Source organism: Brevibacterium sp. R8603A2 (assembly GCF_023072605.1).
GTDB classification, from domain to species: Bacteria; Actinomycetota; Actinomycetes; order Actinomycetales; family Brevibacteriaceae; genus Brevibacterium; species Brevibacterium pityocampae.
Genome location: NZ_JALLGN010000009.1, coordinates 115,343 through 158,268, shown reverse-complemented (window position 1 = coordinate 158,268; position 42,926 = coordinate 115,343). Strand labels below are relative to the sequence as shown.

38 protein-coding genes, 1 tRNA gene and 1 riboswitch (1 of these 40 cut by a window edge) are annotated in these 42,926 nt (G+C 71.2%); of the genes, 23 read left to right on the top strand and 16 right to left on the bottom strand.

The window, feature by feature from the left end; all coding sequences use genetic code 11:
• The 9 genes from MTQ12_RS10725 to MTQ12_RS10690 all read left to right on the top strand — a co-directional run.
• Nucleotides 1-340: transposase (locus MTQ12_RS10725; RefSeq protein WP_247618613.1), on the top strand; the 340-nt coding region annotated here is incomplete at its 5' end.
• 872 nt (nucleotides 341-1,212) lie between these two features.
• On the top strand, nucleotides 1,213-2,265 hold the full coding sequence (gene efeU, locus MTQ12_RS10720) for an iron uptake transporter permease EfeU (protein ID WP_247618612.1): 1,053 nt from the start codon (nucleotides 1,213-1,215) through the stop codon (nucleotides 2,263-2,265).
• Nucleotides 2,266-2,281: 16 nt separating this feature from the next.
• Nucleotides 2,282-2,749 (top strand): cupredoxin domain-containing protein, encoded by a 468-nt coding sequence (locus MTQ12_RS15235; protein ID WP_348983875.1) that lies wholly within the window; start codon nucleotides 2,282-2,284, stop codon nucleotides 2,747-2,749.
• Nucleotides 2,750-3,553, top strand: coding sequence for an EfeM/EfeO family lipoprotein (locus MTQ12_RS15230; protein ID WP_348983876.1), 804 nt, complete (start codon nucleotides 2,750-2,752; stop codon nucleotides 3,551-3,553).
• Between the two features lie 9 nt (nucleotides 3,554-3,562).
• A complete protein-coding gene (gene efeB / locus MTQ12_RS10710; protein WP_247618611.1) occupies nucleotides 3,563-4,927 on the top strand; it encodes an iron uptake transporter deferrochelatase/peroxidase subunit in 1,365 nt (454 codons plus the stop codon).
• Nucleotides 4,928-4,977: 50 nt separating this feature from the next.
• Entirely contained in the window at nucleotides 4,978-7,098 is a 2,121-nt protein-coding gene (locus tag MTQ12_RS10705; protein ID WP_247618610.1) for a hypothetical protein, read from the top strand.
• On the top strand, nucleotides 7,049-8,161 hold the full coding sequence (locus MTQ12_RS10700; RefSeq protein WP_247618609.1) for a hypothetical protein: 1,113 nt from the start codon (nucleotides 7,049-7,051) through the stop codon (nucleotides 8,159-8,161). Before MTQ12_RS10705 ends, MTQ12_RS10700 begins: the two co-directional genes overlap by 50 nt.
• Nucleotides 8,162-8,377: 216 nt before the next feature.
• A riboswitch (TPP riboswitch) is annotated at nucleotides 8,378-8,481 on the top strand.
• A gap of 141 nt (nucleotides 8,482-8,622) precedes the next feature.
• Complete coding sequence (locus tag MTQ12_RS10695) at nucleotides 8,623-9,321, top strand: TenA family protein (protein ID WP_247618608.1); 699 nt, start codon at nucleotides 8,623-8,625, stop codon at nucleotides 9,319-9,321.
• Nucleotides 9,322-9,429: 108 nt separating this feature from the next.
• Nucleotides 9,430-10,095, top strand: coding sequence for a lysophospholipid acyltransferase family protein (locus MTQ12_RS10690; protein WP_247618607.1), 666 nt, complete (start codon nucleotides 9,430-9,432; stop codon nucleotides 10,093-10,095).
• 127 nt (nucleotides 10,096-10,222) lie between these two features.
• Here MTQ12_RS10690 and MTQ12_RS10685 read toward each other — a convergent pair whose 3' ends face one another.
• From MTQ12_RS10685 to MTQ12_RS10670, 4 genes are all read right to left on the bottom strand, one after another.
• Nucleotides 10,223-10,540: an SMR family transporter gene (locus MTQ12_RS10685; protein WP_247618606.1), complete on the bottom strand. Its 318-nt coding sequence runs from the start codon at nucleotides 10,538-10,540 to the stop codon at nucleotides 10,223-10,225.
• Nucleotides 10,540-10,986 carry a multidrug efflux SMR transporter gene (locus MTQ12_RS10680; protein WP_137318478.1) on the bottom strand — a complete coding sequence of 149 codons (447 nt, stop codon included), beginning with the start codon at nucleotides 10,984-10,986 and terminating at the stop codon, nucleotides 10,540-10,542. The genes MTQ12_RS10685 and MTQ12_RS10680 overlap by 1 nt, the downstream gene beginning before the upstream one ends.
• A gap of 86 nt (nucleotides 10,987-11,072) precedes the next feature.
• Nucleotides 11,073-12,545: a tryptophan-rich sensory protein gene (locus tag MTQ12_RS10675; protein ID WP_137318477.1), complete on the bottom strand. Its 1,473-nt coding sequence runs from the start codon at nucleotides 12,543-12,545 to the stop codon at nucleotides 11,073-11,075.
• Between the two features lie 185 nt (nucleotides 12,546-12,730).
• Nucleotides 12,731-13,321, bottom strand: coding sequence for a protein-L-isoaspartate O-methyltransferase (locus tag MTQ12_RS10670; protein WP_137318476.1), 591 nt, complete (start codon nucleotides 13,319-13,321; stop codon nucleotides 12,731-12,733).
• A 90-nt stretch (nucleotides 13,322-13,411) separates the two neighbouring features.
• Here MTQ12_RS10670 and MTQ12_RS10665 point away from each other — a divergent pair, with 90 nt between their 5' ends.
• On the top strand, nucleotides 13,412-13,834 hold the full coding sequence (locus MTQ12_RS10665) for a ChaB family protein (protein WP_247618605.1): 423 nt from the start codon (nucleotides 13,412-13,414) through the stop codon (nucleotides 13,832-13,834).
• A 73-nt stretch (nucleotides 13,835-13,907) separates the two neighbouring features.
• Here MTQ12_RS10665 and mgtE read toward each other — a convergent pair whose 3' ends face one another.
• The gene (gene mgtE / locus MTQ12_RS10660; RefSeq protein ID WP_247618604.1) at nucleotides 13,908-15,224 is read right to left on the bottom strand and encodes a magnesium transporter; all 1,317 of its coding nucleotides are present in this window, start codon (nucleotides 15,222-15,224) and stop codon (nucleotides 13,908-13,910) included.
• A 241-nt stretch (nucleotides 15,225-15,465) separates the two neighbouring features.
• Here mgtE and MTQ12_RS10655 point away from each other — a divergent pair, with 241 nt between their 5' ends.
• A complete protein-coding gene (locus MTQ12_RS10655; protein ID WP_247618603.1) occupies nucleotides 15,466-18,066 on the top strand; it encodes a hypothetical protein in 2,601 nt (866 codons plus the stop codon).
• A 3-nt stretch (nucleotides 18,067-18,069) separates the two neighbouring features.
• A complete protein-coding gene (locus MTQ12_RS10650; RefSeq protein WP_247618602.1) occupies nucleotides 18,070-18,921 on the top strand; it encodes a lytic murein transglycosylase in 852 nt (283 codons plus the stop codon).
• A 110-nt stretch (nucleotides 18,922-19,031) separates the two neighbouring features.
• Here the strand turns inward: MTQ12_RS10650 and MTQ12_RS10645 are convergent, their stop codons facing one another.
• Nucleotides 19,032-19,847 (bottom strand): hypothetical protein, encoded by an 816-nt coding sequence (locus MTQ12_RS10645; RefSeq protein ID WP_247618601.1) that lies wholly within the window; start codon nucleotides 19,845-19,847, stop codon nucleotides 19,032-19,034.
• A 245-nt stretch (nucleotides 19,848-20,092) separates the two neighbouring features.
• On the opposite strand from MTQ12_RS10645, the gene MTQ12_RS10640 reads away from it, so the two are divergent.
• A complete protein-coding gene (locus MTQ12_RS10640) occupies nucleotides 20,093-20,635 on the top strand; it encodes a peptidylprolyl isomerase (RefSeq protein ID WP_247618600.1) in 543 nt (180 codons plus the stop codon).
• Nucleotides 20,636-20,691: 56 nt separating this feature from the next.
• Nucleotides 20,692-21,495 carry a rhomboid family intramembrane serine protease gene (locus MTQ12_RS10635; RefSeq protein ID WP_247618599.1) on the top strand — a complete coding sequence of 268 codons (804 nt, stop codon included), beginning with the start codon at nucleotides 20,692-20,694 and terminating at the stop codon, nucleotides 21,493-21,495.
• A gap of 102 nt (nucleotides 21,496-21,597) precedes the next feature.
• Here MTQ12_RS10635 and MTQ12_RS10630 read toward each other — a convergent pair whose 3' ends face one another.
• Complete coding sequence (locus tag MTQ12_RS10630; protein ID WP_137318469.1) at nucleotides 21,598-22,242, bottom strand: hypothetical protein; 645 nt, start codon at nucleotides 22,240-22,242, stop codon at nucleotides 21,598-21,600.
• Nucleotides 22,239-23,060, bottom strand: coding sequence for a cell division protein CrgA (locus tag MTQ12_RS10625; protein ID WP_247618598.1), 822 nt, complete (start codon nucleotides 23,058-23,060; stop codon nucleotides 22,239-22,241). Before MTQ12_RS10625 ends, MTQ12_RS10630 begins: the two co-directional genes overlap by 4 nt.
• 144 nt (nucleotides 23,061-23,204) lie before the next feature.
• Between MTQ12_RS10625 and MTQ12_RS10620 the strand changes: the two genes are divergently transcribed.
• The 4 genes from MTQ12_RS10620 to MTQ12_RS10605 are packed head-to-tail and all read left to right on the top strand — an operon-like array spanning nucleotide 23,205 to nucleotide 25,973.
• Nucleotides 23,205-23,921: a DUF881 domain-containing protein gene (locus MTQ12_RS10620; protein WP_247618597.1), complete on the top strand. Its 717-nt coding sequence runs from the start codon at nucleotides 23,205-23,207 to the stop codon at nucleotides 23,919-23,921.
• A complete protein-coding gene (locus tag MTQ12_RS10615) occupies nucleotides 23,921-25,150 on the top strand; it encodes a class E sortase (RefSeq protein WP_247618596.1) in 1,230 nt (409 codons plus the stop codon). The genes MTQ12_RS10620 and MTQ12_RS10615 overlap by 1 nt, the downstream gene beginning before the upstream one ends.
• Nucleotides 25,150-25,323 (top strand): hypothetical protein, encoded by a 174-nt coding sequence (locus MTQ12_RS10610; RefSeq protein ID WP_175406846.1) that lies wholly within the window; start codon nucleotides 25,150-25,152, stop codon nucleotides 25,321-25,323. Before MTQ12_RS10615 ends, MTQ12_RS10610 begins: the two co-directional genes overlap by 1 nt.
• Nucleotides 25,320-25,973 carry a gamma-glutamyl-gamma-aminobutyrate hydrolase family protein gene (locus MTQ12_RS10605; RefSeq protein WP_137318465.1) on the top strand — a complete coding sequence of 218 codons (654 nt, stop codon included), beginning with the start codon at nucleotides 25,320-25,322 and terminating at the stop codon, nucleotides 25,971-25,973. Before MTQ12_RS10610 ends, MTQ12_RS10605 begins: the two co-directional genes overlap by 4 nt.
• A 146-nt stretch (nucleotides 25,974-26,119) precedes the next feature.
• Here the strand turns inward: MTQ12_RS10605 and MTQ12_RS10600 are convergent, their stop codons facing one another.
• From MTQ12_RS10600 to MTQ12_RS10565, 8 genes are all read right to left on the bottom strand, one after another.
• The gene (locus MTQ12_RS10600; protein ID WP_247618595.1) at nucleotides 26,120-26,893 is read right to left on the bottom strand and encodes a hypothetical protein; all 774 of its coding nucleotides are present in this window, start codon (nucleotides 26,891-26,893) and stop codon (nucleotides 26,120-26,122) included.
• A 105-nt stretch (nucleotides 26,894-26,998) separates the two neighbouring features.
• Nucleotides 26,999-29,008, bottom strand: a complete 2,010-nt coding sequence (gene pknB / locus MTQ12_RS10595) for a Stk1 family PASTA domain-containing Ser/Thr kinase (RefSeq protein WP_247618594.1) — start codon at nucleotides 29,006-29,008, stop codon at nucleotides 26,999-27,001.
• Complete coding sequence (locus MTQ12_RS10590) at nucleotides 29,005-30,861, bottom strand: serine/threonine-protein kinase (protein ID WP_247618593.1); 1,857 nt, start codon at nucleotides 30,859-30,861, stop codon at nucleotides 29,005-29,007. Before MTQ12_RS10590 ends, pknB begins: the two co-directional genes overlap by 4 nt.
• Before the next feature lie 17 nt (nucleotides 30,862-30,878).
• The gene (locus tag MTQ12_RS10585) at nucleotides 30,879-32,348 is read right to left on the bottom strand and encodes a penicillin-binding protein 2 (RefSeq protein WP_137318461.1); all 1,470 of its coding nucleotides are present in this window, start codon (nucleotides 32,346-32,348) and stop codon (nucleotides 30,879-30,881) included.
• Nucleotides 32,345-34,009 carry an FtsW/RodA/SpoVE family cell cycle protein gene (locus MTQ12_RS10580; RefSeq protein ID WP_247618592.1) on the bottom strand — a complete coding sequence of 555 codons (1,665 nt, stop codon included), beginning with the start codon at nucleotides 34,007-34,009 and terminating at the stop codon, nucleotides 32,345-32,347. The genes MTQ12_RS10585 and MTQ12_RS10580 overlap by 4 nt, the downstream gene beginning before the upstream one ends.
• Nucleotides 34,009-35,604: a PP2C family serine/threonine-protein phosphatase gene (locus tag MTQ12_RS10575; RefSeq protein ID WP_247618591.1), complete on the bottom strand. Its 1,596-nt coding sequence runs from the start codon at nucleotides 35,602-35,604 to the stop codon at nucleotides 34,009-34,011. The genes MTQ12_RS10580 and MTQ12_RS10575 overlap by 1 nt, the downstream gene beginning before the upstream one ends.
• Nucleotides 35,601-36,140: an FHA domain-containing protein gene (locus tag MTQ12_RS10570; RefSeq protein ID WP_247618590.1), complete on the bottom strand. Its 540-nt coding sequence runs from the start codon at nucleotides 36,138-36,140 to the stop codon at nucleotides 35,601-35,603. Before MTQ12_RS10570 ends, MTQ12_RS10575 begins: the two co-directional genes overlap by 4 nt.
• Nucleotides 36,137-36,970 (bottom strand): DUF3662 and FHA domain-containing protein, encoded by an 834-nt coding sequence (locus MTQ12_RS10565; RefSeq protein WP_247618589.1) that lies wholly within the window; start codon nucleotides 36,968-36,970, stop codon nucleotides 36,137-36,139. Before MTQ12_RS10565 ends, MTQ12_RS10570 begins: the two co-directional genes overlap by 4 nt.
• Before the next feature lie 431 nt (nucleotides 36,971-37,401).
• Between MTQ12_RS10565 and MTQ12_RS10560 the strand changes: the two genes are divergently transcribed.
• The 5 genes from MTQ12_RS10560 to MTQ12_RS10540 form a co-directional block, all read left to right on the top strand.
• A tRNA-Leu gene (locus MTQ12_RS10560) sits at nucleotides 37,402-37,485 on the top strand.
• A 136-nt stretch (nucleotides 37,486-37,621) separates the two neighbouring features.
• A complete protein-coding gene (locus tag MTQ12_RS10555) occupies nucleotides 37,622-39,043 on the top strand; it encodes a TIGR01777 family oxidoreductase (RefSeq protein WP_247618588.1) in 1,422 nt (473 codons plus the stop codon).
• A 194-nt stretch (nucleotides 39,044-39,237) separates the two neighbouring features.
• Entirely contained in the window at nucleotides 39,238-40,941 is a 1,704-nt protein-coding gene (locus tag MTQ12_RS10550) for an amino acid carrier protein (RefSeq protein WP_247618587.1), read from the top strand.
• A 232-nt stretch (nucleotides 40,942-41,173) separates the two neighbouring features.
• Entirely contained in the window at nucleotides 41,174-42,727 is a 1,554-nt protein-coding gene (locus MTQ12_RS10545) for a DUF3375 domain-containing protein (RefSeq protein ID WP_247618586.1), read from the top strand.
• On the top strand, nucleotides 42,724-42,926 hold the 5' portion of the coding sequence (locus MTQ12_RS10540; protein WP_247618585.1) for a DUF4194 domain-containing protein. 517 nt of this gene lie beyond the right edge of the window; 203 of the gene's 720 nt are visible here — the first part of the coding sequence; the start codon lies at nucleotides 42,724-42,726; its stop codon lies beyond the right edge, outside the window. Before MTQ12_RS10545 ends, MTQ12_RS10540 begins: the two co-directional genes overlap by 4 nt.

Here is a 42,926-nt window from a genome sequence, read left to right as displayed (position 1 = left end):
GAACGCCTGGGACCGATTCACCCCTTTCCTGCAGTTCCCACCCGACCTGCGCCGGGTGATCTACACGACCAACGCGATCGAGTCGCTGAACTACCAGCTGCGCAAGGTCACGAAGAACCGCTCCCAGTTCCCCACCGACGACTCCGTGGTCAAGCTGCTGTGGCTGGCGATCTGCAACATCGAGGACAAGCGCGCCCGTGAACGCGAGAAGGAGCGCGGCAAGGCCGGCACACGAAGAGCTTCCGGCCGGCTCGTCGAGGGCCAAGTCACGACGAACTGGAAACAAGCCCTGGCCCAGCTGGCCGTGGCCTACCCCGACCGAATCAACCGATACCTGTAATACCCCGCACACAATTCACTTGACAAGCCCCTTCCATCCTTGGGAGACCTCGACCTCTACCCCCGCAACGACGCGCCCGTCAGCATCAACCCCTCGCTACACCCTCAAATGCGATGAGCCCGCAAAGGTCGGTCCTGGCGCGTGGGAGTGCTCACCCCGCTGCCCGACGGCGGCTGATCGGCTCGGAGCTGTCGGCGACATCCACGGACGCGTGCGACCGGAGGAGGAGCCGAGGCCGAGCTCAGCAGCCCGCCGCCCGTCCGGGCCGGGCGCCGTGAGACCCTGTTCCGCGTCGATGCGGAGCAGGGTCGCCGCGTTTCCGGGCCGCTCCTCGTTCGCACCGGGCTCGAGCACGCCGTTCCCATTCCCGGATGACCGCTCGCTCTGCTCCCCACGACGGCCGCTCGACGAGCCGATGATGCGCACGCATTCCGGACATCACCCGGTCCGTCACCCGGGCCACGGCTGGTTGCTGTCCCGGACTTCGATGTCGTCCGCCTACTGATCGTGAACCGTGATTCGCCTCGGTCCGACGGCCGCCGACGTCGTCACGCACGGCAACCCGGGATCGGCGCACTGCGACCCCCACCGTTCGCGGATGCGGAGCCTTCAGCGTCGTCTCGCGCTGCGGTCCCCGCGCCGAAGCGACCGGCATGCGACCGTCGACACCGTCCGAGGGAGCGTATCCGGAGGGACTTCGGGAATCTTCAGGCCGTGGTCAGCGAACACCCGATTCTCACGTACATTAGGTGAGGCAAAGCGAATTAGCTATGGAAACTATGTTGTAAAGATGATCGAGGAGTGTCGGCGACCGAGGCCCGAGTGGGCCGGCGCGGTCTCTGGGATCACCTCACCCACGGAAGGCCAATGAGATGTTTCTCGCGTCGTTCCTCATCGGCCTGCGTGAAGGGCTCGAGGCCGCACTCGTCGTCAGCGTGCTGCTCGTGTTCGTCTCCCGGGCGGGCCGGAACGACGTGCGTCGGCGCATCTGGTTCGCCGTCGGTCTTGCCGTCGGCCTCACTGCGGCGGTGAGCGCTGTCAGCACCTTCGGCCGCTCGAAGCTCACCTTCGAGGCCCAGGAGATCATCGGCGGAACGATGTCTCTCATCGCTGTCGTCATGATCACCGGCATGGTCTTCTGGATGCTCGACGCCGGTACGAAGCTCAAGACCCACCTCGAGGAGGGCGCCGCTCGCGCGCTCGTGTCCGGGACAGGGATCGGGATCTTCTGGATCGCATTCGTGTCCGTGGGACGCGAGGGGGTCGAGACCACGCTGATGCTGTGGGGCTGGGCGAGCGATCCGATGGCGATCTCCGGCGCACTCACCGGCATCCTCGTCGCCATCGCACTGGGGTGCGGCCTCTACTTCGGGAGCATCCGCTTCGACTTCGCGACCTTCTTCACGTGGTCATCCGGATTCCTCATCATCGTGTGCGCCGGCGTGCTCGCCTACGGAATCCACGACCTCCAAGAAGCCGCTGTGCTCCCGGGGCCCTTCTCCGGCGAGCCGATCACCCCGACGCATCCGCGGACCGGCGAGGTCCTCACCGGATTCGCCGACTATCCGTTCTGGGGAGCCGCCTATCCGTTCGGCTGGGCGTTCAACGTCGAAGAGGCCATCGACCCCGCGGGCTTCCTCGCCGCCCTCCTCAAGGGAACCGTGGGTTTCGTCCCGCAGATGACGTGGCTCGAGGTCACCGCGTGGGCGGTCTACATGGCCTTCGTCGTCCCCGCGTACATCCGTCATGTCCGCCGCATCCGCACCCGGGTCCGTGCCCGCGCCGAGGACCTTGCTCAGGTGCAGGATGATGCCGCCGCCGCAGGAACCCAGGCCCACGATCGTACTCCCACCGCGGCAGGTGACCATCCGAGCCCGGTCACCGACACCGCGACCGCAGTCCCACCGTCGAACACCCCCAACTGAAGAAAAGAGAAGATCGATGATCCTGTCCTCACGTCCGCACCGTGCTCTGGCCGTCGGATCCTGTGCTGCCGCGGCCCTGCTCGCGCTGACCGGCTGCGAGGCCAATGACACCGCGACCGACGACGGTCTCACCGTCTCCGCGGCCGATGACTCCTGCGAGGTCTCGTCCGACACCGCCGCGTCCGGCACGACGACCTTCGAGATCACGAACGACGGCTCGATCGTCACCGAGTTCTACCTCCTCGGGGACGACGGTCTGCGCATCGTCGCCGAGCAGGAGAACATCGCACCCGGTGCGACCGCGACGCTCACCGCCTCGCTGCAGCCCGGTGACTATTTCACCGCGTGCAAACCGGGTCTGCGCGGAGCGAACGTGGGGGAGGCCGCATTCACCGTCACGGGCGAGGCCGTCGAACTCACCGGTGAGGACCAGGAGCTCTTCGACACCGTGGTCGCCGACTACGTCGACTTCGTCAAGAACTAGATCGCCGCACTCAATCCCGAGGTCGAGAAGTTCGCGCAGGCCTACATGGACGGTGACGACGAAACGGCACGGGAGCTCTACGCGCCGACCCGTATCCACTACGAGCGCATCGAACCGATCGCCGAGGCGCTCGGCACCCTCGATCCCAGGATCGACTACCGCGAAGTCGACTATCTCGCCGAGGCCGAGGAGCTCGAGGCCGACGACCCCGAATTCACCGAGTGGACCGGGTTCCACCGCATCGAGAAGGACCTCTTCCCACCGCAGCAGGGAGATCGCAACGCGGACGGATCGGATGCTTTCGAGCAGTGGGAGGAGAGCACCCCGGAGGATCGGAAGCGACTCGGGCAGCGACTCATCGAGGATGTGCAGACCCTCTACGACACGGTCCACAGCGAGAGCTTCGTCTCCGATCAGCAGATGAACATCTCCACCGTGTCGAACGGTGCCACCGGTCTGCTCGAGGAGGTCGCGGTGACGAAGGTGACCGGCGAGGAGAACTGGTGGTCCCACTACGACCTCTGGGACTTCAAGGCCAACGTCGAGGGTTCGCGCGTGGCCTTCGATCTCGTCGCTCCCATCGCCGAGCGCAAGGGCGAGGATGGCGCAGCGCTCGTCGAGGAGATCACGGGGGAGTACGACGAGCTCGACGAGCTCCTTGCCGAGTACGGCAGCTACGAAGCCGGATTCACGATGTACGACGAGGTCAGCGCCGACCAGCAGGCCGAGCTCACCCGTCAGATCGACGAGCTGCGCGAGCCCCTGTCCCGGCTCACCGGCACCGTCCTCGGCATCGAGGAGTGATCTGATCCGATGGCCGAATCGAACAGCAGGAACAGTGCCGACGCGTCGGCCGCCGGGACCGGGACGTCGCGCGATTCCGCGGCCGAGCAGCGGAGCGGAGTTCGGCGGCGCGGCATGCTCGGACTGCTCGGCGGCGGAGTCGCCGGTCTCGTCGCCGGTGGGGTCGGTGGCTCAGTCGCCGGCGCGGAGCGCGAGAAGCGTCGAACCGCCGCCGCGCCCAGGGCCTCGGATCTCACCTACGACTTCGAAGGAGGGCATCAGGCCGGCATCATCACCGAGGTGCAGGATCAGATGCATTTCGCCGCATTCGATCTCGCCGACGACACCGACCGCGACGATCTCATCGAACTGCTCCAGGATTGGACCACGGCGGCTTGGAGGCTGGTTCTCGGCGGGGAGGTGAGTGCGCGCGGCGCCTTCGGCGGAGGCACGCTCTTCCCCCCTGACGACACCGGGGAGGCGTTCGGGACCGGCCCGGAGGGATTGACGCTCACGTTCGGGTTCGGACGGAGTCTCTTCGAGGACGCTTCGGGCCGCGACCGATTCGGGCTGCGTCGGCACCTGCCGGAGCACTTCTCCACCCTGCCGGTCATGGCCAACGACTTCATCGTGCCCGAGACCTCCGAGGGCGACCTCTGCATCCAGGCATGCGCGAACGACCCGCAGGTGGCGGTTCACGCGATCCGCAATCTCACGCGGATCGCAGTGGGCAAGGCCTCGATCCGCTGGTCGCAGCTCGGATTCGGACGCTCGTCGACGACGACCGCTGAGCAGGAGACGCCGCGCAATCTCTTCGGCCAGAAGGACGGGACGAACAACATCAAGGCCGACGAGACCGCTGCCCTGGCCGAGCACGTGTGGATCGATGCATCGAACGGACCGGCATGGGCCGTCGGCGGGACATATCTCATCGCGCGGCGGATCACGATGACCATCGAGGTCTGGGACTCCCTGCAGCTCGGCGAGCAGGAGCGTGTCACTGGGCGGGACAAGCACGAGGGGTCGCCCCTGTCCGGCGGTACGGAGTTCACTCCACCCGACTTCTCGAAGACCGACGACCGCGGCAACCCCGTGATCGACGAGCGCTCGCACGTGTTCCGCGCGCACCCCGACAACAACGGCGGGGTGCGGATGCTGCGTCGGGGGTTCAACTTCGTCGACGGGAACGACGCCCAGGGCCGGCTCGAAGCAGGCCAGTTCTTCATCGCCTTCGTCAACGATCCCGCGCGATTCTCCCGCGTCCATCGGAACCTCGCCCGGGACGATCTCTTCGTCGAGTACCTCAAGACGACCGGAACCGGGGTCTATCTCGTCCCTCCGGGCGTCCGCGGTGCGGATGACCACATCGGCCGCAGCCTGCTCACGGCCGGTTGAGCCGCGCAGCGTTCCATCCACCATCCACTTCGAACACCGAGACAGGAATCATGATCGAACCGACGAGAAGTCCCCTGCGCTGGGGCCTGCCCGTGACCGTCATGGCGGCGGTCGCCGCCTCCGGAGTCATCGCGGTCACCCCGACCGAGGCGGCCTCTGCCGCTGCCGTGCGCACCTACACCGGTGCCCAGGGCGCTGCCGCCGGCAGCACTATCTCCCAGCAGGCCTGCGATTTCGACGGCGACGGCGTCGATGACATCGTGACCGGCGCCTGGATGTGGGACCGCGCGCCGTTCGGCCGGATCGGGGCGGCCTACGTCGTCCCAGGCGGGACGCCGAGCGGTGAGCTCGACGACCCGCGGTCCGGCATCATCCGGATCGAGGGCCCGCAGCGGTCGAGTGCGCTCGTCGGATTCAGCGTGTCCTGCGCGGGCGACGTCGACGCCGACGGCTTCGACGACATCATCATCGGCGACTACACGGCGAACGGGGCCTGGGTGGTCTTCGGATCCGACGAGCGGCAGAACCTGTCACTCGAATTCCTCGGCGACCGCGGCCACTTCATCGAGATGCCCGGTGAGAACGTCCGGACGGGCTACCACGTCTCCGGCGTCGGCGATGTCGATGGGGACGGCCACGCCGACCTCGGGGTCGTGTCGCTCAATGCCCGGGATCGCGCGGGCGAGGCGACTGTCGTCCGGGGCCGCGACGACATCGCGACAGTCGACCTCTCCGATGACTCCGAAGTGATCATGCGCATCGTCGGCGAACCCGGTCGAGGCGTGTCCGCGCTCGCACCGGCCGGAGATGTGGATGGGGACGGCATCGCCGACCTCGCAGTGGGCGGTTACGTCGCCGCGCCGGCCTCGAGCGGCGCGCGCGCCGCCGGGATGGCCTGGGCGGTCTCCGGCGGGTCACGGGGCCTCGTCGAACTCGGCGGCGATTTCGCCGGGTTCGCCGTCGAGGGTCCGGCTCGCGGACAGGACCGGCTGGGGATGTCCGTCGCCGCCGCCGGCGACGTCGATGGGGACGGCTTCGACGATCTGCTCATCGGAGCGGATGCCAGCGGGCGACCCGGCGGCGCTGTCGTGGTGCGCGGATCGGATGCTGGCACGACGGTGACGACCGATCCGGAGGCCGACGGAGCGACCGTGACCGCCGACGGCGAGGATCGCGGCTGGTGGATCGTCGACTCCTCGGCAGGGAGCACGGGTGCCTCCGGTCTCGGTTACGCGGTGAGCGCTGTCGAACCCGCCGAGGGGCGGACGGGCACTCTCGTGCTCGGCGCCTTCGCCGCGAGCCGCGCGGTGGCCGTGGACACGAGCGCACTCACCTCGCCTCGCATCGACCTGGCCGAGGTCGACGATGAGCTGATCGCCGTCCTCACCGGCAGCGGCGACCGGCTGGGCCGGGGGATCGGCGTGATCGAAGGCTTCGACGGCGAAGCGGGAGGGCACCTCGTGGCCGGCGGCGATGCCCCGGGAGAACGGGGAACCGTCCAGGTGGCGGCACTCCCTCCGACCCGGCCCCTCGCGGAGCCGACTCCCGAACCGACAGCCGATCCGACGGGTGAGCCGACCTCCACCCCGGAGCCGACCGGTGAGCCGACTCCCGGACCGACCGGAACGCCGGAGCCGACTTCCACCCCGGAGCCGACATCCACCCCGGAACCGACGTCAACCCCGGAACCGACCGTTGACCCCACGGGTACCCCGGAGCCGACAGTCGATCCGACAGACGACCCGACCGGCACGCCGGAGCCGAGCCCGGAGCCGACGGCAGATGAACCGACCGCCACTCCTGCGCCGACGACCGAGCCGCGACCTGAGGACCCGAGTCCGTCCTCCCCGCCGGATGACCCCGCTGATGACCCGACCGCACCCGGCACCGACCCAGCGGACCCGGGGACGATCCTTCACTCCCGCGGACCGGCGGCACCGCTCTCGCAACGTCCGCACTCGGCCTCATCATCATCGGCCTCGGCGCCGTCCTCATCCACTTCACCCGGAGGAACCGCTCATGACGACGCGTCTCGACTCACGACCGCGTGCCCGTACCGCCGCTCTCACCGCTGCACTGAGCACCGCCGCACTCCTCGGCGGGGGTGTCGCAGTGCAGGCGATGCCATGGACCCCGACCGAGCACGACACGTGCTCCGCCGAGTTCCATGATTCGTTCCGGGTGACCGGTCGGGACGGCGAGCTCTACGACGGCTGGCACCCCCCAACCGCCGTGGACCCGGCAACCGGCCAGCAGTGCGGCTTCGGCCACGAGCACGGTGACGATCCGCGCACCTCGGACATCATCGACTGGACCCTCGAGAAGCTCGGCGGGGAATCGACCGGGATCCCGTTCGCCTTCGCCGCCCACAAGACCACCGAGGGTCAGGAGGGGACGGTCCACCGGCACGAGGACCATGTGGGCCACAAGGTCTTCGTCCGCAATGACGTCGCAGTCGTGCGCGAGGACCGCGCCGGCTTCGTCACGGACGCCGAAGGGGCGCCGGTCGTCTGCGATCACCTGATCTACGGTCATCAGGGCTCCCATTCGGGCGATGCGCTGCGCAACAACCGGCACGAGCTCATGTATGCCGCTCGGTGCAGCGACGGCACCGAGCTGGCGGTCACGGTGATGACCGGCTACGGAGCGGCCAACGAGTACACGTCGAGCTGTGACGGGCGGACCGTGCGCACCGAAGGGTCGAACCTCCCCGACGGTTCCGCCGGAGCCCGGGAGATCCCCACCGTGGAATGCGTCCGGGCCGATGCTCCGGACTTCTGGGCGACGTACGAGCTGTGGAAGGCCGATCAGACGATCGCCGGCCCCGACGGCCGCTCGGTGCTCCGGATCGATCCGTGGTTCGGCGTCCGGAATCCTTCACGGGTGGCCGACGGCTCCACGGCTGTGCCGACGGTCGAGGTGTTCGGCGAGCAGCCCGACGGGTGGCCCTGGAACCTCATCCGCAGCGGGACGGGCAAGACCGACCCGGGGTCGCCGTTCGACGGGTCCGGGCGGGACTTCTACGTGCAGCACACGACGGTCGACAACGCCGGCGGGCCGACGATCTTCCACACCGACGCATACGGGGGCCGGGCATCGGACGAACCGTTCCCCGGTTCGATCGCGCAGTACGTGTCCTCCACGTCGAACGCCGACCAACCGGAGCCGGAGCGTCGGGCCTTCGGGTTCTCGACCGATTACGGTGCGGACGGTGAGGTGCACGCTCCGAACTGACGTCCGCGGAACCAGGTCGGCGGAGGGCGGAGCCCGCACCCGCGCCCTCCGCCGACCATCCCGGGCGCGCGCACACCCTCTGGAGCTCTTCGCCTGCTGCCGCGAGTCCGGACGCTCCGATGAGGCGGTGCGGGCGGTCTTCCGCGGGTCCGTTGTTCCGTAGTCACTCGCCGGCTGACGACCCGCCGCCGTCGCGACTCCGCGGGGTACGATCGGAACGTACGACAGGGGAGCGCCGAACGCGGGCGCTGAGAGTGCGGAAGCAGACCCTCGAACCTGATCCGGTCAGTACCGGCGGAGGAAGTCGTGTCGCGGTGTCCGCACCGTGCCCGCCCGAGGGCGGACGCAGCGGCGCTCGTCCCGCGGATGCCGCCGCTGCCGCGATCAGCACCTTCCGCTCGGGCCTCTCCTGTCGACACGCTGCCGCAGGCGTCAGCGTCCGATCCGCGAAAGGAGACACCATGTCCGACAACCGCCCGTCATCACCCGATCCCACCGCCACCACCGTCACCGTCGACCCCAGCGGCGCCGTCGCCGCCCTGCGCGCGTCGGCAGCGGAGGACTGGGACACCGCCGTCGACCACCGGTTCGTCCGCGAGCTGTTCGCGGGCACGCTCGACGACGGCGTGCTCGCCGGCTATCTCGTGCAGGACTACCAGTTCTTCGACACATTCCTGTCGATGCTCGGGGGCTGCGTCGCATTCGCCGACCGCGTGCCCGCGAAGCTCCGCTTCTCCCGCCAGCTCGGGATGCTCGCCGCGGACGAGGACGGGTATTTCCAGCGGGCATTCGAGGAGCTCGGCGTCGCGGAGACCGACCGCACTGCACCCGCCCTCACCCCCACGACCGCGGCGTTCCGCGACGCCATGACCGATGCCGCCCGGTCCCGGTCCTACCCGCATCTCCTCGTCCTCCTCGTCATCGCCGAATGGCTCTACCTCGACTGGGGTGAGCGCACGGCGGAGATGCCGGAGCGATACGTCCACCGCGAATGGATCGAGCTCCACCGCGGTCCGGACTTCCGGGAATGGGTGCAGTTCCTCGTCGACGAGCTCGACCGGGTGTTCCCCGACGACCCCGCCGAACGCGAGCGCCTCACCGCCGTGTGGCGCCACGTCGTCGGACTCGAGCGGGCGTTCTTCGACACCGCCTACGCCTGAGCCCGCGCTCGCCGGCCGGGCACGATCCCGGCCGGCACCTCGCGCTCCGGCACCGACCGCCCCGCGTGCCACCCGGTCCGCGCGCCCGCCGCCCACTATCCTGTTCCCATGTCCACTCCCGAATCCACGGTTTCCGTGCCCAGCGGACGCTCCTACGAGGCGATGCGCGCGGCCTTCCGCCGGTCCATCCGCCTGGTCCACCGGCCCACCGTCACGGGTCTGGAGAACGTGCCGCTGACCGGCCCGGTGATCATCGCGAGCAACCACCGCTCGTTCGTCGATTCGATGTACCTGTCAGCGCTCTCCCCGCGGCAGGTGTGCTTCATGGCCAAGGAGGAGTACTTCACCGGGAAGGGACCCAAGGGCCTCGCCTCCCGCACCTTCTTCCAGGCGGTGGGCAGCTTCCCGGTCAGGCGCGGATCGACCGCGGATGCGGTCAAGGCGCTCGAGGACGGCGAGGACATCCTGCGCCAGGGCAAGATCTTCGGTATCTACCCCGAGGGGACCCGGACCCGCACCGGGGCGATCGGCACCGGGAAGACGGGGGCGGCCGAGCTCGCGATCCGCACCGGGGCGACCATCGTCCCCGTGGGCATCATGGGCACCGAGGACGTCATGGCCGTCGAGCAGCGCTTCCCCCGGCCGGCGACCTTCACCGTCCGGTTCGGCGAGCCGATCCCCGCCCCGGCCCGTCAGCAGCCGGCGGGACCGCAGCGCCGGGCGCTCACCGAGCAGATCATGGCCGCGATCGCAGAGCTCGTCGACGACGCCTGAGCGCATCGCCCTTTGCGCTCATCGGCACCGCCGCCGCGGGTGCTGCGGCCACCGGTTCTGCCGCCGCGGGCACCGCTGTCACGAATCGCTCGCCTGACGGCCGGGGCGCCCCTGCCCGCCGCAGGAATCAGTGCGCTCCCACCTCGATGAGGAGCACCCCGCCCATGATGAGGATCACGCCGAGGCCCATGACCCAGGTGAAGGGTTCGCCGAACAGCAGCCGGCCGAGCAGGGCGGTAAGTGCGACCCCGGCCGCCGCCCAGATCCCGTAGGCCACGCCGAGCGCCATCCCGGCACCGAGCGCGAGAGCGAGCAGGGTGAAGGCGAGGACGTAGCCCACGCCGACGACCGCGAACCAGCCCCGTCCCCCGAGCGCCGCCATCCGCAGCGCCAGGGTGCCGCTGACCTCGGTGATGATCGCACCGATGAGGAACAGCCACGCCATCAGGCGACCTCGGGCCCGGTCGATCGCGGACCCGGTCCGGTGGCTCCCCGGCCGCGAGCGAGCCCGTCGTCCTCAGAGCCGGCACCCGCGTCGCGCACCGGTGCCCTGCGGCCCCCGTGCGACCCGAGCTCGACGCACAGCACCCCGGCGATGACGAGTCCGATGCCGATCCCCATGAGCGGGGTCAGCGGCTCCCCGTAGATCGCTGCGGAGAGCATCGCGGTGAGCGCCACTCCGGCCGCCGCCCACACCCCGTAGGCCACCCCGAGCGCCATGCCGGCGCGGAGGACGAGGGTGAGCAGGACGAATGCCGCGAGGTACCCGAGGGCGACGACGACGAACAGCGCGGGGACCTCGAGGGCGGCCTTGAGGGAGAGGGTCGCCACGACCTCGGCGGCGATCGCTCCGGTGAGCAGGGCCCAGCCCCGTGCCGTGGAGTGCGTCATGGTCCGATCCTACGGCGCAGTGGGATCGCGGATGCGTCGTGTGCCGACCTCCGAGGACGGACGTGGGCCGGCTCAGCGGCCCCGGGTCAGCGGCCCCGGTTGAGGCGCGCGATCGAGCCGGACAGCGCGGTGGCGAGACCGGTCCATGCGGCGTAGGGGGCGAGGGCGAACCCGCGCTGCGGAGCCGATCGCGCGGCCCGACGCACGAGGTCGGCCGAGCTCAGTGCGAGCAGTGCCGCCTCGACGGTGGAGAGCACCGGCTTCTTCCCGCGGAAGAACAGCCCGGTCCAGCCGGCGTTGAGGACGAGGTTGGCTCCGAGGGCGAGCGCGTCGCCGCGCAGCGTCCTGCGCTTCCCCTCCTCGAGGCCATCGGCCGCGACGAGTGCGGAGATCACCGCGATGTCGGCGTAGAGCAGCGTCCACACGAGGGGGAACACCGCCGCCGGCGGCTGCCAGTCCGGCTTCCGCAGCGACCGGTACCAGGCGTTGTCGGGGTCGGTGAGGATCGTCCCGACCGCAGCACAGGCACCGACGGCCCCGGCCGAGGTGAGCAGCACCCGTCGCCACCGCCGGGTGTCGAGGCCTCGCCCGTCCTCGCCCCTCTCGACTGCCGTGCGCACCGCCTCGGCGAAGGACTGGGTGCCACCGGGCGGCGGGTCGAGGAGCTTCTCGAGATCGCGCTCGGTCACCACGGTGTCGTGGAGGAGGCTGCCGATGAGGGGCGCGGCGAGCCCGGCGTCCACGGGCGTGACGAGACCGATCCACTGTGCGCCCAGGCGCGGGGTCGTCACCGGGGCGGTGAGGACGCGACGCCTCGGCAGACCGACGACCTCGGCGTAGCGGCGCATCATCTCCGCATAGCTCATCGTGTCCGGGCCGCCGATGTCGAAGGCCCGATTCACCTCCGGCGGCAGGTCTGCGGCGCCGACGAGCCAGTGCACGGCGTCGCGCACACCGATCGGGGTGATCCGGTTGTCGACCCAGTTCGGTGCGATCGCACCGGGCAGCCGCTCGGACAGATGCCGGAGCATGATGAATGAGGCCGAGCCCGCTCCCAGCACCACCCCGGCCTGAAGGGCGGCGGTCGGCACGCGGGAGCTCAGGAGGATGTCGCCGACGGCCACCCGGGACGCGAGGTGCTCCGAGAGCTCCTCGCCGGCAGGATGGAGGCCGCCGAGGTAGACGATCCGACCGACGCCCTGCTGTTCGGCTGCGGCGGCGAAGGTGCGGGCCATGTCCTGCTCGCGCTCGGCGAAGTCCGTGCCTGTGCCCATCGAGTGGACGAGGTACCAGGCGACGTCGGCGCCGGCGAGCGCGCCGGCGAGGTCCTCGGCGGAATCGGCGTCGCCCTCGAACACCTCGACCTCTCCTGGTCCGGCGGTGTCACCCGCCGGGACGATCCGGTCCGCCCAGGGCATGGTGAGCGCCTTCTCCCGGGAGCGGGACAGGGTCCGCACCCGCCATCCGCGCTCGAGCAGCTCGGCGGTGACCCGGCTGCCGACGTATCCGGTTGCTCCGGTGACCAGTGCATGTCGTGCGTGTGCGACGTCCGTCTCCACGATGACTCCCTTCCGTCGACGCAAGTGTACGGCGGCACGCTCAAGTCTCCCTGTGAGGATCCGGCGGGTGCCCGGGTGCCCGGGTGCCCGGCTGCCCGGGTGCCGGGCAGGTGTTGGTCGGGTGCTGGTCTGGTGGGCCGGTCGACTTCCGGAGGAAGTCACGGGCCGGCTGCCGGGCGAGGGCCTCAGCCGTCGATGAGGGGGACGAAGGAGTACCGGCCGTGCTCGGTGATGTCGACGGGGCCGGCGGCCGTGCGGTGTACCCGCAGCATGGTGGAGGCGACGGGGATGACCATGATTCCGTCCGGAGCGAGCTGCTCGACGAGGGTCCGGGGCAGCGTCTGGGCGCCGGCGGAGACGAGGATCCGGTCGTAGGGCCCGTCGACCGGCGCGCCGAGCGTCCCGATGCGGGCCTGCCGCACCTCGGCCCACGGCATGTCGAGACCGGCGAGGACGGCTGCCGCGGACTCCCGGAGCGCCGGCACGAGCTCGCAGCCGATGACGCACCCGCTGCTTCCGACGAGCCGCGCGAGGATCGCCGTCGTCCAGCCCGAGCCGCTCCCGACGTCGAGGATGCGCTGCCCGGTGCTCACCTCGAGCAGGGTGATCATCGCGGCGACGGTGGAGGGCTGGGAGTTCGTCTGCCCGTGACCGATGGGCAGCGGCCGGTCGAGGTCGGAGAACCGTCGCTGCTCGGCGGGGAGGAACGGGTCGCGGCCGAGCTCGTCCATGACCGCGCGGATGCGTGCCGGGGCGGTCGGAGGGGGTGTCGTCATGCGCCCTCCCGAGGGGCTGTTGCGGGCTGGTGCTGCGTGCCGCCATGGTAGCCACCGCGATCCGCTCACACAGCCCCCGAGGAGGCCGCCATGCCGAAGACGAACCAGGACGGGCACGCGAAGAAGTCCGAGATCCCGTCCACCCTCGAACGCTCGGATCAGTTGGCCCAGGACACCTTCGCCGAGGCCTATGACGCCGCCGCGGAGCAGTACGACAGCGGATCCCGCGCCGCACGCACCGCCTGGGCCGCCGTCAAGCACACGCACGAGAAGGTCGGCGACCACTGGGAGCCCAAGGACGAGGCCGGGCCGTCCGACGAGCGCGCCGAGCGCGGCGGCCCCGGCACCGCGGGCGCCGCCGGCGGGGTCGACGCGAACGCGTCCAAGGAGCACCTCTACGAGCTCGCGCAGCGGCTCGACATCCCGGGCCGCTCGGAGATGACGAAGGACGAGCTCGTCGAGGCCCTGCAGAAGGCCAACGACCGGGAGACCGCGGAATCGCGCGAGGAGTGAGCCGGACGAGCGGCCGCAGCACCGTGTGGCCGCCCGTGCGCGGGTGCCGCCGGAACCGCCCCCGTGCTGCCCGCTACACCCCGAGGATCGCCCGGGCGACGAGGAAGTAGAGGACCAGCCCGCTCGCGTCGACGAGCGTGGTGATGAACGGCGCGCTCACCACCGCTGGGTCGATCCCGACCTTGGTGGCGAGCAGCGGCACCACCGCGCCGGCGGTCGCGGCGAGCACGCAGATCCCGACGAGCGAGATCGCGAGCACGAGCGCCACCTCGAATCCGGCGAACAGGGTGACCGGGACGAGGGTGCACAGGCCGAGGGCGGCGCCGAGCAGCAGACCGGTGCGCAGCTCGGTGAAGGCGACCCGGAAGAAGTCGGAGAAGGTGATGTCGTGCGTCGACAGCGCCCGCACCACCGTCGTCACCGCCTGGGCGCCGGTGTTGCCGCCGGTGCCGATGAGCAGCGGGATGAAGAGGGAGAGCACGACCATGCTCTGCAGCGACTCCTCGAAGGCATCGAGCACCCCGACGGTGAGCGAGGCGGCGACGAGGAGGACGAGCAGCCACACGATCCGCTTCGAGGCGAGCCGGATCACCGAGGTCGCGAGGTACGGGCGGCGCAGCGGTGCGGAGCCGCCGGCGAGCGCGGCGTCCTCGTCGGACTCGAGGTGGAGGACGGCACGGGCGTCGGGTTCGGTGAGCATGCCGACGAGGCGGCCCTCCGCGTCGACCACCGGGACGAGGTCCGCCGAGGAGTGCATCACCGCGTTCGCGGCGTCCTCCTGGTCGTCGTGCGTGTGGACGCAGATGTCATCGAGCGTGAGCTCGCCCAGGCGTGCGTCGGGGTCGGCCGCGACGATCGAGGACAGCGGGATCATCCCGCGGTAGCGGCGGGTGGCGTCGACGACGGGGGCATCGGTGATGCGCGCGCCGCCCGCGGCACGGTCGCGCAGGGTGTCGAGCGCCTCGGCGGCCGTCGCATCGGCACGGAGGATGAGGTCGAGCGGGCTCATCCGGCGCCCGGCGGACTCCTTCGGGTAGCCGAGCAGCCGCATGGTGTCCGCACGGTGCGCCTCGGGCAGCTCCTGGAGGATCCGGTTCGCGACCCCGGCGGGCATCTCGTCGAGGATCGCGGTGCGGTCGTCGGGGGCGAGCTCGGAGAACACCTCGCGCACGGGGCCGTCGGAGAGGTCGGCGACGAGCTCGGAGCCGATGCCCGGGCCCAGACGGTCGAACACCCGGGCCGCCCGGTCCTTGGGCAGCAGCCGGAACACGACCGCGCGGCGGGTCCGGTCCATCCGGATGAGGTCGGTCACGAGCGTGGCGTCGGGGATCTCCGGCAGCCGCTCGGAGATCGTGTGGAGCGGGAGCCGGCCGATCGGTGTCGTCTCCATGGGGTCCTCCGGTTCGGTGGCGGCACGGTCCCTCGATTGTCCCGCACGGGGGTCGAGAACGCGGCCCGCGGGGTGGTGCGAGGTGATGCGACCCTGCTGGTGGCGGCTCGGGACGGGCGGGTGTCCACCAACGGCAACCCGCACGATGCCTGCTGTTAGTATTCAAGTCACCCGTACCAGATTGGCTCGAAAGCTGAGCCACCCACCCCCTCGATACCCCTCGAAAGTGAGCACCGGCGCTGTGACTCGCCTCCCCGCATCATTCTCCCGTGCCCTGACGGGCGCGCTCGCCGCTGCTCTCGTGCTGCCCGGAGCCGTCGTCGGCCTGCCTGTTCAGGCGCTCACCCCGGGACCGAGCGCGCAGCCCGAGCCCTCCGCGGAGGGCACCGATCCGACCGCACCACCGACCGGCGACGAGCCGGGTGGCCGGGACGAGCCGGGCGGGAACGATCCCGACGGGGACGAACCGGGCGGGGACGAGGGCGCCGAGAAGTCCGAAGTCAGGGTCGCCGAGTTCCCCGAGGACGCGCGGTTCGTCCTCAACGACGGGAAGTACCGCAGCTCCATCCTCACCCTCCGCAATGGGGACGATGAGGCCCAGGGCCCGGTGTTCAGGATCCCCTCCGACGATTCCGGGACTCCCGAACCCGAGGAGCCCGGTGACGATCCCTCGGACCCCGAGGACGATCCCCGGATCCCCGATGACGTCATCGCCTACAGCGCCGCCGACCTCGGAGTGGACTTCGCCCACGACGGCTCCGCCGCGGCCGGCCTCGATCAGCCCTACACCTTCGCCGTGACGGCGATCTCCGGGGGTCGGCTCACGATCACCGGCAGCGACGAGCGGATCAACGGCGGGGCGGACACGACGCTCGTCGACGTCGGTCCGGAGGACACTGACGAACGGTGGGCATTCGATGTCGATCATGCCTTCTCCACCACGTGGAATCTCGAGCCGGATCGGGGGATCGGCGGCGAGGTTCCCGAGGGGCCCGGCACCGACGACCCCGAGACGGACCCGGACGACCCGGGCACCGAGGATCCCGGCAACGAGGAGCCGGACCCCGGAGACGAGGAGCCGCCGTCCGAGGTGATCCCGCCTCTGGACGACGAGACCGCGCCGATCATGTGCGTGGCGCTCGAATCCCGCTCGACCGATGAGCACGGGGGGACCCTGCCGACCGGGGAGACCGCACGGACAGTGCTGACCTTCGCATTCGGCGAGGGACCCGTGACGGAGACGTGCGCGAATGATCCGGCGAGCTGGCCCGGTGGGGCGACCGCCTCGACCGGGGAACCCGCGTTCTTCCCCGGAGACGCCTCGGTCGACGTCGACTGGACCGAGGACCGCTCCGGAGACTTCCACCCCGGTCCCGGGCTCGACCTCTCGGGCCCCGCAGAGGGCGTCTGGGCCGGCATCCGATTCGAGCTGTACAAGGCTCCTGAGAACGGCGCGGTGACCTACCGCAACTCCTCTCTCGGGGGCCCTGGGCCCGAGGACGAGCCGTGGTTCCACGCGAACGGCTACACCGAACGCCGATTCACCGCTGCCCATCCCTCGGGACAGAACTACCGCGCCCTGCCCTCGCGTGATGCCCACGCGTCCTGGCAGTTCACCGAATCCGGCACCTATTGCGTGGCGGCAGGTGTCCGGGCCTATGACGAGGACGACGCGGATGCAGGACCGCTCGAGGTCACCCCGGAGATCCTCCGCTTCACCGTCGGAGACGACGCCGATACGAGCGTCGACTGCGAGGACGGTGCCCCCGAGACCATCGAAATCCCCGCTCCGGGGGACGGCGAAGGGCCCACCGACGGGATCGCGCCCCCGGGGGACAACGCCAACGGCAAGATCCCCGCGCGTGGGATGGAACCGCCCGCCGGCCCGGGCGAGGGCGGGATCCGTGCCCGCGACGGCGCCGGAGACGGCGGGATGCGAGCTCCGGGAGACGGAGGAGGCCCGGGCGCCTCGGCGACCCCGTCCCCGACTCCGAGCACACCGGCGACGCGGATCCAGCAGGCACCGCCGCTGATCCAGCAGTGCCCGGTCGAGGCCACCGGCACCCAGCAGGTGCGCAGCGGCCGGATCGACATCCGGGCTGCGAGCACCGACGACGGACTCACCGGCGGCTTCACCGACCTGCGCGGGGCGGAGCCGCGCACCCTCGACTCCGCGGTCTCCGTCGTCATCCCCTCGACCTCCTCGCGCTCGCTCGGTTTCGAGACCGGCGAGCTCGGACCGGCAGGGACGACGATCTGGTCCACCGCACTCGGCGTGGGAACCTCGGTGCCGCGGATCGGCTGGGACTTCCGGGAGCTCGCTCCCGATGAAGCCGGGGGCACCGTCACCCTTTCCGTCGGGCGGGTCGAGGGGCCTGGCGACTTCGCGATCCTCGACGGCGGCGCCGGCAACATCCTCGCCGACGCATCGACCCCGCTCACGGCGGAGACCGGCCAGCAGGGCACCGCCGCCTTCGCCTTCAACCGGCCCGGCGACTACACGGTGACCTTCGACATCGCCGCAGAGTCCGAGGACGGGGAGAGCCTGGGCGAGACGAGCGTGAAGATGGACTTCGTCGTCGCGGACACGAACTCCGTCGTCGGCAGCTCGCCGCTCATCCGCGCCCTCGTCACCGAATGCGCCGGGATGAACCTCCACGGCCAGTTCGCCGGATTCTCCGATTCCGGACCGAATGCACAGACCGCACCCGAGGCCACCGATCCCCAGTCGGAGGACGTGCTCGGGGACCAGTGGTGGCTCGTCGCGGGAATCGGGTTCGGTCTCGCCTGCCTGCTCGCCATCGCTGTCCTCGTGGTGCTCATGCGCGAAGGGAGGCGATGAGCGATGACCCGGGCGACCAAGATCTTCATCGCCGTGGCCAGCGTGCTCGCGCTCGTCCTCGGGATCGGCTCCGCCGCTCTCATGCTCCGGCTCGCCTCACAGCCCGGCGTGGCCTCGGAGCCCGGGGACAGCCCGGCTTCGCCGCCACCGATCGCTCAAGCGCCGCCGGCACCGTCCGCGGGACCTATCGGGCCCACGGAACCGGCGGACAGCATGGACGCGAGTTCGGTGGACTCCGAGTGGCTCGCATCCACCGCGCAGAGCACCGGGATCCCCGAGCGCGTGCTGCAGGCGTACGTCGCCGCCGGGGTATGGGCGGAGAAGAACCGCAACGGGTGCCGCCTGGGGTGGAACACCATCGCCGCGATCGGCTCCGTCGAGACGAACCACGGGAGATACGAGGGGTCGAGCGTGCAGTCCGACGGGACCCTCGACACCCCGATCATCGGCGCGCAGCTCAACGGCATGGGCGCCGCACAGATCGACGACACCGACGAGGGACGCCTCGACGGCGACGACGAATACGATCGGGCCGTCGGACCGATGCAATTCATCCCCGACAGCTGGAACCGTCACGGACTCGACGCCAACGGCGACGGGGTCAAGGACCCGAACAATATCGACGACGCGGCGATGACGACTGCGTCCTACCTGTGTGTGGCCGGCGACATGGGGACTGCACCCGGCTGGGAGCGTTCCGTCCTCAGCTACAACAACTCGCTCGACTACGTCTCCAAGGTCTACAACGCCGCGGTGCTCTACGCGCGCTCGGTCGATCCCGGCGCACCCGCCCCGCCCGCCCAGACGGTCCCGGTGGCGACGCCGCCGGCGCCCGGGCGCATCCCGGGACAGTGAATAGCGGATGCCCCGCGGTCGTCGACCGCGGGGCATCCGCTCAACTGCTCCTCAGGCCCTCAGGCCCTCAGGCCCTCAGACGCCCGAGAGGCCTGCGCCTGGTCGAGGCCTCAGTGCTTCGGGGCGTCGGAATCCGTGTCCGAGCCGACCGTGTCCGCGTCCGCGGAATCCGGGTCGGCGGTGACGTCGGTGCTCGCCTCGGCCTTGGCGGCCGGGACGGGGGCCTCGGTCACCGTCGGGGTGACGGCGGTCTGCTGCGAGGCCGGGACCGAGCCCACGGGGCGGGCGTCGGCCGGACGGTTGGCCGGCAGCGGGGTCGACCACGGGTCCTCGACCGGCTGCGCCTTCTTCCACACGTAGTACGCGATGCCGGCGAGGCCGCCGATCGCGAGGATCCACACGAGCGCGGAGCCGAAGCCGCCGGACTTCTTGGCCTGCGTGCTCTTGGTGATGTCCTTGCTCGCCCGGGCCAGGGCCTTGCGGGCCTTCTTCACGGCCTTCTTGTCGCCGGTCACGCGGACGGCGAGGTCGTCGACGAACTTGGGCGTCTGCGCGGTGGCGAGCAGGCCGGCCGCGCTCGCGGCCACGGCCCCGGCGCGCTCGGTGGCCTGCGGGGCGATCTCGTCGGCGATCCGGTGGCGGGCGTCGTCGAAGCGCGCCTGGCCTTCGGCGGAGAGGTGGTCGAACTGCGAGCGGCCCTGCTTGCCGAGCTCCTCGAGCCGGGGGCGCAGCTGGTCGTTGAGGCGATCCACGCGCGGGCGCACCTGCGAGGCCGCGTCCTGGAGCTTGACCGAGGCGTCGCGCAGGCGGGGCGCGGCGGCGTCGATCGCGTTGGCCGAGCCCTGGCGCACCACATCGCTCACCGCGTGCACGACGTCGGCGACTTCGTCCTTGATGGTCTTGGGCTGGGTCTTGCGCTTGAACATCTCACCCTCCGATACGGCGGAGCCGTTGATTGATCCGAACGGTGCTGCCGTCTGCGCGCTGGCCGCGCGCAGGGTCCGGCAGTGCTCACCGTGTGTCGTCCCCTCCATTCTAGGGCCTCACCACCGAGCGGCGATGTCGGGCCGTCCCGTTTTGCCTGGGCGTTCGCACAGGATCGGGTCCGAGGTGCGTGCGGTGACCCGGATCCGGGAGCGGCCTCCGGCCCGCGTCGTGGAACAATGGGGGCATGACGATTGCAACGCAGCAGGCGATCCTGCACACCAACAAGGGCGACGTGACTCTCAACCTCTTCGGCAACCACGCGCCGAAGACCGTGGCGAACTTCACTGAGCTCGCCACCGGCGCCCGCGAGTTCGAGGACCCCAAGACCGGCGACAAGGTCTCCCGTCCGTTCTTCGACGGCCTCGGCTTCCACCGGATCATCCCCCAGTTCATGATCCAGGGCGGCTGCCCGCTCGGCACCGGCACCGGCGGCCCGGGCTACACCTTCGACGACGAGATCCACCCTGAGCTCCAGTTCGACCGCCCCTACCTCCTGGCCATGGCGAACGCCGGCAAGCGCATGGGCAAGGGCACCAACGGCTCGCAGTTCTTCATCTCGACCGTGCCCACCCCGTGGCTCAACGGCAACCACACGATCTTCGGCGAGGTCGCTGACGACGCCTCGAAGCAGGTCGTCGACGCGATCGAGGGCGTGCAGGTGGGCCCGGGCGACCGCCCCGTCGAGCCCGTCGTCATCGAATCCGTCGAGGTCCTCCCCGCCTCCTGACCGCCGGGACACCTGCGGCGAGGGCCGCAGCTCCCCGCGTCACCCGGGACACCCCGATGGAGGACGAGCACAGCAGCACCCCGGAGACCCCGGACAGCACGCCGGCAGGCGCGCCGTCCGGGGTCCCGTCGTCCCCCGGGACCCCCGCACCCGCCGAGGTGCCCGCCGGCCACCGGCCCGTGCCCGCCGGCCCGCGCCCGCGCGTCACCCCCGTGCTCATGGGGCTCATCGGCGCGGTCTTCCTCCTCCAGTACATCCCGGCGCTCGGTCTGCTCGAGCGGTTCGGCTTCATGCCGGCGCTCGCCGCCGAGCAGCCGTGGCGGATGCTCACCCACGCCTTCATCCACTCCCAGCCCTCGCCGCTGCACGTCGGCTTCAACCTGCTCGCGCTGTTCTTCTTCGGCAGCTTCCTCGAACGGGCGATCGGGCACGTGCGCTTCGCCGTGCTCTACGTCCTCGGCGCGCTCGGCGGGGCGGTGTGCGTGCTCGTGCTCGCCGACCCGACGAGCCCGGCATCGTGGTTCGCCCTCCACGTGGGCGCCTCGGGGGCGGTGTTCGCGCTCGTCGGCGCCCTCCTCACCCCCACCCGGGAGCTCGACCGGAACCTCGGCGGGGTGCTCGCGCTCGTCGCGCTCAACGCCGCGATCCCGCTCGTCGAGCCGAACATCTCATGGGAGTCGCACCTCGGTGGGCTCATCACCGGCTTCCTGCTCGGCTGCGCCGCCCTGCTCCCGCCGCCGCGCCGCCGCCCGCTCGTGTTCGGGGTCGCGGCGCTCCTCATGGTCGCGGTGCTCGCCGGGCTCACCGTGCTCAAGCTCCTCGCCGTGGCGTCGCTGCCGCCGGCGCTGTCGACGTTCTGAGGGTCACCGGCGGGCCGCCGGGTCGGGCTGTCGGTGCGCCGCCGAGTTGGGCGATCGGCGCGCTGCCCCGGGCACCCGGGGTCTCGCCGCCGGCGGGAGGCGTCAGGTGTGCTCGCTCGCCATCGGGTCGGCCGGGCCGAGGAGGCGGGCGGCGAGGCGGAGGAACAGCTGGGTGACGGGCCCGATCCCGAAGGCGTAGAGCACCGAGCCGACGAAGAACACGCCGCCGAGCAGCCAGCCGACGGCGATGACGACGACCTCGATGCAGGAGCGGACCACCGTGACCGAAGCACCGGTGCGCTGCACGAGACCGGTCATGAGACCGTCGCGGGGGCCGGGACCGAAGTTCGGGATGATGTAGAGCACCGTGGCCAGCCCGTTGAGCACGATGCCGGCGCACATGAGCAGGATCTGCGCCCACAGCACCTGCGGGCGGTCGACGACGAGCAGCGTGAGGTCGATGAACACGCCGACGAGCAGGGCGTTGGAGATCGTGCCGAGGCCGGGGCGCTGGCGCAGCGGGATCCAGGTGAGGAGCACGAGGATCGACACGATGATGCCGACGACGCCGATGGTCAGCGGCACGTGGAGCGAGATGCCCTGGTGGAGGACGTCCCAGGGCATGTTGCCCAGGCCGGCGGCGATCATCAGGCCGCCGGAGAAGCCGTAGAGTGCGAGGCCCCCGAACAGTGCGAGCAGTCGGACCGGCAGCGGATGCTGAGCGAGCAGCCGGAAGCCGGAGCTCATCGCCAGCGGGTCGACATGATGAGTCCGGAGACGAGGATCGCGAAGCCGGCGACGAGGTTCCAGTTGCCCCAGGCCTCGACGGGCCAGCTGCCGCCGGTGATGTAGAACACGACGAGCCAGGCGAGCCCGAGCAGCAGGATGCCGACCATGACCGGCGCGAACCAGCGCGGGTTCGGCTTGATCGTCTGGCTCGTCCCGCTCGAGGTGTAGGTCGAGGTCTTGCGGGAGGTCGAGCGCTTGGCCGGGTTGCCGGAGCGCGAGGTGCGCTTGGGGGAGTCCTCACCGGACTTCTTCCCGGACTTCGCACCGGTCTTCGCCGAGCTCTCGGCACCCGTCTTCGAGGTCTTCGCCGCCGCGGCCGCGGACTTCTTCGTGCCGGCAGAGTCTTCTGCTGAGGTCTTGGCCGAGGTCTTCTTCCGGGCAGGCTTCCTGCCGGTCGTCGCCTCCCCGGTCTTCGCGCCGGTGCTCGTCTTGGCACCGGTCGTCTTCCCGGACTTCCCCGTGGTCTTCGCACCGGCGGCGGTCGACCCGGTGGTCGGGTCGCCGTCGCCGCCGGTGTCCGCGTCGACCTCGGTGTCCGCGTCGAGTTCCTCGGCGCGGTCCTCGTCCTCCGTCACCACGACGTCCTCGGTCACGACGACATCGTCGGCCGCAGCGGTCTCGCCGGGATCAGCGGTCACCTCGGACGAGGCCACCTCGGTCTCCGTGACCTCGGTCCCGGTGCTCTCCGGCTCGGTCGCCGCGGGTCGCTTCGCAGAGTCCGCCGCGGAATTCCGCGAGGTCCGGTGAGCTTTGCTGGCACGGCTCGGCTTGGCCACGTTACTCCTCATTGGGCGGCGGCGGGTCCGCGCACGCGCGTGCGACTTGGGGACCCCCGGCACCGGTCGGTACATTGGTTCTAGGGCAATCATGCAAAGTGTACTCGTCCGCGCCGTTCGCGCGCATATCCCGAAAGCTCACCGATGACCACGCTGGCCGCGCGCACCGCCGTCTTCGTCGTCCTCGTGCTGTGCGGACTCCTCATGACGACGTCCGCCCGGGTGGCCGACGGCACCCAGCTGCGCAACGAGACCTCCTCCCTGTCCGACATCGTCGAACAGCGCTCGCAGAGCAATGAGGAGCTCCAGCAGCTCATCAGCGACCGGCGGGCCTCGATCGAGGAGCTCGAGAAGAGTGCCGCGGGCGGCGACAGCGGGGTGGAGGAGGCGCAGAGCGCGGCCGAGGCGCTCGCCGTGGAGGCCTCCACCGCGGCGACCACCGGCCCGGGGCTCGCCGTCACGCTCGACGACGCACCCCCGGAGTCCGCGGGCATCGACGGCGCCACCGCGAACGACCTCATCATCCACCAGCAGGACCTCGAGGGGGTCATCAACGCGCTGTGGGCCGGCGGGGCGGAGGGGATCTCCGTGCAGGGCCAGCGCATCGTCTCCACCTCCTCGGTCAAGTGCGTGGGCAACACCCTGCGGATCAACGCCCGGGTGTTCTCCCCGCCCTACACCGTCGAAGCGGTCGGGGACCAGGAGGCGCTCAGCGCAGCGCTCGAGGCGTCTCCCGCGGTGACCGTCTACCGGTCCTACGCCGAGCGTCTAGGATTGGGCTGGAAAGTCGAGTCGGGGCCGATCACGCTGACGGAGTATGCGGACTCCCTCGAGGTGGACCAGGCGAAGGTGAAGCAGTAGTGGACGAACCCCTGACGCGGCGGGAGCGCAAGGCGCGCGAAGCCGCAGCCCGGGCGCAGGCCGAGGCCGGAGAGGCCCCGGCGCAGCCCGCGGCCCCCGCGAGCCCCCGGCCGATGATCCGCCCCGCCCAGCGCACCTCGACCGGGCGCGGCGCCGGCCACCCCGGCGGGCAGTCCGGATATTCTCCGTCCGGCCCGGTCGGAGGAGCCTCGTCGTGGGGCGCGCCGCCGTCCGGCACGCCGCGCCCCACCATCGCGCAGCCGCACGTTCCGCAGTCCGGGCACCCGCAGTCCGGTGGCCACCATTCCGGCGCCCCAGCGCCCGGCGCCCCGGCGCCCGATGTCCGCTACTCCGACCCGCGCTCCGCCGTCGCCGCCGCCTTCGCCGAACCCATCGCGACCCGCCGGGACCCGCACCCGGCGGACGACGGCACCGGGCACCTCGACGAGGGCCCCGGTGAGCGCAGCCGCTCCGCACGGGGCTCCGGCGAGCGCGAGCCGCTCGGTGTGGTGCGCGGGACAGTGCGCACCTTCGGCGAGCTGTGCATCACCGCCGGCCTCGTCCTCATCCTCTTCGTCGTGTGGCAGCTGTGGTGGACGGACATCGCAGCGAACGAGGACAACGCCAACCTCGCCGACCAGCTCACGAGCGAATGGGCGGACAATCCGCGCAACGAGCTGCCGCCGGACCCGGAGACCCCCTTCGTCGCTGAGCCCGTCGACATGAACTCGGCGTTCGGGATCGTCTACATCCCGCGCTTCGGCGAGGACTACTACCGCACCATGGCCGAGGGCGTGGCGATGGAGCCGGTGCTCAACCGGATGGGTCTGGGCCGCTACCCGAACGCCGCGATGCCCGGCGAGGTGGGGAACTTCGCGCTCGCCGGCCACCGCGTGACCTACGGCAAGCCGCTCAACCTCATCGCCGAGATGCGCCCCGGCGACGAGATCATCGTGCAGACCGCCGACGGCTTCTACACCTACACCTTCCGCAACTTCGACATCGTGCTGCCCGACGCCACAGAGGTGCTCGCCCCGGTGCCGGACATGCCGGAGTTCAAGGGCAAGGACCGGATCATGACCCTCACCGCGTGCAACCCGATGTTCTCCGCCCGCGAGCGCTACATCGCCTACGCCGAGCTCACCGACTGGCAGCCCGCGGCCGAGGGTGTGCCGGAGAGCCTCGCGGACTCCCCGGCCTTCGAGAAGGCGACGGGGGGCGAGGTCTGATGTACGGACTCATCTGGCGCGCGCTGCCCGGCCCGTGGGCCGTCAAGCTGCTGCTGAGCCTGCTCCTCATCGCCGCGGTCGTCTACCTGCTCATGGAGTACGTGTTCCCCGTCGTCGCGCCCTACATGCCGTTCAACGAGGCGACCGTGACCGAGGACGGGGGCGGGGCGTGAGCGCGCGGATCCTCGTCGTCGACAACTACGACAGCTTCGTCTACACCCTGGTGGGCTACCTCCGGGAGCTCGGCGCGGACACCACGGTGATCCGCAACGACGACGTCACCGACGCCGAGGTGCCCGCCCTGCTCGCAGAGTACGACGGGGTGCTGCTGTCCCCGGGCCCCGGCGTGCCGGCGGAGTCCGGGATCTGCCCCGCCGTGGTGCGCGCCTGCGCCCAGGCTCAGCTGCCGCTGTTCGGCGTGTGCCTGGGCCACCAGACCCTCGCCGAGGTGTTCGGGGCCACCGTCGACCACTCGCCGACCCTCATGCACGGCAAGACCTCGCAGCTCACCCACACCGGGACGGGGATCTTCGCCGGCTGCCGGACGCCGCTCACCGCGACCCGCTACCACTCGCTCGCGATCGTCGACGCGACCCTGCCGACGGAGGTGTTCGAGGTGACCGCGCAGACCGCCGACGGCGTCGTCATGGGCATCGCCCACCGCAGCGCGCCGCTGTCCGGGGTGCAGTTCCATCCCGAGTCCGTGCTCACCGAGGACGGCTACCCGATGCTCGGGAACTTCCTCGCGCAGTGCGGCATGCCCGAGGCGGCGCTCACCGCCCGCGGCCGCTCCCCGATCGCCTCGGCCGGCCTCCACGACTGAGGCGAGCCGCCTCGGCGACGGGGTGCGGCACGATTGACGGCCCCGACCGTTCATCGGCCTGAGCGGACTGTGGGGCTCTTCGCCGAGAGTGGTGGCGTCGATACCACCATTCCTCGCCGGAACCCCCACAGTTGCGCGGCGTGCGCTCAGGACCGATCCGGTGAGCCCGGGGTCGCCGCCGCCCGTTCGCGGGCCCAGTCAGCGTGGATCGCGGCGCGGGCGGCGGCGAGGTCGACGTCCGCGAGGTCGCCGACGAGCGTGAGCCGCCCCGATCCCCCGGACATCTCCGGCGGCACGACCGCCACCACCCGCAGCCCGGCATCCAGCGCCGCGGTGATCCCGTCCGACCCGGATTCCACCGCCACCCCGAACCGCGCCGGGACGCCGAGCTGGTGGGCGGCGAGCAGGTGCGAGTACGGGTGCGGGCGGCGCCTTCGGACCTGCCCGGCGGTGAGCAGCACGTGCGGCTGCGGCAGCGCCAGGTGCTCGCTCAGCGCCTCCACCCAGCTGCGGGGCATCGAGGTGAGATAGGCGAGCCGGGCATCTGTGGCGGCCGCGCGGGCGAGGAACGCCCGCGCCCCGGGGCAGGTGAGCTCGGCGTCGCGCGCGGTGGCGGACAGCCGGTGGAAGATCCGCATCCGCAGCAGTGCGCTCGTCGTGCTCGTCCCGGTCCGGTTCGCGATGACCTGGGCGAGCGCCTCACTGATGTCGACGAGGTCCCCGGCGGCGAGCGCGAGCGCGAGGGGGTCCGGCAGGGCCCCGGCGGCGATCGTGGAGCATCCGCAGTCGGTGAGGACCTCGCGGCCCACCCGCTGCCAGACGGTCTCCGCGTCGAACACGACGGAGTCGAGGTGCACCGTGAGCATCCACGGCGGCGCCGGATCCGAATCGGGTCCGAGCACGCCGAGCGGCCCGGTCATCGTCTCGGCGAACCCGGGCGGAGGAGATCCTGCGGGCGTGGGGGCGGCCGGGGGCTCAACGGGGTGTGGGGATCGAGGGGGAGTGAGCGTCACGGTCGGCGGGCCCTATCCCCGCCCACGGTGACCCGGACGGTCCCGGGCCTCGTCGGGGCGGCCGGGCTGCTCCGAGGAGCTGTCGGTGCCGGTGTTGCCCTGGATGCCTCCCTGGTTGTCGCCCTCGTCGTCCGGGGGCGCCGGGATCGTCGGCCAGGGCGCCTCGGGCGCGGACGGCTCGGTGGGCTCGGTGGGCTCGGGCGTCGGGCTGGGCGAGGGCGCCTCCTTGGCCACGGTGATGGTGATCGCCGAACCCTGGCTCACCTCGCCGCCGCCCTCGGTGCTCTGCTCGAACACCTCGCCGGCCGGGTGGTCGGCGGTCTCCGACTCCTCGACGGTGCAGTCGAGCTGGTAGTCCTCGCCCTCGAGGGTCTCGCACGCCTCGTCCTCGGTCATGCCGAGGACGTCGGGGACGTCGACCATGCCGGTGGAGATCACGAGGTCGACGGTGGAGTCCTTGGCGACCGTGGAGCCGGCGCCGGGCCGGGTCTCGATGACGGTGCCAGCGGCGACGTCGGGGGAGTTCTCGTCGATGTTGCTGCCGGCGGTCAGGCCGGTGTCGCCGATCCGCTGGCGTGCCAGTGATTCGGTGTCGCCGGCGACATCGGGCACCTCGACGGAGTCCGGGCCGGTCGACACGTAGAGCACGATGAGGTCGCCCTCGCTGACCTGGGAGCCGGCGGGCGGGTCGGTGCTCACGACGTTGCCCTCGGCGATCTCGTCGTCGGCGGTCTCCTCCTGGTCGACCCGCAGGCCCTCCTGGAGAAGGTACTGCTCGGCGTCGTCCGCGGGCCGGTCGCTGAGGTCGACGAGCTCGAAGGTGACGACCTCGGGCTCCTTGGACATGGTGTAGACGAACAGGCCGAGGCCGGCGAGGACGAGCACGAGCAGCGCGCTGCCCACCCACAGCCAGGTGCGGCTGCGCTGCTCCGGCTCCGCGTCCCGGTCCTCCTCCAGCACGGTGGTCACCGCATTGGTGGTCGGGGGCTGGTCGATCGCCTGTGTGGGCTCGCCGAGCTGGGAGTACGCCATCGTCGCCTCGGTCGGCGGGTTCGCGTACCCCGGTGCGGCGCCGGCGCCGAGCGCGGCACCGGCCGCTCCGCCGGCGAGCGCCCCGGGCACGGCGCCGAACGCCTGCGTGGCGGCGTCGTCGCCGTCGATGCTCAGCGGCCGCCCGTCGCGGGCGGCGAGCACGTCCTCGCGGAAGGTGTGCGCGTCCTGGTAGCGGTCGTTCCGGTCCTTCTGGAGGGCGTGGAGGAGCAGCCGGTCGACGGCCGGGGGCAGCTCGGGCTCGTGGTGCGAGGGCGCCTTGGGGTCCTCGCCGACGTGCTGGTAGGCGACCGCGAGCTGGGAGTCGCCGACGAACGGCGGCCGGCCGACGAGCAGCTCGTAGAGGAGACAGGCGGTCGAGTAGAGGTCGGAGCGGGCGTCGACGATCTCGCCGCGCGCCTGCTCGGGCGACAGGTACTGCGCGGTGCCGACGACCGACTGGGTCTGGGTCAGGCTGCCGGTGTCCTCGAGGGCACGGGCGATCCCGAAGTCCATGACCTTGATGTCGCCCTCGGGGGTGAGCATGACGTTGCCGGGCTTGATGTCGCGGTGGACGATCCCGTTGCGGTGGCTGTAGTCGAGCGGGGCGAGCACACCGGCGGTGACGTCGAGCGCCTCGCGCACCGTGAGCCGGCCGTGCTCGGTGAGCACCTGGCGCAGGGTCAGGCCCTCGACGTACTCCATGACGATGAAGGGGACGTGGACGACATCCCCGCCGGACTCGACGAACTCCTGCTCGCCGGAGTCGTAGACGGCGACGATCCCGGGGTGGTTGAGGCTCGCTGCGGACTGCGCCTCGCGCTTGAGGCGGGCGTGGAACGAGGGGTCGCGGGCGAGGTCGGAGCGCAGCAGCTTGATCGCCACGCGCCGACCCAGGCGGGTGTCGATGCCCGCGTGGACCTCGGCCATCCCGCCGCGGCCCAGCAGCTCCCGGACCTCGTAGCGCCCGGACAGCATCCGCACGTCGTTCATCGGGCCCCTCCAGCGGGGCCGGGCAGGCCGGCCGGGGATGTGCCGGCGCCGCCGGTCACGGTGTCGACGAACGCGCCGGTACCGAACGAGGTGCCCTGGCCCTGGTTCCCCTGGCCCTGGCCCTGGCCCTGGCCCTGGTTCCCCTGGTTGCCCTCGGAGCCGCCGCCGAGACCGGGGTCGTCATCGCCCTGACCGCCGCCGCTGCTGCCGCCGCCCTCGTTGCCGCTGCCGCCGCCTTCGTTCCCGCCGCCGTTGCCGCCCTCATTCCCGCCGCCGTTGCCGCCGCCGTCACCGGGGTCGGTGTCCTCCTCCGGTGCAGGCGCCTCCTGGGTGGGGCGATCCGGGGCCTGGGTGGGCTGCTCGGGGGCGTCCTGGGTGGGCTGCTCCTCCGGCTCCGGCGCTTCGGCCGGGCCGCCGGAGATCTCGAGGGTGACGGTGTCGCCGGCGGAGAACTCGTAGCCGTCGTTGCCGCGGCGCACTCCGTCGACGGTGCCCTCGGAGCGCGAGGACTCGACGGTGACCGTCTCGACATTCAGCCCGAGGTCCTCGAGATTGCGGGTCGCGGTGCTCTCGCTCTGCCCGATGTAGTCGTCGGGGTCGATGGTGATCGTGTCCTCGGTGGGCTCCGCGGAGGCGGTCGAGGACTCGGTGGGCTCCGGCTCCGCGTCGCCGCCGCCGAGGAACAGCCACAGGATCCAGCCGAGACCGAGCAGCGCGAGGACCACGAGGATCGAGATGACGATCGCGGGGGCCTTCGACTTCTTGGGCTCCTCGTCCTCCGGGGCGAGCTCGTCGGTGCGCTGCCGGGCGCTCGCCGCGATCAACGGATCGTAGTAGCCCTGCGCTCCCGTCTGCGCGGGGTCGCCGGCCCAGTCGCCCTGCGGGCTCCCCGCGGCGTGGGCGGCCCCGGCGCCGAGGCCGGCGCCGGCGGCGGCAGCCCCGGCGGCGGGCATGACGCGGGTGGCGGAGTCGCCCTGGTTGAAGACGCGGGTCACCGCCTCGCTCGCGGCAGTCCCGCTCACCATCTGCGGGACGGCGGCCTCGGCGGCGGCGACATCCCCGGCGAGCAGTGCGCGGGCGGCGGTCGCCACCTCCTGGCCGCTGTCGGGACGGTCGTCGGGGTTCTTGGCGAGCATCGCGTCGACGAGCCGGCGCACCGGCTCCGACACGGTGTCCGGCAGCGGCGGGTGGTGGCGGTTGACCTGTGCGATCGCGATCTCGACCTGCGACTCCCCGGTGAACGGGCGGACGCCGGCGAGCGCCTCGTACATGATGATGCCGAGAGAGTAGATGTCGGACTTCGGGATCGAGCCCTTGCCCGTGGCCTGCTCCGGGGCGAGGTACTGGGCGGTGCCCATGACCTGCCCGGTCTTGGTCAGCGGCGCTTGGTCGGCGACCCGCGCGATCCCGAAATCGGTGATCTTGACCCGGAAGTCCGGGGTGATGAGGATGTTGCCGGGCTTGACGTCGCGGTGCACCACGCCGGAGCGGTGGGCGGCGTGGAGCGCCTGCGCGGCCTGCGCGCCGACGTCGAGCACGTCGCGCTCGGGCATCCCGCCGTTGCGGTCGAGGATCGCGGACAGCGCCTCGCCGGGCACGTACTCCATGACGAGGTACGGCGAGCCGTTCTCCTCGCCGTAGTCGAACACGCCGGCGATCCCGGGGTCGGAGACCGCTCCCATGCTGCGCGCCTCGGCTCGGAACCGGTCGAGGAACGTCTGGTCGGAGAGGTACTCCTCCTTCATGATCTTCGCGGCGATCTCGCGCGCCAGCACGGTGTCGCGCCCGCGCCACACCTCGCCCATCCCGCCGATCGCGATCCGGCTGGTGAGCTCGTACCGGCCGCCGAGCATGGTTCCTGCGCCTGGTCTCATTCGTTGATCACCGCTTCCATCACAGCTTTCGCAATCGGTCCGGCCACGCGTCCGCCGGAGGCCTGGCTCCCGGCGTTGCCGCCGCTCTCCACCACGACGGCGACGGCGACCTGCGGGTCGTCGGCCGGGGCGAAGGAGGTGAACCACGCGTGGGGCGCGGCACCCTGCGCGTGCTGCGCGGTGCCGGTCTTGGCGGCCACGTCGACCCCGGGGATCTGCGCCGCGGTGCCGGTGCCGTCGTCGACCACGCTGACCATCATGTCGGTGAGCGCGCTCGCGGTGTCCCCGCTGATCGGCCGGGAGAACTCGCGCGGGCTCGGCTCGCTGATGAGGTCGAGCGTGCGCGCATTGCGCACCTGGTCGATGAGCTGGGGGTGCATGAGGGATCCTCCGTTGGCGATCGCCGAGGACACCATCGCCATCTGGAGCGGCGTGGCGCGGACCTCGAACTGGCCGAGCGATGACTGGGCGAGCTGCGGGGGATTCGTGTCCGAGGGGAAGCTCGAGGCGCTGACCTGGAGGGGGATGTCGAAACTCTCCCCGAACCCGAACTTCTGCGCCTGCTCGCTCATCGCGTCCGACCCCAGGGTCATCCCGAGGTCGGCGAACGAGGTGTTGCACGAGTTCTTCAGGGAGTCGGCCAGGGAGACGGTGCCACCGGAGCCGCACGCGCCGCCGCCGGAGTTCGAGATCGTCGCCGTGGTCTGGGGCAGGTCGAGCGTGGCCGGCCCGGACAGCTGGGAGTCCGGGGTGTACTCGCCGGATTCGAGCGCGGCGGCGGCGGTGACGAGCTTGAAGGTCGAGCCCGGCGGGTAGAGGTTGCCGCCGATCGCGCGGTTGTAGGCGGGGTTGTCGTCGTCGGCGATGAGGCGCTCGTAGGCGTTGAGGGCCTCATCGCGGTCGTGCGAGGCGATCGGGTTGGGGTTCCAGCCCGGCGAGGACACCATCGCGAGCACGTCGCCGGTCTTCGGGTCGAGCGCGACGACGGAGCCCTTCTGCCCGCCGAGCGCGTTCCAGGCCGCCATCTGCGCCTCGGGGTCGAGCGTGATCTCGATCGCCGCTCCGGCGGGCTGGCTGCCGGTGAAGATCGAGGAGATCTTGTCGTAGAACAGGGCGTCGTCGGTGCCGGCGAGCAGGCCGTTCTCCGTCTTCTCCAGGCCCGAGGCGCCGGACACGATGGAGAAGAAGCCGGTGACGGGGGCGTAGACCTCCGCCGGCATGCCGTCTGCGCCGTAGGTGCGCTGGTACTCGTAGGTGTCGTCGACGGGCACGGAGTAGGCGACCGGGGTGCCGTCGACGAGGATCGGCCCGCGCTCGCGCGACAGCTCCTCGACGAGGGTGCGGGTGTTGAGCTCGTGATCGCGCAGCGCCTGCGCCTGGAAGTACTGGACGAAGCTCGTCGAGCCGAACAGCAGCGCGAACATCACGAAGCCGACGACGGCGACGTGCTTGAGCGGGTTGTTCATCGCCGGTCACCCCCGTGCTCGGGCTCTCCGTGCTCGGGCGTGGGCTCGGCCCCGTACTCGGGGGCGGTGCGGTGGGCCGTGGTGGCGACGTCCGCCTCGGGGTCGGGTGCCGCCGCGGGGTGGACGGTGGTGGCGACCTCGGCCTCGGGGTCCCGGGGGTGCCCGTCGGCCGCCTCGGCGCCGGCCGGGTCCGCGGCGTCGCGGTTCCGGCGGCCGCCGAGCAGTCCGCGGGACGGGCTGCGCTGCCCGGCGCGCTCCTCGGGGTCGGTGAGGACGGTGAGGACTCCGGTCTGGAACTCCTCGGCGGGGCGGCGGGCGTAGTCGGAGATCCGCAGCAGCAGCCCGATGATGATCCAGCTGCCGATGAGCGAGGAGCCGCCGGCGGCGAGGAACGGCGTGGTGAGGCCGGTGAGCGGGATGAGCCGGGTGACGCCGCCGATGACGATGAAGCACTGGAGGCAGATGGTGAACGTCAGGCCCACGGTGAGGAGCTTGCCGAAGCCGTCGCGCACGCTCGAGGCGATCTTCATGCCGCGCTGGAACAGGATGAGGTAGAGCATGAGGATCGCGAACAGGCCCACCATCCCCAGCTCCTCGCCGAGCGAGGCGTAGATGAAGTCGGACTCCGCGTACGGCACGACGCTCGGCCGGCCCTCCCCGAGGCCGGTGCCGGTGAGCCCTCCGGAGGCCATGCCGAACAGGCCCTGGACCAGCTGGTAGGAGCCGCCGGGGGTCTTCTCGAACTCCTCGCGGGTGAGCGCGCCGAGCCAGCCGTCGATGCGCTGCTGGACGTGGGTGAAGATCTGCGCGGCGACGAAGGCGCCGAGCGCGAACATGCCGAGACCCAGGAAGATCCACGTCTTCTTGCCGGTGGCGACGTAGAGCATCGCGACGAACAGTCCGAAGAACAGGAGCGAGGTGCCGAGATCGCGCTGGAGGACGAGGATGCCGACGCTCGCCACCCAGGCGATGATGATCGGTCCGAGGTCGCGCAGGCGCGGGAACCGGATGCCGAGGATCTTGGGCCCGGCGAGGACGAGCTGGTCGCGGAAGCTCACGAGGTAGCCGGCGAAGAACACGGCGAGGAGGATCTTGGCGATCTCGCCGGGCTGGAACGAGAACGGGCCGACGTTGATCCAGATCCGGGCGCCGTTGATCGTCGTGCCGAGCCCCGGGACGAGCGGCAGGAGCAGGAACGCGAGCGCCGCGAAGCCGCAGGTGTAGGTGAAGCGCCGGAGCAGCCGGTGGTCGCGGAGGAACACGATGACGACGCCGGCGAGGATCGAGCCGAGCGTCATCCAGACGAGCTGGGAGGTCGCGGTCGAGGACTCCGTGGCGAGGTCGATCCGATAGATCATCGCCAGCCCGATCCCGTTGAGGAGGATCGCGAGCGGGACGAGCACCGGGTCGGCGTACTTGGCGCGCCACCACGTGAGGACGTGGAGGCCGAGGCCGAGTGCGGCGAGCCAACCGGTGTACCAGTAGACGTTCGCCGGCACCGTGTCCTCGGCGCCGAGCCCCACGAGGGCGTAGGCGCCGGCGGCGATCACGACGGCGAGGGCGGTGAGCATGAGCTCCGCGAACCGGTAGGGGCGCGGGGCCTGGGAGCGCGCGGCGGCGTCCGGGGCGCGCTGCTCGGCCACGGCGGGGGCGTAGGTCATCACGGGCCTCCCGCGGCGTTCGGCTCCTCGGCCGGGGCGGGTGCAGGCGAGGCGGGGTCCGGTGATGCGGGATCCGGGGAGACCGGGGCGTCAGTGACGCCGCCCTGCATCTCGGTGGCCGCGTTCGCCGCCGCCTCGTCCCGCAGGGTCTCGACGACCTGGTCGGCGGCGGCGCGGTCCCCGGCGGGGATCGTCGCCTCGAGACGTGACTGCGAGAACGCGGAGAGCTCGTCGACCGGGATGTCGGTGGTCTCGTCGAGGGAGCTGAGCTCGAGCGGGCCCAGCGTCTGCGCGACGCCGCGGTAGATCGCGACCGTGCCGGATTCCGCACCGACGTAGTACTGTCCGCGCACCCAGTTCCAGCCCACGACGCCGGCGATCGCGACGGAGGCGAGCACGAGGATGGTGATGAGGAGGGGCAGCAGGCGCCGGCGCGGACGCTCCTCGGCACCCCAGCCGTCGAGGTCGTCGCCCGGCTGGGCGCGGGTCTCGGCGCTGTCGCGGTGCGCGGCTCCGGGGCCTGCTGTCGCGGCGGCGGTGCCGGCGGAGTCGGTCGGGATCTCCTGGGTGTCGCCGGTGCGCGCACCCCGGGAGTCCGGGGCGCCTCGGCCGCGGTTGCCGTGCTCGTCCCCGCTGCCCTGCTCGTCCCGGGAGCCGTCCTCGTCCGGGGTGGTGCGCTCGGCGTCGACGACGTCGAGCTGCTGGGTGTCGGCGGATTCGTCGACCGTGTCGAGCGGGCCGGTGGGGATGAGCTCGGTGGGCGTGTCGGTGCGGCCGAGCAGGGCGTACTGCGGGTTGGTGCGCACGGAGCCCACGGACTCCCCCGGACCGCGCGCCGCCGCTCCTGCTCCCGCGGCGTCCTCGGGCGCGACGACATCGCCGATGACCACGGTGACGTTGTCGGCGCCGCCGCCGGCGAGGGCGAGGTCGACGAGCCGGTCGCAGCAGGCGCCCGGATCCGCGATGTCGGCGAGCGCCTCCTGGATGTCCTCGATCGAGGCGAAGCCGGTGAGCCCGTCGGAGCACAGCATCCAGCGGTCGCCGAGCCGGGTGTCGCGGAAGGACAGGTCGAGCTCCGGTGCCGAGCCGACGTCGCCGAGCACGCGCATGACGACGGAGCGCTGAGGGTGGGATTCGGCCTCCTCGGGCGTGATCCGACCCTCGTCGACGAGCATCTGGACGAAGGTGTGGTCGCGGGTGACGAGGGAGAGCTCGCCGTCGCGCAGCAGGTAGGCGCGGGAGTCGCCGATGTGGGCGAGCGCGAGCCGGTCGCCGGTGCGCAGGAGCGCGGTGACGGTGGTGCCCATGCCGGCGAGCTCGGGCTGCTCGGCGACGCAGGTGGTGATCCGCTCGTTCGCGTCGAGGATCGCCTGGCGGAGGACGTCGAGGGCGTCGCCGCCGTGGCCGGGGGCGTCGAGGTCGGACAGGCGGGCGACAGTGATCGCGGAGGCGACATCGCCCCCGGCATGACCGCCCATGCCGTCGGCGACGAGGAGGAAGTCCGGTCCGGCGTATCCGGAGTCCTGGTTGTTCTTGCGGACCAGGCCGGTGTCGGAGCGGGCTGCGTGCCGCAGCGTGAAATCCAGGCTGCTCACGGACGAAGCTCCAGGGTGGTGTGGCCGATGGTGACAGGGGTGCCGATGCGCATCTGCACCGGGGAGTGCAGACGCTGGCCGTTGATGAAGGTGCCGTTGGTCGAGCCGAGGTCCTCGACGTACCAGTGGCCGGAATCCGGGACGATCCGTGCGTGGTGGCCCGAGGCGAAGTCGTCCTCGAGGACGACGGTGTTGCCGCCCGCGCGGCCCAGGGTGATCGGTCCGCCGCCGAGCGGGATCACCATCCCGGCGAGGGCGCCGGAGGTCAGGTGGAGCGCGCGCGGGACCGGCGGTGCCTGCTGCTGCGGCGGTGCGGCCCGGGACGGGGGTGCGTGCTGCGGCGCGGCCCGGCCGGGCGGGGGCCCGCCTGCGGGGACCGCCCCGCGCTCTCCCCGGGAGCGGCCGCGGCGGCCGACGCGGTTGCTGCGGCGGGGCCCGAACAGGTCCTGGCGCAGCACTCCGGCGACGAGGAAGACGAAGATCCACAGCAGTGCGAAGAACGCGAAGCGCAGGACCATGACGGTGAACTCGCTCATCGGCCTCCCGTCTCCGTCTCGCGGAACACCACGTCGGTGTCCCCGGCGGTGAGGGTGATGCCGTCGCTCAGGGGCATCGAGGTGATCCGGCGGCCGTCGACCAGGGTGCCGTTCGTCGAGCCGAGGTCCGTGGCGGTCGCCTGTGCGCCGGAGACGGCGATCTCGAAGTGGCGGCGGGACACGCCGGGGTCATCGAGGACGATGTCGGCGCTCGAGGAGGAGCGGCCGAACACCGTGGTGCCCTGGGGCAGGTGGGTGAGGCGGCCGCGGATCTCGACGGCGGGCTGGCGCGGGTCCTCGGAGCGGCGGACCGGCGGGGGAGGAGTGGGGGCGGGCGCCTCGGCGGCGCGGAGCTGCCCGCTGTGGGCGTGGACGTAGGCCTCGGGCACGATCGGGTTGGCGCGCGAGGGCGGGTCGTAGCCGCCGCGGTTCTGGGGCTGCGCGGCCGGGGAGCCGTCGGGGCGCCTGGTCGAGGCGCGCACCCGGTACATGCCGGTGTCGAGGTCGTCGGCGGCCTCGAAGGTGACGATGACGGGGCCGATGAAGCTGTATCCCTGCTCCATCGCGTGGTCGCCGACGACCTGCCGGAGGTCGGCGCGGAGCTCGGACTCGATCGGCTCGAGGCGCTCGTGGTCGGACTGCGAGAGCTCGATGATGAAGCTGTTGGCGGTGAGCGTGCGGCCGCGGGACACCACGGCGGCGTGGGTGTCAGTCTCCTTGCGCAGCGCGCCGGCGAGCTCGACGGGCTCGACCTGGGCGCGGAACGCCTTGGCGAAGGCACCGTTGACGACGCGCTCGATGCCCTTCTCGAAACGGTCGAGTACGCCCATGGCCTGCCTCCTTCGGTCCGCTGCACCGGTCGCCGAGGCGGCGCCGTCTGCCAACACTGTCAACACTCCATGCTAACGGCAGACTCCCGCGTTGACATGTTCGCACGTGCGCGGGCGGGGATTCCGACAGGGATTGCCGGGCAGCTCCGGGGGAGCTCCGGGCGAATTCCCGGGTGCTTTCTGGGTGCGTGCCGGGTGCGTGCCGGGGCCCGCTGCCGAACTGCGCGGTATCCGACGATCGACGCGCAATTGCGCGCTCGGTTCCGGATACCGCGCAGTCGGGCGGCGCGCGGCCCGGGCGGACCAGGTGCGGAGGTCGTGCGCAGCGCGGGATCCGAGAGCGCTCGGACGACCCGGAACCCGGTTCCGACGGCCCGGAATCGGGTTTTGGCGCGGAACGGCGGTGATGTTAGAGTTTCCTACTGTCGCTCGCGCGAGTGGCGGAATTGGTAGACGCGCTGGCTTCAGGTGCCAGTGATCGAAAGGTCGTGGGGGTTCAAGTCCCCCCTCGCGCACAGTTGTCGAGGGCCCCGGATCCTACGGTCCGGGGCCTTCGTCATGTCCTCATGGCTTCCGCTGTCCCGGCGCAGTACCCGCGCAGCCCCGCGCGGCATGTCCGGTGGACGGTAGGCGGGCTGGCACGATGGGGACATGGCAGTCTTCACGCACACGGCCGAGGTGCCCTACTCCCTCGACACCGTCTTCTCCTGGCACATGCGCCCGGGCGCGCTCACCCGACTCAGCCCGGAATGGGCGCAGGCGGTCGTCGAGGAGTCGCATCCCCCGCTCGCCCCGGGCACCCGCGCCCGGATGAAGACCTCCGTCCCGGGCACCCGCGGGGTGGTCCGCGTGCCCTTCGTATGCGAGCACGCGGCGGGCCCGGAGCCCTTCTCCTTCATCGACCGGATGACGACCGGCCCGCTGCACTCCTGGACGCACACCCACCGGTTCACCGCAGCCGCGGATCCCGCCGCCTGCCGCATCGACGACCGGATCGACTACCACCTCGCCCCGTCCAGCGGCCGCCTGTCCGAGGGCTTCGACACCCTCGCCATGGACACGGTGCTGACGAACACCTTCGAGGCCCGCACCCGCCGGCTGCTCGGCGACCTCGATTTCCAGGCCGACCTCACCCGCCGCACCGGGGGCGCCCCGCAGCGCATCCTCATCGCCGGCGCCTCGGGCCTGCTCGGCCGGCAGGTCGCCGCCCTCCTGTCCACCGCCGGGCACGAGGTGCGCCGCCTCGTCCGCACCACCCCGTGGCGCGAGGACGAGGTGCGCTGGAACCCCGGCCTCGGCCTGCTCGACGCCCGGGCGCTCGCCTGGGCCGATGTCGTCATCTGCCTGAGCGGGGCGAGCATCGGCACCCGCTTCACGGAGCCTGCGCGCGAGCGCATCCTGTCCTCCCGCCTCGACAGCACGCGCCTCCTCGTCCTCACCATGGAGCAGCTCGACCCCGCCGACCGCCCGGACACCTTCGTGTGCGCCTCGGCCGTGGGGTACTACGGCGCGGAGCGCGGCGACGAGCGGCTCCCCGAATCCGCCGACTCCGGCGACGGCTTCCTCGCCGAGGTGTGCCGTCGGTGGGAGACCGAGGCGGCCCGGGCCGAGGAGCTCGGCGTGCGCCGGGTGTCGATCCGCACCGGGGTCGTCCTCACCACGCTCGGAGGGCCGCTGCGCCTCCAGCTGCCCCTCTACCTCACCGGCCTCGGCGGTCGGCTGGGAGCCGGCGACCAGTGGCTGTCGTGGGTGTCGCTCGACGACATCGCCCAGATCTACGCCCGCGCCGCGCTCGACGACTCCCTGTCCGGTCCCGTCAACGCCGTGGCACCCGAGCCGGTCCGGCAGCGGGAGTTCGCGCAGACGCTCGGCGACCTGCTGTCGATGCCCTCGGCGCTGCCGGTGCCGCCGCTCGCTCCCACGCTGCTGCTCGGCCCGCAGGCGGCCCGCGAGCTCGCGCTCGCCGACCAGCGGGTCGTGCCCGAGGCGCTCACCGGGGCGGACTACACGTTCCGGCACCCGACGCTGCGCGCGGCGCTCGCCTCGACCCTGGGGTGCCCGCCCGAGGACTGAGCGTGCTGAACCGGGATCCGGTGGGGTGCACGGTGCCGATTCCGCGGTGCTCGGCCCCAGGTCAGGGCCACTACCGCAGGCTCATGTGCACCGCCTGTGTTAGGCCTGGGCAGAGCCTGCTTGCTAAGGTTCGTTGACGGTGCCGAAACCGGACCGACCATCCGGACGTAAAGCTACTGCCGCGCCACGCGACTATGAATCCTGAATCCGCACTCGTCCATGCCTTTCCACCGTCCTCAGATGTCACACTCTCCGCAGCGCAGACGACGCTGACCGCCTCCGGCATCGACCAGGCCGTCGAGAACGCGTTCGCTCCGATCGCCGATGTGCTGTCCGCCATCGTCTTTTTCGGAGTGCCGGTCGCCGGCACCGAGCTCCCCCTCATCGTCGTGTGGCTCATGGCGGCCGCGGTGTTCCTCACCGTCTACCTGCGCTTCCAGCCGATCACCGGGCTCGCGCACTCCGTGAAAGTGATCCGGGGAAAGCTCACCCGGAAGACCGACCCGGGTGAGGTCTCCTCGTTCCAGGCGCTCGCCACCGAGCTCTCCGGCACCGTGGGACTGGGCAACATCGCCGGTGTCGCGGTCGCGATCACCATCGGCGGACCCGGCGCGGCCCTGTGGATCATCATCTTCGGCTTCTTCGCGATGACCGTGAAGATGGCCGAGGCGACGCTCGGCGTGAAGTACCGGACGATCATGCCCGACGGCACCACCTCGGGCGGGCCGATGTACTACCTGCGCGACGGCTTCAAGGACATCGGCCGTCCCAAGCTGGGCAAGTTCCTCGCCTACTTCTACGCGATCGCCACCGTGGTGGGCGTGTTCGGTGCCGGCAACCTGTTCCAGGCCAACCAGTCCGCGGCCATCCTCGTGAACTCCACCGGCGGCGAGGCCAGCTTCTTCGCCGACAAGCTGTGGCTCATCGGCCTCATCATGGCCGTGCTCGCCGGCATCGTGATCCTCGGCGGCATCACCTCGATCGCCCGCTGGACCTCCGCGATCACCCCGCTCATGGCGATCCTGTACTTCGTGTCGGTCGTCATCATCCTCCTGCTGAACTTCACCGCGATCCCCAACGCCTTCGTCCTCATGTTCCAGGGCGCGTTCACCGGTGAGGGGATCGCCGGCGGCATCATAGGCGTGGCGATCGTCGGCATCCAGCGTGCGCTGTTCTCGAACGCCGCCGGTGTCGGCTCGGCCGGTATGGCGCACTCGGCCGTGAAGACCTCGCGTCCGGCGACCGAGGGCTTCACCGCGATGTGGGAGCCGCTCATCGACTCCGTCATCATCTGTACGCTGACCGCGCTCGCGATCATCACCACCGGCCTCTACGACGCGGACGCCGGCGACGGCTCCACCGAGGCCGGCGTCAACCTCACCGCGCAGGCCTTCGGCACGGTCACCGACTGGTTCCCCTACATCCTCACCATCTGTGTGATGCTGTTCGGGTTCTCGACGATCCTGTCCTACGCCTACTACGGCCAGAAGGCGATCGGCTTCCTCACCAAGGAGTCGTTCTTCGCCCAGAAGGGCTTCCAGGTCGTGTGGGTCATCGCAGTCGTCGTCGGTGCCTCGATCTCGCTCGACAGCGTCGTGGCGTTCTCCGATGCGATGTTCTTCCTCATGAGCGTGCCGAACCTGCTCGGCATCTACTTCCTCGCCAAGGTCCTCCGCCTGGAGATCCTGCGGCACAAGCACCAGGCTGCCTCCGGCACCCTCGAGGAGATCCCGGAGGACCTCCAGGTCGGGCTGCGCGATCACCAGCCCACCGAGGAGCAGGTGGCCTCGGAGAAGAAGCGCCGCGCCGGCGTGCGGGAGAAGCGCAAGCGGATCCGCGCCGGCTTCCGCAAGGCGCAGAAGGACCGCGGCGTCGACGTCACCGACGACCGGGTGTGACGGTGTCCGGGTGTGAACCGGTGAGCTGATCACCGCACCGGTGTTCCGACACCGCCGCACCGGCACCGGTGTTCCGACACCGCTGGTCGTGCGCTGTTCGGTCAGCGCCGCCGGCCCGGCACCGCTGACGAGGCGGGTCATGGTCTCCGACCAGGGCCCGCCTCGGGCGTTGTGGGGGTGTGAGGGCAGCCGCGGTGGCGTCGGTGTCCGTGCCACCCCATAGGCTGAGGGAATGGATGTGCTGACCCAGGCTCTGGCGCACCGGCGGCTGCTCGAGGACGACGCCGCCTGGGCATTCCTGCGCGGCGACAACGTGTGGTTCGCCGCTGCAGTGCTGCGAGTGCATCTCGCCGGCCCGGATCGGCGACTGCCCGCCTCCGCGCTCTTCGAGCGGATCGATGCGGACCTCGAACTCCTGCGATCGCACGGGCACGAGATCCCGGGCACGGCTCAGCACTACTGCGCCGAATGGCGGAAGAACGGCATCCTCATCCGCCGCAGCGCGGAGTCCACGAGGGACGAGACCTTCGAACTCTCGCCCTCAGGGCTGACAGCGCTCCAGTTCATCGAACGACTCGACTCCAACCGCACCACCGTGACGCAGTCGCGGCTGTCGAACATCCAGGAGCGGCTGCGTGTCCTCGTCCGCGACACCGACCCTGATGTCGAGACGCGGCTCACCGCGCTCCACGCCGAACGCGATCGGTTGGACGCCCGCGTCGCCGCCGTCCGCGCAGGTGAGGACACCGGACTCGATCCTGAGCGGGCGCGGGAAGCGGTTGAGGACCTGATCGCGCTCGCCGAAGAGCTGCCGAGCGACTTCGCCCGCGTGCGCTCCGCGCTCGAGGAGATCAACCGCGGGCTGAGGGCCCAGCTCATCGAGAACACCGGCGCGCGATCGCGCGTCCTTGACGACGTGTTCCGCGGAGTCGATCACCTCGCGGATTCCGAGGCCGGACGGAGCTTCGATGGGTTCTACGCACTCATTCTCGAACACGAGTCCGGGTCCGAGTTCGAAGCGAACATCGCTGCGCTCCTCGACCGCGCTTTCGTCCGTGCGCTCGATCGGGCCGACACCAGGTTCCTTCGTCGTCTGACGCCGATGCTCCAGGACCGTTCCGCAGAGGTCGGCGATGTGATGACAGGTCTGACCCGATCCCTGCGACGGTTCGTCCAGTCCGAGGAGTTCCGCGAGGACCGGGCAGTGAACACTGAGATCCACGCCGCCCGCGCGCTCGCTCTCCGTCTCGCGGTTGAGATACCTCCTTACAGGCAGCTCGACGTCGAATTGGGTCGTACCTCGGTCAGGATCGATTCGGTGACGAGCTTTCGGCTCCACAACCCCGCCGACGCCCGAGTGATCGAGCCCGTGGAGATGCGGGCGACAGGCACGGTCGACATCGAGGCGCTGCGAGAGATGGCCCGGCTGACCGAGATCGATATCGGCGAACTCGTCGAGAACATCAACGAGACCTTGGAGGCCGCGCGCTGCGGGGAGCTCGAGGGCCGGAACCGTGAGGCAGGCGAAGGGGCGCCTCGGACGGATGGCGTCACCATCGCCGAGGTGCTCCGCCGCCACCCGGCCACCCAGGGTGTGGCGAGCGTCGTCGGGCTCCTCGATCTCGGAGTCGGGCACGGGATCCGGGAAGCCGGAGGTGAGTCGGTCACCTGGTCGTCGATGACAGGGCGTTCACGGCGAGCCCAGCTCGACCGATTCCGCTTCACCGAGGACGTTCCCGGCGGGCGTCGGCGCCGACGGGCGCAGCAGAGGAGGGGTGGCGCATGAACGATGGAACAGGTGCCCACGCGAAGGAATCGACGACGGCCGGGCTCGGTGCGGAGAAGGGCGAGTCCCGACGGCCGCTCTGGGCGACCGATACAGGAGTGCTCGCTCTCGATACGCGGCGGGCGCTCGTGGCCTTGATCAAAGGCCCGTACGTCTCCGGTCGCAGTCACCCGCAGCTGTGGCGATCCGTGCTCGGGGA

What these genes read in the sequence shown, in the direction of transcription:
- MTQ12_RS10585 (WP_137318461.1), bottom strand. Translation starts at nt 32,348, where the DNA reads ATGAACAACCCGCTCAAGCACGTCGCCGTCGTCGGCTTCGTGATGTTC.
- MTQ12_RS10580 (WP_247618592.1), bottom strand. Translation starts at nt 34,009, where the DNA reads ATGACCTACGCCCCCGCCGTGGCCGAGCAGCGCGCCCCGGACGCCGCC.
- MTQ12_RS10570 (WP_247618590.1), bottom strand. Translation starts at nt 36,140, where the DNA reads ATGAGCGAGTTCACCGTCATGGTCCTGCGCTTCGCGTTCTTCGCACTG.
- MTQ12_RS10650 (WP_247618602.1), top strand. Translation starts at nt 18,070, where the DNA reads ATGACCCGGGCGACCAAGATCTTCATCGCCGTGGCCAGCGTGCTCGCG.
- MTQ12_RS10630 (WP_137318469.1), bottom strand. Translation starts at nt 22,242, where the DNA reads ATGAGCTCCGGCTTCCGGCTGCTCGCTCAGCATCCGCTGCCGGTCCGA.
- MTQ12_RS10610 (WP_175406846.1), top strand. Translation starts at nt 25,150, where the DNA reads ATGTACGGACTCATCTGGCGCGCGCTGCCCGGCCCGTGGGCCGTCAAG.
- MTQ12_RS10565 (WP_247618589.1), bottom strand. Translation starts at nt 36,970, where the DNA reads ATGGGCGTACTCGACCGTTTCGAGAAGGGCATCGAGCGCGTCGTCAAC.
- efeU (WP_247618612.1), top strand. Translation starts at nt 1,213, where the DNA reads ATGTTTCTCGCGTCGTTCCTCATCGGCCTGCGTGAAGGGCTCGAGGCC.
- MTQ12_RS10635 (WP_247618599.1), top strand. Translation starts at nt 20,692, where the DNA reads ATGGAGGACGAGCACAGCAGCACCCCGGAGACCCCGGACAGCACGCCG.
- MTQ12_RS10545 (WP_247618586.1), top strand. Translation starts at nt 41,174, where the DNA reads ATGGATGTGCTGACCCAGGCTCTGGCGCACCGGCGGCTGCTCGAGGAC.
- MTQ12_RS10590 (WP_247618593.1), bottom strand. Translation starts at nt 30,861, where the DNA reads ATGCTCGGCGGCCGGTACGAGCTCACCAGCCGGATCGCGATCGGCGGG.
- MTQ12_RS10690 (WP_247618607.1), top strand. Translation starts at nt 9,430, where the DNA reads ATGTCCACTCCCGAATCCACGGTTTCCGTGCCCAGCGGACGCTCCTAC.
- MTQ12_RS10695 (WP_247618608.1), top strand. Translation starts at nt 8,623, where the DNA reads ATGTCCGACAACCGCCCGTCATCACCCGATCCCACCGCCACCACCGTC.
- MTQ12_RS10680 (WP_137318478.1), bottom strand. Translation starts at nt 10,986, where the DNA reads ATGACGCACTCCACGGCACGGGGCTGGGCCCTGCTCACCGGAGCGATC.
- MTQ12_RS10670 (WP_137318476.1), bottom strand. Translation starts at nt 13,321, where the DNA reads ATGACGACACCCCCTCCGACCGCCCCGGCACGCATCCGCGCGGTCATG.
- MTQ12_RS10555 (WP_247618588.1), top strand. Translation starts at nt 37,622, where the DNA reads ATGGCAGTCTTCACGCACACGGCCGAGGTGCCCTACTCCCTCGACACC.
- MTQ12_RS15235 (WP_348983875.1), top strand. Translation starts at nt 2,282, where the DNA reads ATGATCCTGTCCTCACGTCCGCACCGTGCTCTGGCCGTCGGATCCTGT.
- mgtE (WP_247618604.1), bottom strand. Translation starts at nt 15,224, where the DNA reads ATGGAGACGACACCGATCGGCCGGCTCCCGCTCCACACGATCTCCGAG.
- pknB (WP_247618594.1), bottom strand. Translation starts at nt 29,008, where the DNA reads ATGAACGACGTGCGGATGCTGTCCGGGCGCTACGAGGTCCGGGAGCTG.
- MTQ12_RS10665 (WP_247618605.1), top strand. Translation starts at nt 13,412, where the DNA reads ATGCCGAAGACGAACCAGGACGGGCACGCGAAGAAGTCCGAGATCCCG.
- MTQ12_RS10705 (WP_247618610.1), top strand. Translation starts at nt 4,978, where the DNA reads ATGATCGAACCGACGAGAAGTCCCCTGCGCTGGGGCCTGCCCGTGACC.
- MTQ12_RS10620 (WP_247618597.1), top strand. Translation starts at nt 23,205, where the DNA reads ATGACCACGCTGGCCGCGCGCACCGCCGTCTTCGTCGTCCTCGTGCTG.
- MTQ12_RS10700 (WP_247618609.1), top strand. Translation starts at nt 7,049, where the DNA reads ATGCCATGGACCCCGACCGAGCACGACACGTGCTCCGCCGAGTTCCAT.
- MTQ12_RS10645 (WP_247618601.1), bottom strand. Translation starts at nt 19,847, where the DNA reads ATGTTCAAGCGCAAGACCCAGCCCAAGACCATCAAGGACGAAGTCGCC.
- MTQ12_RS10550 (WP_247618587.1), top strand. Translation starts at nt 39,238, where the DNA reads ATGAATCCTGAATCCGCACTCGTCCATGCCTTTCCACCGTCCTCAGAT.
- MTQ12_RS10600 (WP_247618595.1), bottom strand. Translation starts at nt 26,893, where the DNA reads ATGACCGGGCCGCTCGGCGTGCTCGGACCCGATTCGGATCCGGCGCCG.
- MTQ12_RS10640 (WP_247618600.1), top strand. Translation starts at nt 20,093, where the DNA reads ATGACGATTGCAACGCAGCAGGCGATCCTGCACACCAACAAGGGCGAC.
- MTQ12_RS10685 (WP_247618606.1), bottom strand. Translation starts at nt 10,540, where the DNA reads ATGGCGTGGCTGTTCCTCATCGGTGCGATCATCACCGAGGTCAGCGGC.
- efeB (WP_247618611.1), top strand. Translation starts at nt 3,563, where the DNA reads ATGGCCGAATCGAACAGCAGGAACAGTGCCGACGCGTCGGCCGCCGGG.